At 44.2% G+C, this 57,671-nt stretch carries 53 protein-coding genes and 1 pseudogene (2 of these 54 cut by a window edge); 40 read left to right on the top strand and 14 right to left on the bottom strand.

Annotated features, from left to right (window positions below; genetic code table 11):
- From KIO97_RS19860 to KIO97_RS19840, 5 genes and pseudogenes are all read left to right on the top strand, one after another.
- Positions 1-929, top strand: partial view of a TonB-dependent siderophore receptor gene (locus KIO97_RS19860; protein WP_285383770.1) — the 3' portion only. Its footprint begins 1,228 nt before the window's first position; only the last 929 of its 2,157 coding nucleotides appear in the window; its start codon lies beyond the left edge, outside the window; it ends in the stop codon at positions 927-929.
- Positions 923-1,462 (top strand): YfiR family protein, encoded by a 540-nt coding sequence (locus KIO97_RS19855; RefSeq protein WP_285383769.1) that lies wholly within the window; start codon positions 923-925, stop codon positions 1,460-1,462. The genes KIO97_RS19860 and KIO97_RS19855 overlap by 7 nt, the downstream gene beginning before the upstream one ends.
- On the top strand, positions 1,459-3,375 hold the full coding sequence (locus tag KIO97_RS19850) for a diguanylate cyclase domain-containing protein (RefSeq protein ID WP_005426921.1): 1,917 nt from the start codon (positions 1,459-1,461) through the stop codon (positions 3,373-3,375). Before KIO97_RS19855 ends, KIO97_RS19850 begins: the two co-directional genes overlap by 4 nt.
- Positions 3,376-3,472: 97 nt before the next feature.
- Positions 3,473-4,237: pseudogene (locus KIO97_RS19845) on the top strand (GGDEF domain-containing protein); the annotation flags it as partial.
- Between the two features lie 206 nt (positions 4,238-4,443).
- Entirely contained in the window at positions 4,444-5,331 is an 888-nt protein-coding gene (locus KIO97_RS19840) for a LysR family transcriptional regulator (RefSeq protein WP_045377010.1), read from the top strand.
- A 21-nt stretch (positions 5,332-5,352) separates the two neighbouring features.
- Here KIO97_RS19840 and KIO97_RS19835 read toward each other — a convergent pair whose 3' ends face one another.
- On the bottom strand, positions 5,353-5,961 hold the full coding sequence (locus KIO97_RS19835; RefSeq protein WP_005426916.1) for a response regulator transcription factor: 609 nt from the start codon (positions 5,959-5,961) through the stop codon (positions 5,353-5,355).
- A gap of 389 nt (positions 5,962-6,350) precedes the next feature.
- On the opposite strand from KIO97_RS19835, the gene KIO97_RS19830 reads away from it, so the two are divergent.
- Entirely contained in the window at positions 6,351-7,073 is a 723-nt protein-coding gene (locus KIO97_RS19830; protein WP_285383768.1) for a nitroreductase family protein, read from the top strand.
- Positions 7,074-7,333: 260 nt separating this feature from the next.
- Positions 7,334-8,314, top strand: coding sequence for a chemotaxis protein (locus tag KIO97_RS19825; RefSeq protein WP_285383767.1), 981 nt, complete (start codon positions 7,334-7,336; stop codon positions 8,312-8,314).
- 48 nt (positions 8,315-8,362) lie between these two features.
- On the opposite strand, the gene KIO97_RS19820 is transcribed toward KIO97_RS19825, so the two are convergent.
- A complete protein-coding gene (locus tag KIO97_RS19820) occupies positions 8,363-8,896 on the bottom strand; it encodes a type II secretion system protein (RefSeq protein WP_038891192.1) in 534 nt (177 codons plus the stop codon).
- A gap of 356 nt (positions 8,897-9,252) precedes the next feature.
- On the opposite strand from KIO97_RS19820, the gene KIO97_RS19815 reads away from it, so the two are divergent.
- The 5 genes from KIO97_RS19815 (at position 9,253) to KIO97_RS19795 (ending at position 12,887) form a co-directional block, all read left to right on the top strand.
- Positions 9,253-9,975, top strand: a complete 723-nt coding sequence (locus tag KIO97_RS19815; protein ID WP_005426837.1) for a sulfite exporter TauE/SafE family protein — start codon at positions 9,253-9,255, stop codon at positions 9,973-9,975.
- Positions 9,976-10,057: 82 nt separating this feature from the next.
- A complete protein-coding gene (gene rarD, locus KIO97_RS19810; protein ID WP_285383766.1) occupies positions 10,058-10,963 on the top strand; it encodes an EamA family transporter RarD in 906 nt (301 codons plus the stop codon).
- 105 nt (positions 10,964-11,068) lie between these two features.
- Entirely contained in the window at positions 11,069-11,455 is a 387-nt protein-coding gene (locus KIO97_RS19805) for an MAPEG family protein (protein ID WP_038891194.1), read from the top strand.
- Positions 11,449-11,982 carry a hypothetical protein gene (locus KIO97_RS19800; RefSeq protein WP_005426782.1) on the top strand — a complete coding sequence of 178 codons (534 nt, stop codon included), beginning with the start codon at positions 11,449-11,451 and terminating at the stop codon, positions 11,980-11,982. The genes KIO97_RS19805 and KIO97_RS19800 overlap by 7 nt, the downstream gene beginning before the upstream one ends.
- A gap of 365 nt (positions 11,983-12,347) precedes the next feature.
- Positions 12,348-12,887 (top strand): phosphatase PAP2 family protein, encoded by a 540-nt coding sequence (locus KIO97_RS19795; protein WP_285383765.1) that lies wholly within the window; start codon positions 12,348-12,350, stop codon positions 12,885-12,887.
- Positions 12,888-12,960: 73 nt separating this feature from the next.
- Here KIO97_RS19795 and KIO97_RS19790 read toward each other — a convergent pair whose 3' ends face one another.
- A complete protein-coding gene (locus tag KIO97_RS19790; RefSeq protein WP_285383764.1) occupies positions 12,961-14,325 on the bottom strand; it encodes an endonuclease/exonuclease/phosphatase family protein in 1,365 nt (454 codons plus the stop codon).
- A gap of 368 nt (positions 14,326-14,693) precedes the next feature.
- Here KIO97_RS19790 and KIO97_RS19785 point away from each other — a divergent pair, with 368 nt between their 5' ends.
- Positions 14,694-15,008, top strand: coding sequence for a multidrug efflux SMR transporter (locus KIO97_RS19785; RefSeq protein WP_005441333.1), 315 nt, complete (start codon positions 14,694-14,696; stop codon positions 15,006-15,008).
- An 89-nt stretch (positions 15,009-15,097) separates the two neighbouring features.
- Here KIO97_RS19785 and KIO97_RS19780 read toward each other — a convergent pair whose 3' ends face one another.
- Positions 15,098-15,997, bottom strand: a complete 900-nt coding sequence (locus KIO97_RS19780) for a DMT family transporter (RefSeq protein ID WP_285383763.1) — start codon at positions 15,995-15,997, stop codon at positions 15,098-15,100.
- A gap of 150 nt (positions 15,998-16,147) precedes the next feature.
- Between KIO97_RS19780 and KIO97_RS19775 the strand changes: the two genes are divergently transcribed.
- The 4 genes from KIO97_RS19775 to KIO97_RS19760 all read left to right on the top strand — a co-directional run bounded on the left by KIO97_RS19775 (position 16,148) and on the right by KIO97_RS19760 (position 19,191).
- Positions 16,148-16,600, top strand: a complete 453-nt coding sequence (locus KIO97_RS19775) for an NUDIX pyrophosphatase (protein ID WP_050905961.1) — start codon at positions 16,148-16,150, stop codon at positions 16,598-16,600.
- 13 nt (positions 16,601-16,613) lie between these two features.
- The gene (locus KIO97_RS19770; RefSeq protein WP_285383762.1) at positions 16,614-17,174 is read left to right on the top strand and encodes a GNAT family N-acetyltransferase; all 561 of its coding nucleotides are present in this window, start codon (positions 16,614-16,616) and stop codon (positions 17,172-17,174) included.
- Positions 17,175-17,239: 65 nt separating this feature from the next.
- Positions 17,240-17,650, top strand: a complete 411-nt coding sequence (locus tag KIO97_RS19765) for a GNAT family N-acetyltransferase (protein WP_005426918.1) — start codon at positions 17,240-17,242, stop codon at positions 17,648-17,650.
- A 128-nt stretch (positions 17,651-17,778) separates the two neighbouring features.
- A complete protein-coding gene (locus KIO97_RS19760) occupies positions 17,779-19,191 on the top strand; it encodes a coniferyl aldehyde dehydrogenase (RefSeq protein WP_285383761.1) in 1,413 nt (470 codons plus the stop codon).
- Positions 19,192-19,317: 126 nt separating this feature from the next.
- Here the strand turns inward: KIO97_RS19760 and KIO97_RS19755 are convergent, their stop codons facing one another.
- Both KIO97_RS19755 and KIO97_RS19750 read right to left on the bottom strand, forming a co-directional pair.
- Positions 19,318-22,035 carry an SO2930 family diheme c-type cytochrome gene (locus tag KIO97_RS19755; protein ID WP_285383760.1) on the bottom strand — a complete coding sequence of 906 codons (2,718 nt, stop codon included), beginning with the start codon at positions 22,033-22,035 and terminating at the stop codon, positions 19,318-19,320.
- Positions 22,036-22,080: 45 nt separating this feature from the next.
- Complete coding sequence (locus KIO97_RS19750; RefSeq protein ID WP_285383759.1) at positions 22,081-23,367, bottom strand: outer membrane protein transport protein; 1,287 nt, start codon at positions 23,365-23,367, stop codon at positions 22,081-22,083.
- Positions 23,368-23,835: 468 nt separating this feature from the next.
- Here KIO97_RS19750 and KIO97_RS19745 point away from each other — a divergent pair, with 468 nt between their 5' ends.
- On the top strand, positions 23,836-24,813 hold the full coding sequence (locus KIO97_RS19745; RefSeq protein WP_285383758.1) for a ribonuclease Z: 978 nt from the start codon (positions 23,836-23,838) through the stop codon (positions 24,811-24,813).
- Between the two features lie 87 nt (positions 24,814-24,900).
- Here KIO97_RS19745 and KIO97_RS19740 read toward each other — a convergent pair whose 3' ends face one another.
- A complete protein-coding gene (locus KIO97_RS19740) occupies positions 24,901-25,380 on the bottom strand; it encodes an aminoacyl-tRNA deacylase (protein ID WP_009699021.1) in 480 nt (159 codons plus the stop codon).
- 129 nt (positions 25,381-25,509) lie between these two features.
- Between KIO97_RS19740 and KIO97_RS19735 the strand changes: the two genes are divergently transcribed.
- From KIO97_RS19735 to KIO97_RS19725, 3 genes are all read left to right on the top strand, one after another.
- Positions 25,510-27,051 carry a glutamate synthase-related protein gene (locus tag KIO97_RS19735; RefSeq protein WP_285383757.1) on the top strand — a complete coding sequence of 514 codons (1,542 nt, stop codon included), beginning with the start codon at positions 25,510-25,512 and terminating at the stop codon, positions 27,049-27,051.
- Between the two features lie 113 nt (positions 27,052-27,164).
- On the top strand, positions 27,165-27,617 hold the full coding sequence (locus KIO97_RS19730) for an antitoxin Xre/MbcA/ParS toxin-binding domain-containing protein (RefSeq protein ID WP_005426938.1): 453 nt from the start codon (positions 27,165-27,167) through the stop codon (positions 27,615-27,617).
- 1 nt (position 27,618) lies between these two features.
- Positions 27,619-28,089 carry an RES family NAD+ phosphorylase gene (locus KIO97_RS19725; RefSeq protein ID WP_005447071.1) on the top strand — a complete coding sequence of 157 codons (471 nt, stop codon included), beginning with the start codon at positions 27,619-27,621 and terminating at the stop codon, positions 28,087-28,089.
- A 55-nt stretch (positions 28,090-28,144) separates the two neighbouring features.
- Here the strand turns inward: KIO97_RS19725 and KIO97_RS19720 are convergent, their stop codons facing one another.
- Positions 28,145-29,992, bottom strand: coding sequence for an acyltransferase family protein (locus KIO97_RS19720; protein ID WP_285383756.1), 1,848 nt, complete (start codon positions 29,990-29,992; stop codon positions 28,145-28,147).
- Between the two features lie 253 nt (positions 29,993-30,245).
- Between KIO97_RS19720 and KIO97_RS19715 the strand changes: the two genes are divergently transcribed.
- A complete protein-coding gene (locus KIO97_RS19715; RefSeq protein ID WP_005441361.1) occupies positions 30,246-30,521 on the top strand; it encodes a nitrogenase-stabilizing/protective protein NifW in 276 nt (91 codons plus the stop codon).
- A 148-nt stretch (positions 30,522-30,669) separates the two neighbouring features.
- On the opposite strand, the gene KIO97_RS19710 is transcribed toward KIO97_RS19715, so the two are convergent.
- Together KIO97_RS19710 and gloA are read right to left on the bottom strand one after the other, a co-directional pair.
- Positions 30,670-31,770, bottom strand: a complete 1,101-nt coding sequence (locus tag KIO97_RS19710; protein WP_285383755.1) for an alkene reductase — start codon at positions 31,768-31,770, stop codon at positions 30,670-30,672.
- Between the two features lie 11 nt (positions 31,771-31,781).
- Complete coding sequence (gene gloA, locus KIO97_RS19705) at positions 31,782-32,168, bottom strand: lactoylglutathione lyase (protein ID WP_005426787.1); 387 nt, start codon at positions 32,166-32,168, stop codon at positions 31,782-31,784.
- Positions 32,169-32,458: 290 nt separating this feature from the next.
- On the opposite strand from gloA, the gene KIO97_RS19700 reads away from it, so the two are divergent.
- Positions 32,459-32,971 (top strand): MazG-related protein, encoded by a 513-nt coding sequence (locus KIO97_RS19700; protein ID WP_285383754.1) that lies wholly within the window; start codon positions 32,459-32,461, stop codon positions 32,969-32,971.
- Between the two features lie 22 nt (positions 32,972-32,993).
- Complete coding sequence (locus tag KIO97_RS19695; RefSeq protein WP_285383753.1) at positions 32,994-33,431, top strand: GNAT family N-acetyltransferase; 438 nt, start codon at positions 32,994-32,996, stop codon at positions 33,429-33,431.
- A gap of 114 nt (positions 33,432-33,545) precedes the next feature.
- Here KIO97_RS19695 and KIO97_RS19690 read toward each other — a convergent pair whose 3' ends face one another.
- From KIO97_RS19690 to KIO97_RS19675, 4 genes are all read right to left on the bottom strand, one after another.
- Positions 33,546-33,725 (bottom strand): hypothetical protein, encoded by a 180-nt coding sequence (locus KIO97_RS19690; protein WP_005426880.1) that lies wholly within the window; start codon positions 33,723-33,725, stop codon positions 33,546-33,548.
- Between the two features lie 40 nt (positions 33,726-33,765).
- Positions 33,766-34,104, bottom strand: coding sequence for an Hpt domain-containing protein (locus tag KIO97_RS19685; protein WP_005426940.1), 339 nt, complete (start codon positions 34,102-34,104; stop codon positions 33,766-33,768).
- Positions 34,105-34,107: 3 nt separating this feature from the next.
- Positions 34,108-35,652: a response regulator gene (locus KIO97_RS19680; RefSeq protein WP_050910612.1), complete on the bottom strand. Its 1,545-nt coding sequence runs from the start codon at positions 35,650-35,652 to the stop codon at positions 34,108-34,110.
- A 122-nt stretch (positions 35,653-35,774) separates the two neighbouring features.
- Positions 35,775-37,919 (bottom strand): serine/threonine-protein kinase, encoded by a 2,145-nt coding sequence (locus KIO97_RS19675; protein WP_285383752.1) that lies wholly within the window; start codon positions 37,917-37,919, stop codon positions 35,775-35,777.
- A gap of 318 nt (positions 37,920-38,237) precedes the next feature.
- Between KIO97_RS19675 and tagH the strand changes: the two genes are divergently transcribed.
- The 16 genes from tagH to tssH form a co-directional block, all read left to right on the top strand.
- Positions 38,238-39,407 (top strand): type VI secretion system-associated FHA domain protein TagH, encoded by a 1,170-nt coding sequence (gene tagH, locus KIO97_RS19670; protein ID WP_285383751.1) that lies wholly within the window; start codon positions 38,238-38,240, stop codon positions 39,405-39,407.
- A 9-nt stretch (positions 39,408-39,416) separates the two neighbouring features.
- Positions 39,417-39,872 (top strand): type VI secretion system lipoprotein TssJ, encoded by a 456-nt coding sequence (gene tssJ / locus KIO97_RS19665; protein ID WP_285383750.1) that lies wholly within the window; start codon positions 39,417-39,419, stop codon positions 39,870-39,872.
- Between the two features lie 20 nt (positions 39,873-39,892).
- Positions 39,893-41,218: a type VI secretion system baseplate subunit TssK gene (gene tssK / locus KIO97_RS19660; protein ID WP_285383749.1), complete on the top strand. Its 1,326-nt coding sequence runs from the start codon at positions 39,893-39,895 to the stop codon at positions 41,216-41,218.
- 14 nt (positions 41,219-41,232) lie between these two features.
- The gene (gene tssL, locus KIO97_RS19655) at positions 41,233-42,525 is read left to right on the top strand and encodes a type VI secretion system protein TssL, long form (protein ID WP_285383748.1); all 1,293 of its coding nucleotides are present in this window, start codon (positions 41,233-41,235) and stop codon (positions 42,523-42,525) included.
- 14 nt (positions 42,526-42,539) lie between these two features.
- Entirely contained in the window at positions 42,540-46,058 is a 3,519-nt protein-coding gene (gene tssM, locus KIO97_RS19650) for a type VI secretion system membrane subunit TssM (protein WP_285383747.1), read from the top strand.
- Positions 46,040-46,735, top strand: coding sequence for a type VI secretion system-associated protein TagF (gene tagF, locus KIO97_RS19645; protein WP_285383746.1), 696 nt, complete (start codon positions 46,040-46,042; stop codon positions 46,733-46,735). The genes tssM and tagF overlap by 19 nt, the downstream gene beginning before the upstream one ends.
- Positions 46,736-46,745: 10 nt before the next feature.
- Positions 46,746-47,540 carry a PP2C family serine/threonine-protein phosphatase gene (locus KIO97_RS19640; RefSeq protein WP_285383745.1) on the top strand — a complete coding sequence of 265 codons (795 nt, stop codon included), beginning with the start codon at positions 46,746-46,748 and terminating at the stop codon, positions 47,538-47,540.
- On the top strand, positions 47,533-48,672 hold the full coding sequence (tssA, locus tag KIO97_RS19635) for a type VI secretion system protein TssA (RefSeq protein ID WP_285383744.1): 1,140 nt from the start codon (positions 47,533-47,535) through the stop codon (positions 48,670-48,672). Before KIO97_RS19640 ends, tssA begins: the two co-directional genes overlap by 8 nt.
- A 15-nt stretch (positions 48,673-48,687) precedes the next feature.
- The gene (gene tssB, locus KIO97_RS19630; protein ID WP_005426987.1) at positions 48,688-49,218 is read left to right on the top strand and encodes a type VI secretion system contractile sheath small subunit; all 531 of its coding nucleotides are present in this window, start codon (positions 48,688-48,690) and stop codon (positions 49,216-49,218) included.
- Positions 49,218-50,711 carry a type VI secretion system contractile sheath large subunit gene (gene tssC / locus KIO97_RS19625; RefSeq protein WP_005426776.1) on the top strand — a complete coding sequence of 498 codons (1,494 nt, stop codon included), beginning with the start codon at positions 49,218-49,220 and terminating at the stop codon, positions 50,709-50,711. Before tssB ends, tssC (KIO97_RS19625) begins: the two co-directional genes overlap by 1 nt.
- Before the next feature lie 81 nt (positions 50,712-50,792).
- Entirely contained in the window at positions 50,793-52,304 is a 1,512-nt protein-coding gene (gene tssC, locus KIO97_RS19620; RefSeq protein ID WP_285383743.1) for a type VI secretion system contractile sheath large subunit, read from the top strand.
- A 9-nt stretch (positions 52,305-52,313) separates the two neighbouring features.
- Positions 52,314-53,111, top strand: coding sequence for a type VI secretion system accessory protein TagJ (locus KIO97_RS19615; RefSeq protein WP_285383742.1), 798 nt, complete (start codon positions 52,314-52,316; stop codon positions 53,109-53,111).
- An 8-nt stretch (positions 53,112-53,119) separates the two neighbouring features.
- Positions 53,120-53,584, top strand: coding sequence for a type VI secretion system baseplate subunit TssE (gene tssE / locus KIO97_RS19610; protein WP_005426975.1), 465 nt, complete (start codon positions 53,120-53,122; stop codon positions 53,582-53,584).
- Positions 53,581-55,404, top strand: coding sequence for a type VI secretion system baseplate subunit TssF (gene tssF, locus KIO97_RS19605; protein WP_285383741.1), 1,824 nt, complete (start codon positions 53,581-53,583; stop codon positions 55,402-55,404). The genes tssE and tssF overlap by 4 nt, the downstream gene beginning before the upstream one ends.
- On the top strand, positions 55,401-56,363 hold the full coding sequence (gene tssG / locus KIO97_RS19600; RefSeq protein WP_285383740.1) for a type VI secretion system baseplate subunit TssG: 963 nt from the start codon (positions 55,401-55,403) through the stop codon (positions 56,361-56,363). Before tssF ends, tssG begins: the two co-directional genes overlap by 4 nt.
- Before the next feature lie 10 nt (positions 56,364-56,373).
- Positions 56,374-57,671, top strand: the 5' portion of a protein-coding gene (gene tssH / locus KIO97_RS19595; protein WP_285383739.1) for a type VI secretion system ATPase TssH. The gene runs 1,267 nt beyond the window's last position; only the first 1,298 of its 2,565 coding nucleotides appear in the window; the start codon lies at positions 56,374-56,376; the stop codon falls past the right edge of the window.

Genomic DNA, 57,671 nt, shown 5'->3' with positions numbered 1-57,671 from the left:
ACCTGACTCATGATATCGATCCGCAGCCACAAGTTCGCTTGAGCTATGAACTCGCAAACAACCAAAGAATTTGGGCTGGGTGGGGTAAAGCGATTGTGACGCCTTCACGTCTTGAGCTAAGCACCTACATGCGTGAAAACCAGTACATGCAGAACGTTATGTTTAGCGATAACAATTACTACGATTACTACTACAGCGTGATACTCAAAGGCAATGAGGATCTCGATGTCGAATCGGTTTCTACCTATGAACTTGGGTATCGTTTTTGGGATGAGAGCAGGCTGCAATTCAGCATCGGGGGCTTTTATACCCGACACGAGAACATTCGCGTTTATAAAACAGAATCAGCGTCGCAAATCATCATTGGTGAAGGTTCATCGCCTGGTACGGTTGGCACGGTGGTAGAGCAGTACACCTCTCAGTTGGTGGATCCTATTTGGAGTGAGAGTTTTGGGGGTGAAATTGCTGTGAAATGGCAACCCCGCGATGATCTCCAAATTAATGCCAACTACAGCTATAAGCGAATTGTTGGTCACTGCGAAGGTGCCATCTGCTCAAGCAATGATGCTGTAAAACGAATGATTGAAAATGAGCCAAACCATTTCGTGAATACCCAAGTAATGTGGGACATCACGCCGCAATGGTGGGTAAGTGTCAGTGGTCAATATGTTTCTGAATCGGAACTGCATGAAGATTATGAATCGGCATTGCATCCTGTTTCTGTTGTAAATAAAGACTACAACTGGCCTGAAGTTGTGTCTTTTGATGCCTCTTTGAGTTGGCAATACAACGACTGCATGCCAGAGATTACAGCCTCGGTAGAGAATCTAGGAGCGAATCAAAGCAAAGAGTTTCCTAATAATTACAACTCTTTTGCCAACGGGACTCAGTACTGGCTGACTTTAGATTGGAATTACGCCGGATGGTAAAGCGTTTTGAGAAAACATCTGCCTTCAAGTATGGGCTCGCTCTTTGGGCCTTATTGAGTGCGACGTTGGCTTTTGCTCAGTATGACGATGCGGATTTAAAAGCGGTGTACTTGTACCGCTTTGCATTACTAGCCGATTGGATGAACACTGGTGAACCTATCGCACCGATTGAATATTGTGTCTCTGAAAGTGACACTGTTGCGGAACATTTGAAACGTATTGTGGCTCGCAAGCCACAGTTATCTCGTTACTTTAATCTTTCCAGCGACGTGACGCCGAGTGCTTGTCATATTCTTTACGTACCCAATGTAACGCAAACTCAAATAGAAGCACTAAAAGAGGCGTTCCCTCATTCTTTACTGATTGGCAATGGGGAAGAGTTTGTTTTTATGGGCGGTATGGTGGCCTTTGTGAAGGTGAATAACCGTATTCGCCCTATGGTTTCGCGTGGCCATGTTGCACCTACCGGTGTTCAACTTAGAGCGCAATTACTCAGTATTTCGATCCTAGCGGAAGACGAGGGGGAGCCATGATTCGTTCTCGTCTTGCTCGCTTACCTCTGCGTCATAAGATGATGTTGCCGACTTGGTTAATGATCACGTTGATTGTTATTGGCTTGGGGACTTTAGCTATTCAATATTTGGTGTTGGCGCAAGAAGCAGCACTTGATCGAAGAACCAATATTCTTGGACAAGGCGTTGCCAATACGCTTCAAGCGGCATTGATGTTTGATGATGCATACGCAGCAAAAGAACAATTGGTTAATTTGAGCTTTGACCCTGACGTTATTTCTGCCCTTGTTATCAATCAAAATGACCAAACTATCGCTTCGATTGAGGATTTGCCTGTTGGTTGTGAATGGCAGAAACGAACATTGGAGTGTACTCACCTAAGTGTTGTGATGCGTCATTATGATGTTGTGCTAGGTGACGAAAAGCTGGGTGCATTAGAAGTTTGGGTGTCACTGGAGAACCTACTCATCAATGAACGAAAGATGTGGCTCTCATTAGCCGTGATCGTTTTGTTACTTTCCATGTGTGCGTGGGCATTAGCTAAATTGCTGCATTCATTGATCTCATTGCCTTTATTGTCACTGCATCGTTCGGTTGAACACATGAGTCGGGTTGGCGTGATTCGAAAAACACTCCCGGTTTATCACCAAGATGAAGTTGGTAAGCTGACGGCATGCTTTAATGAGATGACCATGAGCTTGGCTGAGCGTGAGTCTCAAGTAGCACAGGTTTTGAAGCGAGTCGAGGACAAAAACCGCTATATTCACAGCGCATTAGATGCGATGCAGCGTTGCGTGCTCGTTGTTTCTTCTTGCCATAAAGTCACGTACTTCAACCCGATCGCCTCGAAAGAGATGAAAGGGGTCGACGTCAATTCGGATGTTCGTACGTTGCTCACGAGTTGGTTTGAGCCTGTATCTAAAATCGAACGAATCATGTTTGCCATCGACACACACACCACGGTGAAGGGAATAGAGGTTCGTAGTTTAGATAAAACCAAGCGCTATTTGATTTCTTGTAATCCGATGGATACAGAAAAAAGCAGCTTGATCCAGTTGCAGGACATCACAGAGCAAACCTTGTCTGAGCAGCGCCGTAAGTTACTTGATTTGATGTTTGACCAAAACCAAGATGCCATTTTAGTGTTAAACCGAGCACTGAGTATCCAAACCCAAAACCATGCTGCGACACAATGGTTTGGTGAGGTAGGGGCGTTAAGGACGTTAGAGCTTTTATCACCGTTTGAAGTGACCAAGGCAATTAAGCTTCGATTGCTCAAAACAGGACACTACAAGACGCACGTTGAGCTGAAAAACCAACAAGGACGGGTTATGCCTTGTGAGTTGAAAGTTCGAGTGTTGAAGAGTGAAACTGGCAGAGCGGAAGCGTTCGTGGTTTCATTTACGGATTTAACAATAGATATCGAGCTCAAGCGTCTGAATTATCAAGCGAATCACGACCCATTAACGGGGTTGGCTAACCGCTCAAAAGCGATGCGTCGTTTACAAGAGAAGCACGATTTGGGGACATCACAACATATTCTGTTTGTTGATTTGGATGGCTTTAAAGCCGTAAACGACCAATATGGGCACGCGATTGGTGACCAACTATTGAAAGTTGTCGCACAACGTTTGATGAGTTGTGTTGCAAGGCGAGACTTGGTGTCACGTTTGGCGGGTGATGAGTTTTTGATTGCGGTTCGTGAAGCGACAAGTTGTGAGCCGATTGCTCAAAGGATCATCGAGAGTCTATCCAAACCGTTTCTCTTTGGTGATATAACATGTGGCATCTCTGCAAGCATCGGCGTGAGTTATTGGCCACGCGATGAAAATTCTTCCCTTGAAGAAAAAATCAACGAGGCGGACATGGCGATGTATTTCGCCAAAAAAGAAGGAAAGAACCAGTTTCGTTCAGGTTTAGAAACGGTTTACTAAGCGCGTTAAACGAAGGGCCATTTCTACAGAAGTGGCCTTTTTTGTTCGCATTACACGCCACGAACCACTAAATATTCCATATAACCCTGTTTAAAGGTTGATTGGAGGATGTGATGAGCAAGTTCATCTTGACTCCCTCTATCGAGAGGGGAAGGCGATAGATATAACAACTAACAATGGTTATAAACATGTCTTGCTATATTTTCCTGACTACCCTTGGCCACACGTCGCTTACAGCCAAACCTATATGGCGGATAACAATAACTTGATCGTATACGACTATCCATTGAGCAAAGTGGTTATCGATTACTCATTTTTATACTTGATTTACTTCACGGTCGCTTTTGCTTACTTTTCAAAAGTACAGGAGACGAAGCAAAACCGCCTTGATTTAGCCAATGCGCTCTCGAATGCAACAAAGGATGAGTTGACGGGGTTGTTTAACCGCAAAGTTTTTAGAGAAGAGCTATTCAAGCGCAAGTTACGCGCCGCGCCTTACTCGGTTATCGCTATCGATGGAGATAGAGTTAAGCGTATTAACGATAAATATGGACATCACGTTGGTGATGAAGTCATTGTCATTATTGCTGATGCAATGCGAAAAGTATTTCGAACTACCGATTATTTAATTAGGACCGGGGGTGATGAGTTTGTCGCAATTCTACCGGGCTGCAGTGCAAGTAAGGCTTCCACCTTAGAGAAAAAGCTTCAAGACATGGTAAGAGAAAATCCTTTGAAGAAGATGGAGGTCAATATTAGTGTGAGTACAGGGTTAGCCATTAGTAATGAAAATGAGTCACTGCAAGATGTCATTATGCGTGCGGATGAAGAACTGTACGAGACCAAGCGTCAACGCGTCTAAACTGAGACAATGTCTTAAACCTGAAACTGCGAGTAAATGACTATATTGTCACTAATTGGCGGTGTAAGAGTCTGATAAACTTGACCAAAACGTGACTTTGGTCTTCTATAGTTAAGCAGCCTATGAAAAGGCTGCTTTCTTTGTATTTGGCCGAAAGTAATTATAAAAATATAACTTAGTCTTTGATTCTATTTGGTAACCACGCTGTGAATAAAGATCTCGACCTAAATCTCCTCAAAATTCTTGTGTTGCTGGAGCGTCATCGTCAACTTAAACCTGTCGCGAAAGCGTTGGGTAAAAGTGAAGCGTCTATAAGTAAGTATCTCACCCGTTTGCGAACGCAATTAGAGGATGAACTGTTTATCCGACACGCTCATCACTTTGAGCCTACACATTATCTAAAGAGGAAACTGCCCGAAATTACGAATGCACTTGATCAGCTAGAAACCTGCTTGATTAGACGTGAGTTTGATCCTCTGTCTTATGACAGGAGCATCACCATCTGTTTGCCACAATCCGCGCAGCAATCCTTTGGCCACCTGCTGTTGGATGATCTGATGGAGTTGTTTCCTAATGCTCACGTCAATGTTGCAAGCAGTACGGATAGCACGATCGATGAAATCCTTGAAGATAAAGTCGATATGCAATTGCATTACTTTAATGAGGAATACCCAAAATCCATTCATCAGCAATTTATTGGTTACGCTCCTGCCGTCATCGTCGTGCCTGCCGATTTAGGTATTACTGAAGTAGAAAAAGCGTGCGAGCTTAAATTTATTCTACTTGAGTTGGCAGGTTGGAAGGACAGGGAACAAGTCACTAAACGAGCCCTTGAGCAGAGCGGACTTAACATTGATCGAGTCGCTACTATCGGAAATATAACCAGCTTACTTAAGGTTATTAGAATGAGAGGGGCAGCGACGATTTTACTTGAGTATCAAAAACCAATTGATGGCTTTAATTTTATACCTGTACCTGAAACTTTTTATCCGCAGGGGCGCCCAAAAGTGGTGGTACAAATGAAGCAAACGCATCGCTACAACTCGATGCACCAGCTATTAACTGATGCTATCGCGAAATATGTGATTACTTAGTCGTGTTATTTCGAAGAGCGGCTAACAGCAAAGGCTTCCGCATTCTTCTTGAGGAAGTGTGTTAAGTAATTCGACCACTGACTCAGCATGATATTTCTTCAAGATACGAGTTTTGTAAGTGCTGATGGTTTTAGCGCTCAATGAGAGTTGCTCTGAGATCTTCTTATTCGAGTAACCTTGAGCGAGGTAGTGAAATACCATCGCTTCACGATTCGATAAAGTGACGCTACCCGATGATTGGTTATGCGTCGCTTTAAACATAGAATACCCACGCGTCACGCTAACAATAGCATCCAAAATGGTTGCTTTCGCTTCGTTTTTATTCAAAAAGCCATGTGCACCCATTTCAAATGCCGCTTTAGACAAGCTCGAATAATCGCGAGAAGAAATAAACAAAATCTTACCTTGGTAACCCGTCGCTAATATATTTTTCGCTAGGCGCATACCGTCTCGGTCACCCAGTACGACATCTAAAATAACCAAATCGACAGGTTGGTTACGAACGATATCCATCACTTCAGCGCTGTCTGTTGACTCTACGACGTTAACAGATTGGAAAGCGGTTTGAACAAGAGAAGCAAGCGCTTCACTATATAGCGGCTGGTCGTCGATAATAAGAACGTTATTCATATTTGTGCCTCACCTTATGTTTCAATTTACTTGCCGCTTCCTTTCAGCACTCTTTAATGGAGTCGGATTGTAGGAAAAATCTGTGGGTAATGGGTGAAAATGACAATTTCACTTTTTGAAATAGAGTGTCTTATTATTGAGAAAATGTTTCGTTAAAAATAATACAATCAATTAGATACGACGAGATAAAATCGATGCTTCTGATTCAGACAGTAATCAGGCGGGGGAAGAGTAGGTAAGCATGTTTATTTATCTTTTTATCCCATTGTCACTTATTGGCGTAGCAACAACAAACAGTCTGACGTGGATTTAAGTTTGGCGTTGTATTTGCACTTGCAGCTTATCGATGAATCAGTAAAGATCACTTTTTTCCATATTTAGAGTTTGTTATGAGCCAATCTTCTTTCGAATCTATTGTCCATTTACGTCGTTCAGTTAGAAAATACGATGCGGATGCTGAATTTAACCACGACGATGTAGCAACGGCCCTAGAGTTGACGACTTTAAGCCCCAATAGCAGCAACATGCAGATGTGGGAATTTCATCGAGTTATCTCGGATGAGAAAAAAGCAAAGCTAGCAGAATACTGTATGGGACAAAATGCAGCCAAAACCGCGAATGAACTGGTGGTTTTTGTCGCAACGACCCACAACTGGGAAGAGCGCGCCAAGCGCAACGCAGAGACTGTGCGTCAAGCTTTTAAAGGCCGTGACGACGTTGCGGCCAAGCGCGCTCTAAAGTATTACGAAAAACTCATCCCAATGGTTTACAACAACGACATGTTTGGTGTCCGCGGTTTGCTGAGGAAGGCATATAGCTGGTGGTTAGGTAGAAACAAGCCCATGGTGCGAGAAGTGGGTAAATCGGACGTACGTGTTTGTTTGCACAAGAGCGTTTCACTTGCTGCGATGACCTTTATGTACGCAATGCGCGAGAAAGGTTATGACACATGCCCGATGGAGGGCTTTGATTCAAAACGCGTAAAACAGCTACTCGGTTTAAGAGACAGCGACCAGATCACAATGGTTGTTAGCTGTGGTGTTAGAACCGATGAGGGCGTATACGGAGAGCGTCATCGTGTCGCGAATGAGTCAGTGATTAAAACGCACTAATTTATCGCTAAACTTTTTGTTCGAGCTGCCGCTAATAACTAGAACGCCTTTCCATATTGAACGTATGGCTGTGTTTTGTTCAAAAATGAGACGAAATTTCAGCATTTGATATAGAAGTGTGCAGTCAGCATCCTTTTGATTATTTACAAATTCTGTCTCAAAGACTACAAAAGGACTCTTGGAAATTTACGCCTGTGAAGTGATTCTCTGTGGCATTGCATCAAGCCACTTCTTGATGCGTATTTTGGATAATTGGGTTTATGAGTAACGTAACCAGTACTATTCTGACTGAAAGTGGTACCAATGAGCTTGAAATCATTGAGTTCCATTTAGAAAAACAATTGCCAGATGGCAGCACAAAAACATGTTATTACGGTATTAACGTCGCTAAAGTACGAGAAGTGATTCGCGTACCAGAGACTACTGATTATCCGAATGCACAACCTCATATGATCGGCGTATTCTCGTCGCGCGAAGTATTAACACCTCTGGTTGACCTTGCTGGTTGGTTAGGTGTTCCTACTCGCCCTGATCTTGAGCGTAAGTTCGTTATCGTTACCGATTTTAACAAGATGACAAATGGCTTCTTGATTGACAGCATTTCGCGTATCCACCGTATTTCATGGAACGATGTGGAATCCCCAAGCCAATTCTTAGAGGCGGGTGAGCAAGATTGTGTTGTGGCTGTTGTTCGTAAAGATGGCAACCTGATCATGATTCTGGATTTCGAGAAAATCATTGCAGACATCAACCCAGAACTGAGTATGGAAAAATACGACGTGACTGGTGATAAATCAGTAGACTTGAACCAACGTATGGTAGGTAAGCGTAACGCAAAAACCATCATGGTGGTGGATGACTCTGCGTTTATTCGATCATTGATTCAAGATACATTGGCTTCCGCGGGTTATAACGTGATCACCTGTAAAGATGGTGGCGAAGCGTATGAAAAATTGATGAGCTTGATCGAAGTCGCGAAAGAAGAAAACTTGCCAGTTCGTGAATTGCTTGATGCCGTTGTAACCGATGTAGAAATGCCTCGTATGGATGGTATGCACTTAGTCAAACGACTGCGTGATACGCAAGAATATAACGAAATGCCTATCGTAATGTTTTCTTCATTAATGAGTGAAGATAACCGTGCGAAGGCGTTGTCCCTTGGTGCCAATGACACCATCACCAAGCCAGAGATTGGCCGCATGGTGAATATGATGGACAAGCACGTATTTAATTTCGCATAAATTATCTCGAGATACTAAAAAGGCTGCCGAATTGGCAGCCTTTTTTTGTTACGGACAAGGAAGGATTTCAAGCTTGTAACTTTCGTTTTCTGATTGAGGTGGCCCATATAAAATACCGCATTGCGTTAGACTCGCTCTTGGGTCATCCGCTGCGGCAATCACCATTTCGCGGGTACTTGAACCTGATGGATGTCGGATTATTTTCCAATCTGAGTCCGAACCATCAATACCTTGCACTAGCAGAGGCAAGCTGTCATTGTCGGCGTCAGGGTAGCCATATAAAAATACGCAGTACTTCGAGCCATTTAGCTCACAACCATCGAAAGGCAGTGCCTGCATTGGTGTTTTATCGTGCGTGTTCTTGTTTGAAACATAGGCGAGGTGTTCTTGCCCGGTAGTTGCTAGTTTTGCATATCCAACTCCCAAGCCTGATGCGATTGCACCTTTCATACCTTCTAAACGAGCTTCACGAGCATCATCTTGAATGTTTAAAAAGCGTGGCGCGGCAGTAACGGCAAGGATGCCGAGAATTACGATAACAACAACAAGCTCAATTAAAGTAAAACCTGATTTTCTTTTCATAAACCATCTTTAAGTTAGGTTGATACGATAGTCTAATGTTCTTATATTTTTGTGGTGCGATAGACTACTTAAGCCCATAAACGGTGAATTTTGATGGGGTGCATTCACTCTAAATGGAGATTGATTATAGTCTTATATTTTCCTTCTCGATACCATTCGTTTTATAAATGATGTGCTCAAGGAATACGCAGCTTTTGATGGGATAAAAATGGCCTCTAAGTGATCAGATTTTGAAACATTTTGATTGTGTTTTTTATGCGTTTGATGAATCCTACGCGGGGTGAGAGTTAGCTATTAATAATTTATATATATTCAACTGACTCTCTAATAAATAATTAGAATGTAAGAACATATCGATGGATTTCGATTCAACTACTTTGCTTGCTATGGGCCTGATTTTCCTCGGCTCTTACGTACAAACTGCCATAGGTTTTGGCCTGGCTATTGTGTCTGCGCCATTATTGATTCTTTGGGCGCCGGAGTATGTGCCGGCACCAATCTGTCTTGTTGCGCTGTTTATCTCTTTGATGAACGCAATGAAGCACCGCAGTAGTGTAGAAATCGGCGGTTTAAAAATGGCACTGATTGGTCGTGTGCCAGGTTCATTAGCGGGTGGGGCATTGCTGTTTTTTGTCTCTACAGAAGCACTGACACTTTGGATAGGATTCCTTGTACTTTTTGCCGTGGCAGTAAGTGTACTTCCGTTTCGTATTGAGCCAACGCCTGGGCGTATGACGTTTGCTGGTTTCTTCTCTGGCTTATTTGGTACGAGCTCTGCCATTGGCGGTCCGCCGATGGCGTTATTACTGCAACATCAAGAAGCGAATCAGTTACGTGGTAACCTTTCTGCCTTCTTTGTTTTCAGCTCTATTATCTCGCTAGTGGTGCAAATTCCAGTTGGTTTCTTCACTCTTCATCATTTAGTGATTACTTTGCCATTGCTGCCAGCAGGGGCGTTTGGCTACTGGCTGGCAATGAAAACAACGCAATCTTTACCAAAAGAAAAAATTCGCTTTGGTGCGCTGACACTCTGTTTTGTTAGCGGTATTACAGCAGTGATTCAAGGCTTAGCTTTGTAAAGGCGATCTTCGCTCTCAAATTCACTTTACAAAACGACTTTGCGCTATAGAATCGCGTCACTTTTTATATGTCGAGTTAGTTATGAACAACAGTCTTTACGGCAATTTAATGGCTGCATTGTCCTTTGTTATTTGGGGATTGTTGCCAATTTATTATCGCTTTCTGCCAAATGCATCGATGGATGAATTGTTGGCGTTACGCATCATTGGCTCGGTGCCAGTAGGGTTTATTTTAGTATTGGCGATGATGCGCCATATGCCGAAATGGTCTAAGGTTTGGCAAGATAAAAAGTCACTTTGGTATACGTTTGTCGCCAGTAGCCTTATGTGTATTTCTTGGGTTGCCTTTACATGGGCGCTGACCAACAACCGAGTGATTGACGCTAGCTTGGGTTTCTTCATCGGTCCTCTTATTTCTGTCGCGCTTGGTGTGTTTATCTTGGGTGATAAGCTATCCAAAAGGCAATTTATTGCGATTCTTTTAGCGACCATTGGCGTGTTGTATCAGGTTTTCCAGTACGGTCAATTACCGCTGGTGGCACTGACGATGGGCTTGTTCTTCTCTCTGTATGGTCTTTTTAAGAAGAAGATTAATTTTGATTGGAGTACAACGCTGTTTATTGAGGCGTTAGTACTGACACCAATCGCGCTTGCCTATCTTATTGTTAAACAAGTAACGGTGGGAGAGTTAGCCTCTACGGTAGATATGACGACCTTCATGCTCTATTTAGGCAGTGCACCGGTGACGATTCTACCGCTGATTTTCTACTCGATTGCAATCCGAATTACAAACTTGTCTACGGTTGGACTTATGCAATACATTGAGCCAAGCCTGCAGTTTGTGTTGGCTGTCGTGTTCTTTGGTGAGTTGTTCGACAGCGTAAAAGCAGTGACATTTGCCTTTATCTGGGTTGGCCTAATGTTTACGATTTTTGAGGGTGTGGCCAAGCTATCAAAACGAAGAAAGCTTGCTGACCACTCAATTTAACCCATTCCTTCTTTAGGTTCATAGGGCTAGCTTATATTTTAGATACAGTTAGTCCTTCATTCTCGGTAGTTGAATACTATCGTACTGCCTAAAGAAGGAAGTTCTATGATCACCGCTCTCTACGCATCCATTCTTGCATTACTGCTCATCTGGCTTGCTTTTCAAGTTATCAAACAGCGTCGCAGCAACAAAATCGCTTATGCCGATGGAGGTGTAGCTGCGCTTCAAATCGCGCGCAGTGCCCAAAGCAACGCAAGTGAATATATTCCGATTACCCTGATTCTCATGGCTTTAGTTGAATACAATGGCGCTTCTGTTATTTGGATTCATCTCTCCGGCGTTTTGTTTGTTGTCGGACGCATTATTCATGCTCGTGGGATTTTAGGTGAAGACTTAAAAGGACGCGTGACCGGGATGAAATTGACCTTTTTTACTATGATTGGTTTAGTGGTGCTGAACTTAATCTACTTACCTTACGGTAATTTATGGTAAAAAATTCGACTTACTTGCCTCCGGCTTGGCTACTGGTTCTGATTGGGCTTGTACTCAACATTGCTGCAATCATTCTAACCAGTGTGGTGTTAGACAAGCTGGGCAAAGAAACAGGGCTGCTTGCCGATCAAAAAGCCGACAACTTGTATTCGATTCAACTGGCTTGGAACAGCGTAGAAACGCTAGAGCGAAAGCGAGAGGTGTTGCTATTGCATTTACACTTGTCTCAAAGTGAAGCGGTTTCTGAGGAGATGAATCAAGTGCTACAAGGACACCTTTCTGCTTGGACGGGAGATAAAGTTAGCGCCATTGATATTACTCAACTGCCTAAGCTGATGTCCGAAATCAATCAAGCTCAAACTAACTATCGAGACCGCATTGACAGTTACTACCTTGAAAACCTTGAGGTAACTGAAGTCATGTCGAATCTAGATGAAAAGATCGCTTGGTATAAGAGCATCGGGCTGTTTCTTCAGGTTTTTGGTCTAGCGTTGATTTTAGCGCGAGACCTTGCGCGAAAACCCTAGGGGTAACACAAATTATTTGCGATTTGCAAAGTGTTGTTTGCAATATGCATCTGCATGGAAAGTGCGAGGATTAATATTCGTACAACTTTATTGCAAGTGATTAAATATCAATCGATTTGAGTGCATCAAAAAGTTGGCATGCCTAATGCTTTAGTTGTAATGACCCTTTTAAGCCGAGGGTCACCTAGCCAACTGACGTTGTTAGTGAACCAGATTGTTCACACGTATATACAGCCAATCACAAACCTTGTGGTTGGCTTTTTTTTCACAATCAATTCACGTTTTAATTGTTACAGTTTCCAGTCGAATAATGCCGAGAGCTGTGATAGTTTTCGGGCGCATATGAACTCTAATTGGTTGTATTAATGAAGAAAGTTGTACGTTTAGTTGGTGTCGTCTCTATTTTTTGTGCTCATTCGGTACATGCGATGAGTGAAAAAGATTGGGGCGTGCTTACCGATATCGGTGCTTATGGCTTGGTTGCAACGGCGGCCGCGGTACCTGCATACAAAGGAGATTGGGAAGGCTTCTGGCAAGCAGGGTTTAGTATTGGCGCAGCATCGGGCATTGGTTTAATTGGTAAAACAACCATCGACGCAGAACGCCCGGATAAAAGTGGTAATGACAGTTTCCCTTCCAACCATACGGCTAACGCTTTTGCTTCGGCGACAAACCTTTATTTGCGTTATGGCTGGGAAGCAGGCTTACCTGCATACGGTGTCGCTGCTTTAGTCGGCATAGGGCGAGTAGAGGCGAAGAAGCACTACTGGCGTGACGTACTTGCTGGCGCTGCACTTGGCACCTTAAGCGCATATGTATTTACAGATGCATACGATGAAAATGTTCAGCTTGTACCTTGGGTGACGAGCGAAGATGTGGGTGTTTCACTTACATACCGTTGGTAGTGTTCACCCCAATAAACAAAAGCCTCGGCATAGACCGAGGCTTTGTTGTATCTAAATGTAAGAGGCTCAGTACTTAAAACTGCGCTTTGATCCAAACCATGCGGTGGTCAGAAGACACATCTTTACCGTTACCGTACTTACCGATGCGGTCGTCGTTAAACAGTTTACGACCTTCTTCGTAAGATGCAGCCCAGTAAACACCAGAGTCCACAACGTTTAGGTTTGCGGATGGCATCGCATAGTCAACACCAAGGCCGAACGTAGACGTGATGCGGTTTGGAATTGGATGAGTCGAGTTTTTGTCTACCGCATGCTCGGCTGCACCATAGCTAGTAGGGTAAAGCTCACCATTCATCACATCTTGATTAACCAATGGATCGTTGTGGAAAGCTTGCATGATTTCACTGAAACCATCGCCATCCAGTGGATCAAGGTTTTGGTCACCCATCATCACAAACTTCGCACCTTCAGCTAAGCCACCTTTGTTGCCTGCATCATCGTAGAAGTACTCTTTGCCTTGTACATAGTGATGCCAAAACTCAACCTCAGCTCCATTTTGTACTTTGTTTTTGCCTGGATCGAATACTGGCGGAGTAGGGTGAGACATCAACAGGTGAACCACTTCATCACCTTTCTCAGTAGGGATGATAATTGGTGCATCTACGTGGTTTTTAGAAGATAGACGAACGACATCCCACTCTTCAGCTGTGTACCATTCATCGCCACACTGCATGCCCTCAGGAATGGTTTGTGAACCGTCACAGATCGTAATGGTTGGGATTTTTGCACCTTCCATGTCTTTCCATTTGAACTCTTGGAAAGTACGTGTGTTTTCTGTGTCAATTTCGTACTTAGACATTAATGCGAACGCGTATTGACCGTGGTAGAAACCAAAGCCCCAAGCGTCACCCGGTAGCTGACCGGCAGTACCGTTGTTGTCTAGATCAAGCTCGCTGTTTAGGCCTGTGTTTGTTGAGTAAGACTCGGTGTATGGATACTCGATTGGTTCTAGGTTCGCTTCACCACCTGCACCTTCAAGGCTTTGTGCTACAGATAGGTAGTTTTTCTGGAAACCTTCCTGTGCCACCTTATCTTCACCTGTACCGTCGTTGTTGTATTCCGCCATCATAAGAACATCTGGACGGTTTTTCTGAATGATTGCCGCAACGTTACGGATTTGAATGACTTTTTCAGCCATTGTCTTGTCTGCATCCGCGATGCTGCCGTCAAGGTAAGCGGTGACAAGCTCAGTTTGCTTGGCTGGTTCAACTTGCATTTCTGCAACGAGATCTTCAAAAGTACTGCGATCAAAAGAGAGGTTATAAGTGGCGATCTTTACTTCTTTAGGTTGAACATCTACGTATTCAGTGTCGTCGTTACAGCCAGTCAGTAGTGCAGCGCCGATTAGGAGAGCAAGAGGGGTTTTGATGTATTTCATTAGTATGCAATACCTTATAATTGGGTTCGCGCAAATACTAAAGTTATCAGTAAGTTTTGTAAGCGATCTGTGTCACACAAACGATTGCGTAGTTACACAAATGCGCAGGTTTTGTGTGATTTATGCAATAAATGCATCATTTTCAACACCAGAAGGTTATATTCAAACTGTTAAATAATGATGTCTATTTTATTTAATGTGCTTAGATTTATATATCATATTAATCAGTTTGGATAGATTTTGTTCGTTAATCATCTGAGTTTTAGTAATGGGAAGTTTTTCTTTATACTAGGCGCAGAACAGAAGTGAGGACGACCTCACCGCTCTTATCACTATCGGGGACGACCCCAATCATTTGGAATCTCTCAATGGCTTGGGCAATTCTTTTTCTTGCTGGTCTATGCGAAGTCGCATGGGCAGTTGGGCTCAAATACACGGAAGGTTTTAGTAAGCTTGCACCATCTGCATTCACTATTGGGTTTATGGGGTTAAGCTTTTGGTTACTGGGTATCGCGCTTAGAACGTTACCGCTAGGCGTTGCTTATGGCGTTTGGGTGGGTATTGGTGCGATAGGTACCGCAATTGCCAGTATCTATTTATTTAATGAACCGGCCACACTAATCAAGCTAATCAGTTTACTGCTCATTGTTGCGGGTATCGCGGGTTTGAAGTTCGCTGCGTAACGTGACAAATACCGCCAAAAGAAAAGCCAGAGTGATGCTCTGGCTTTGTTGTTTTTCGATCAAACGAAACGTAATTAGAAGGGCGATTACTATCGTTTTATAAACGGCAACTTGAGATGCTGACCAAATACGTTGATCAGCGCGCCTGTTACGATTAATGCGCCACCTAAGTATGTCCACGCCGAAGGTAATTCACCAAAGAAGACGATGCCTAAAATGACAGAGAAAATGATCTGTACATAAGAGTAGGCCGATGCTTTTCCTGCTTCTTGGGTTTGCATTGCTTTCGTGAGGCCCAGCTGTCCTATTTGCGTAAAGACGCCGACCAAAACGAGCATCATGGTTAGATACAAATCTGGCATGACGAATTGATCCCCAATCAAAAGAATCGATGCAGGCAGCGCCACTAACGGGAAGTAAAAAATGATCACCGAGCTGTCTTCGGTCTGACTTAACTTACGTACGATTACGTACGCGATGGAGCTACCAAAAGCACCTAAGATAGCAATTATCACACTGAACATTGGTAAGGCATGTTCGGCATCTGGACCGGTTTCCGGCCTCACCATCACGTATACCCCAAGCAAACACAGAGCGATACAAATAAACGTCGAAGACTGGATACGTTCTTTAAGGAAGAAAATCGCAAGTAAGGTAGTAAATACAGGGTGGATATACTGGAAAATGGTCGCTTCCGCGAGTGGTAGCGTTGTAACGGAATAGTACACGCACATCAAAGCCATGGTTCCTACAGCGCCTCGCGCGAAAAGGAGAGGCTTATTATTACCCCAAACCGAAATGCCTTTGCGTTTTACATCAAGATAGCTGATCACCAATGAGACCAGTGCCCTTGCTGCTACGATTTCAAATACAGGAATGCCGTGCAGGCTAACGTGCTTTACGGTGGCAGACATCAGTGCAAAACCAAAAGCGGACAGCACCATAAAGCGCACGCCAATCGGAATTATTGAGTTGAGAGAGTTAGGCATCTTACTGCTCGTTTATTGCCGAGGATCGCACTTTAGCACACTAAACTCACAAAAAGATCAGCACCTTGTGATTAAGGCTCCGAATCTTCTTGAACCAAGGTAGACTATGTCGTTCAGATATAAAAACAATAAATACATAAGGAGAAAGGGATGATTCCTATTCAAGCAACGCATGTGTCTGGTGTGGTGATTTCCGAATTCGACGGCATAAAGAAAATGCTGTTGTTAGAGCGAGTCAAAGGTGGTTATTGGTGTCATGTCGCTGGTGGTGTGGAAGAGGGCGAAACTGGCTGGCAAACCATCGTACGAGAGCTTAAGGAAGAAACACAAATCGAAGGTGTAGAGCTTCATAGCGCAGATTTTCTCGAACAGTTTTATGAGGCACACAAGAATCGAATCATGGTCATTCCTTGTTTTGTCTTGTTCTGCAAACCGAATCAAACGGTAACGCTAAATCACGAACATACTGATTATCGTTGGTGTACATTAGAAGAAGCCAAACAGCTCGCACCATTTGCCAATCAACATCAACTTTACGAGCATGTATGGAAGCACTATGTTGAAAGCGAACCGACACCTTTCACTTTGATTAAGCAAAGTTAACTACGGAATCACTATGTACCAAGGTTATGAACAACATCAGGCACTGCAAATTTCAGAGCGTATTTCCATTGAACCTTTGCTGACTAAGCATGCCGCTATCTTACTCTCGGCGGTTAATGAGAGTCGGGAGAGTTTATCTCAATATCTACCTTGGACAGATTGGGTCACGAACCGCAGGGAAGCCGTTGCGTATATTTCCCAGCGAATTAATTCAAATGCACTTGATACCTATTGGTTCGCTTTAAACTTAAATCAAGAGTTCGTGGGAGTGCTTGGTATTAAAGGTGTCGAGACACAAAGCAAAGTGACTGAGATTGGATATTGGTTGGCAGAGAAAGGGCGTGGTCATCAAATTATCGATCTGGTCTTGATGACGTTAGTGCCACTGATTCAAGAGAGAGGCAATGCTAACGTTATCCAGTTCCATTGTATGGAAGACAATATACCAAGCATCAAAATTGCAGAACGTGCTGGTGCGATATTAAAGGAATATGTTGAACATGATTTTGAAACCCTAGATTCTTCTCAACGACTGGGTATTTATGAGCTGGATCTGGCTACAATAAGTAATTGAAAGTAGTAGCTTAAAATTCGTTGCGGCGATATAAAGGGGTGAGTGAGCTGGAAAGGAAAAGAGCAATGGAAATAAGCATTAATACCATTACTTGGCAAGACGCGATGCCAATTCGCCATCAAGTACTATGGGCAAATAAACCCATCGAACATTGCCAAGTAGAAGGCGACGAGGAAGCGGAGCATTTTGGCGCATTCGTCGACAACGTATTGGTGGGGGTGGCGTCGATATACCGAGATGACAATCAAGCTCGGTTGCGCAAGTTTGCTGTCTTGCCTGAGTATCAAGGGCAGGGCATTGGTTCGTCCATGATTCGATGTGTGTTAGAAAGCTTTAAGTTTTCACCTGTTGAGTATTTCTGGTGCGATGCGAGAGAATCAGCACTAGCGTTTTACGAAAGGTTTGGGATGCAAGTTGAAGGTGAGCGCTTCTACAAATCTGACGTTCCTTATTACAAAATGAAGCTTGCGCTTTAACCAGAGCAAATCTGAGTTTGAACTCTAACTTCCTTATTGCGTTAATAGTCAGAATGTTGCCCTTGTGTTAACTTTGAATCGTACATAAGTGCGACATTGCCCTTGATTGGGTGCACAAGGAGAACATCATGAATGCGATCGTCGACGTTGAAGTTGGTCAACTGCTGCAACAAAAATTGGATAAGCTCAAAGCTGCATACAATGCCGAACCTTATCCAGCTTTAGAGGTAAGAAAGCAAAAGCTGAACCTTCTTAAGCAGACTATCTTGAATAACCAGCAAGCGCTGGTGGAAGCCTTAAGTGCCGACTTTGGTTACCGCTCTGAATTTGATACGGCAATGACGGATGTATTGCCGACGGTTGCGCAAATCAATTACACCCTAAAACGCCTCAATAAATGGTGTAAGCCAAGTCGTCGTCATGCAGGTTTGTTGCTTGCTCCTTCAAAAGTCACCGTTGAATACCAACCGGTTGGCGTAGTCGGCATCATCTCTCCATGGAACTTCCCAGTCATTCTAAGTTTATCGCCATTAGTGACTGCGCTTGCTGCTGGTAACCGAGTGATGATGAAACTCAGCGAATTTACACCGATGACCAACAAGGTGATTTCTGAGATTTGTCGAGCGTTACCTGAGGATATCGAAGTCATAGAGGGCGAAGCGGAAGTTGCTCAAGCGTTCAGTAAATTGCCGTTTGATCATCTGCTGTTTACTGGATCAACCAATGTTGGCCGCGCGGTTGCTCGTGCTGCTGCGGAAAACTTAACCCCAATTACGTTGGAGCTCGGTGGTAAGTCACCGGTGATCGTGGCAGATGACGCTAACTTGAACAAAGCGGTTGATGCGATACTGTTTGGTAAATGCATCAATGCCGGACAAATCTGTGTTGCGCCAGATTATGCCTTTGTACCAGAGGGAAGAATCAACGAGTTTGTCGCGCTGTTTCTACAACGTTTTGAAGCGCTGTACCTCAAAGGCCAAAACGACCAAGGCTTTACTCATATCATCAATCAGCGCCAGTACGATCGCTTAAAGGCAGTATTGGAAGATGCCAAAGTCAAGGGCGCAGAAATACACACCGTGTCCGAGAAGAGCGCAGAAGGTCGACTATTATATCCGCACCTAGTGACCAATGTTTCGGAAGAGATGGTCATTATGCAGGAAGAGATTTTTGGTCCTCTTATGCCAATCAAGCCTTACCGTGATATCCAAGAGGTCATCAGTTACATCAATCAGAATCAACGCCCACTTGCGCTCTACATCATGTCAGAAGATAAGAGTGTTATTGAGCGAATTACCCGTAATACCCACAGTGGTGGGGTTGGGGTGAATGACACCATCTTGCACGTCGGTGCGGAAGACGCGCCATTTGGTGGTATTGGTGAATCTGGTATCGGTCACTACCATGGCGAAGAAGGCTTTAGAACTTTTAGTCACGCCAAAACCATTCTAAGTACACCAACGTGGTTACCACGTGTAGGAATGTTGATGGAGCGTCGTGGCATGGCAATAAAAGCATTACAAAAGTTCTTTATGCGTTAACGCTACTGACATTGGAACACCCAAGAAAAAGAAAACCGCCCAGTGAGGCGGTTTTTGTTTGTTGTTAATTCGTATTATTGAAATAGTGTTAATGGCTACCTAAACACCCGGTAGCCATTGAAAATATTACTCTACACAGTTCCAGCCTGTGGTATCAATCGAGTTAATCCAATCGGCAATTAACTGAACACCTTCATCGTGAACAACGTGTCTGCCTAGTTCTGGCATCATATTTCCGTTGTCGACATTGATGCGGTAGTGCAACACAGAGTTTTCTGGATCACCCGGTACAATCACATACGGAGATGGACCTTTGTGGAAGGTGATTCCACGAGCACAAATGCCCATTTCACTGATCCCTTCACGCCAGTATTCAAACTTGAACGGGTTGCTCGCCGCTTTGCCTTCAGTGCGGTGACAGTGTGCGCAGTTAACATCAAGGTACGCTTTGGCATAATCCAGTAGCTCAGTATCCGTTAGATTACTTGCTCCCGCTTCGGTATCAAACACAGGGGTCTTAGGTAAGTTCTCCGGCGTATCTGGTAAAGCTTCTGTGAATAGCCCCAGCGTTTCCCAATGCACAAGCTGGTTGACTGGCGAGCTATCAGAGACATCCTGAACACTGTTTAGGTTACGTGCTTTAGGACCAATAGGAGAGAAACCTTTTGGCTGTGTGTTACCAGTAGGATCGGAGACATCGGATTCTACTTTGTGACACAAGGTACACTCATTTCGGCTTGGTACTTCATAAGTGAAGTTCAGTGTTTCGCCGTTATGTTCTACGCTGCGCTCAAAGGGTACTGATACCGCAGTCAGGTAAGCGTCGGTTTTGTCTTCGTTCCATACGTAAGGCAGGGCAATCCAACCGCTGTCACGACGAATCAATAGGCGAGTCTCAATGAGCTCTTCGTTTTCACCACGGGCATTCTCAGTGCTTGAAGGCAGCGCAAAGGTTTTAATCAATACGGTACCTACTGGGAAGTCGAACACCTCTTGCTCACGATAGCTTGCTGAAGCCTCGTTCGGCATCACTACAAAGCGGTATTTGCGTGCATAGTCAGTAAAGAGTTCAACGTTCATCTCATACAGAGTGCCTTTCGCAGATGCCGCTAAATTGAGATTTTGTGTTGGATCTTTCGCATCTTCAAACAGATTGTATTGCGACAAGCTCACACAGTTTTCACCGTATGTCGCGCTTTCACGAGTAATCGCATCCCAGTTAATACCCGTCACGTTATCTAGGGTACAGCTTGCGTTGCCGACGATACCGTTTGGTGTATCTGGGTTATCAGGATCCGTCGCTCCGTCTTCGGTTTGATTATAACCATACACCACGCCATTAATTGTGACGGTATTGATGTCTAATGGCGTCTTAGAATCACAACCTGCGGTAAGTAGCGTTGTTTGCTCGTTCTCATATAAGAAATCTGCATTGGCTGGGTTTTCCGCATAACGGCCAATCGCGGTTGGGTCCATGTTATCAACCAATACACCAACACTTGCGCCATTGTTCACTAAGCAGTTGCTGTCTGCATCGGTAAACTCGGTAAGGTAATTCCAGTTGGTTGTTCCTGTCATACCGTTGAGCGCATCACGCAATGGTGCAAACATTTGTGAACGAATCAGTGACTCACCAGCGCCATCATAAAACAGAGCAGGGAAGGCTTGATGATTTAACGTGTACGCTAAAATCATATCTTCAATCAGAGAACCATTTGGATTGGCGCCCGTGTTGGTTATGGTGTTGTCGTGGAAATACATGTTGGTCGGAACAGGGTTCCAGCCCTGCATAACGGCATTGCCCTCAGATGTCCCATTGAGTGGGCTGTAAGCGTTGGGATCGCCGTTCACCAACAAGTAACTCGTCATCGCAAGTGCCATTGAGTCGTGGTTAGTAATCGTGTTGTTGAAGAACTCACTATTACGCCCGGACAGAATGACGACGCCAGTACCAGGAGGGACGATGCCCACAACACCACAGCCGCCAAGCCCATTTTGACAGGTGGTATCGACGTAGTTCTCTAAGTTGTTGTCACGAATGACGTTATCAAAGATGCGTACATCATCAATTAAGCGACCAATAGTGGTCGCGCCCGGTAGGTCAAATAGCAGCACACCGCCCGTGTTTCCGAGCGCTAAGTTGTTGTAGACATCCACATTCGAACTGTTTTCTATCTCTATACCGGCGATGTTCTTTTCCGCTACGTTGTCACGGATAACCGCACCGATGGTTTGACCCACATAGATACCCGCGTCGGCACTGCCGTAACTCCATGTGTCTTCAATCAAGACGTTTTGAGATTTTACGGGATAGATGCCGTAGGTACCGCGTAGGTTACCATCTTCGTCACGTGCACGAGGCACTTCGAGCCAAACCGCCGCGACATCACGAATAATGATGCCTTCAACCCCGTCAGCTTTAAGACCGTTCTTAGAGGCTTCTGCAATTTGGAGATCGGATACGGTGATGTTCGAACCACCACTGATGGCAATACCGTCTTTGCCATCCACGCCACTGAAGTCGAGGTAGGTTTGGTCGATACCAGCACCACGTAACACGAGGTTATTCTTCGAATCGACCGTCAATTGGTTATTCATTTTGAAACAACCAGCGGGCAGTGTTACAACGCTGTTGTCTTCGGCAAGTTCGACTAGGTTTTCAATCGCGGTGACTTGTTCCGCGCTCGCCCATTCCTGGCCATTGCCACATAATTCTGGTGTACCGTATTCAGATAATTCATAACCGCTAGAGGTTTGCGGTTCATCATAATCGTCACTGTTACAACCCATCAAAAGACTGGAACTGATGAGTGCAGCGACAACCGTTTTGTTTATTCCGTGCATGATTTGCTTCCCTGTAATTAGTGTTATTGACTCAGTCAGGAATAATTAGAAAGAGTGGTTGTATTGGATTCCGTATATGTAGGCGTCACCTTCGGAGCGATAGGCGATATCCACGCCCGGTAGAGCGTGAGGCTCAAGCGGTTCAGTGAACGTGACTTCTTCAGCATCAATAAAGGTGAAGCCAAAGTCGATTCGGCTGTTTTGATTGAAGGCGTACGTGGCACCAAAGCTGTAATTGATTCGGTCGGAATCTGGCAAACTGATGCTCTTGTCGTTCACGTTGGGCGTTTCGTCGTAAGCAATACCGGCGCGCAGAGTGAAGGATGGGTTGAGTTGGTAAGTCGCACCAAACGCATATTTGAAGGCATTTTCAAAGTTCTCATCCTTTTGCAGAACTTCTTGCCCATCAACGGTAGCGCGGATTTCTTCAAACACATCCCAACCCGTCATCATCACACTGTAGTGAATAGCCAGAGGGTCAATAATCTGGTGGAAACCAGAGAATTCAGTAATGCTCGGTAGGTTTAGGGTTAGGTCACCTGTCACGGTTTGACCCGGCATCGAAATAGCACTTGGGATGTCTGAGTAATAATCGCCTTCGAAATCCACATCCACTTTAGAGCGATAGCTTAATCCGAAACGGTGCTTCTCGTTGACCTCCCAAAGTGCGCCGAGGTTAAAACCGTAACCCCAGCCATCACCATCGAGTGATTTTGCCACGTCGGTGCGTGCAAAATTTGCGCCCGTATCAGCATTAATCGCATCGGCAAGAATACCCAACGTACGCGTGAGCTTGGCTTTACCATAAACAATGCTAGCGCCAGCACCGACACTGAACTCGTCGTTGATTCGGTAGGCGATGGTAGGGTTAAAATTAATGGTTTCTAAACTGGTTTCCCCACCAATCGGTCCGGCTAAATAGTCATCAGGGTATTCGGTTGCCAATCCAAAGTCAGTGAAGATACCAAGCCCCCAGGACCACGAGTCATTGATTGGGGCTGCGATATAAAAAGATGGCACAACCACATTGTCGACGACGTCATTATTGGTTAGCTGATTATTGAAGGATTCTGAAGGTCCGTTACCGGTTACGCGAACCTCTGGCATGATGTAAGCAGCACCTACGGACAATTGGTAAGAATCGAACATCGTAATGGCAGCAGAGTTATGGGCAACCACCGATGCGCCGTCTGCTATGGCGGCTTCGCCTGCATTGGCACGCCCTAGACCAGCGGCAGAATGTTCGGATAATTGAAATCCAGCGGCGTATAACTTAGGGGAGCTGAGCGCTATACCTATTGCAAGCGCGAGTTTTGCATTCCTTGTCTTCATATCACTCTGAAACTCCATGTGTTTTTAGGATGCGTTTTAAATAAAAGTGCCTGATAACCTATACAGGGGATGAGTAGGTTATTTGCTAAACACTCAGCTCAAGCATAAAAACAATTAACATAGTTGTAACATTGAATTTCAAGATTTGTTATTTCCATCTCATATAACTAATGGTTTGTAGTTTTGATGGTAAATATCTGTAAATGTTATAGTTAAGCTCGATTTATACATCGTGGATGTTTCACGAAAAAGCCTTATGGCGTTTGATGTCCACTCAAAAAGTACGGCTTAAGTGTTATAGAATAGTGAATGGTAATTAGTGTTTTTTGGTACGCTTGTTTTAAACGGATGTTTAATTGATATTTAAAGCTTAGTGTTAAAATCGGTCAGAATCATGCAATTTATCACTGAATCGAATGCTAAACTTTATAAGTGATTAGAGCTTTTACTTAAGGAATGGTAAGTCATATGGAGCTGTATTTCTTAGGAACGTCCTCAGGGGTTCCAACTAAATCCCGTAATGTTTCTGCAACTGCTTTGCTGGAGAGCAAGGGGAAAGGGTGGTTTCTGATTGACTGTGGAGAGGCGACTCAGCACCAATTGCTACACACTCCGTTATCACTGAATTACTTGCGAGCTATCTGTATTACTCACATTCACGGTGACCATTGCTATGGTTTACCGGGCTTGCTCGCCAGTGAAGTCATGAATAACCGTAAAGATCCTCTGACGATCATTGCGCCAGAAGGGATTAAACAGTGGTTTGAAGCGACTCAAGTGTTTACTAAACTCTATCTGCCATTTGAACTTCACTTCATTGAAGTCGAGCAGTTTGATTCGATTGAAATTGGTCAGTTTACGATTACCGCAACTGCACTTTCCCATCGTGTTCCTAGCTTTGCTTACTGTTTTGAAGAGTCAACCATTCGTATGTATCCAGACATCGATAAGCTTGAGCAATTGAACATACCGAGGGGACCTATCTGGGGAGAACTTGTCCGTGGTAATGATGTGGAGTACCGAGGTCAAACCTTAATGAGTAAGGCGTTTACTAAGCTTGCACATCCACCGAGAAAAGTGATTATTTGTGGTGATAACGACAAACCAGAAACGCTCGATAGTCTAATTGAAGGTGCGCACCTGCTGGTACACGAATCAACGTACTCAGAAGCGATGAAAGAGCGAGCGGGAGAAGTTGGTCACGCTTATTCTTCACAAGTCGCCAGTTATGCGCAGGCAAAACAAGTCCCGAACTTGATTCTCACTCACTTTAGTCCTCGCTATCAATTTAGCCCTGAAGCGGATGTCTCGATCGAGCAGATCCGGAAAGAAGCTCAAACCGCTTACTCTGGTCATCTCTTTCTTGCTCACGATCTCGCGCATTATCGAATTGACAGGGCGGGTTTGGTTGAGGAGATTAAAGACGCTGAAGATAAGAACGAATAAAGGCTCTTGTCGCGAAAGCAATTTAAAATGAAATCGTCACAACAAGAGCCAACATGTTCTAGATACCGCATTCATTGCAGCTTAAGACTAATGAAATACCTGACTACTAAAGCGTAGAAAACGACTTTCTCCCATCAGTTCACGGAACGCTTCTTTATCCAACTTAATCAAGGTTTCGTGATCGCCTGCTTCCAAATACACATGCTCTAAATTGGCGAGCATTTCATCGCAAATGGTTGCCATGTGATAAGCGCTACCCACTGGAGGTATCGCACCGTTATCGCAATCGGTAAACAAACGATAGACTTCTCTTTCTTTGATTAAATGGAAAGAGGCGTTGAGCTCGTCATTCAATCGAGACAAGCTGATTTTATTATTCGCAGGCAAGACAGCCATCATATGACGACCTTGGTGATCTTCCAAAATCACGCCTTTTGCCAAGTTATTGAGAGGGATACCCGCTGCAACACCGCTTTGCAGCGAACTATTACTATGACTGTGGTTCACGGTTTGAAAGTGAATATGGTGCTCAGTCAAATAGTGGTCGAGCCGGGTTGACATGGTCATGTTAGCCTCCAGAGTGTTGAGACCCACATAAAGTATAGGTAAATCTCTATTCCTCTGACGCTTTACTTGAGCTGTTCTACGCTTACTGAAAGCCAACCACAGAGTATGGCATTGAAAAAGGGAAGCAAAATGAGCAAACCAGTAATAGCGGATAACAAACCCATCAAAGTTGAGCTTGTGCAAGGGCAAGAATATTACTTTTGTCGATGCGGGCGATCTAAGAACCAACCTTATTGTGATGGATCCCACACCGGAACCGATTATAAACCCATGAGTTTTGTCGCTGAGAAGGATGAGGATGCGTATCTGTGTCAGTGTAAGCACACCGCAAATGCGCCTTTCTGCGATGGTACGCATAAGCAGTTTACCTCTGAGCAAGTGGGACAAGAAGGTCCGGGTATCCAGGCAGGAAATAACGAGATCCCGATTGCAGTGGCGACGCAAGAAGAACCCACGGTTGAGTTTATTCACCAACTGGCAAGAGAAGGGCTATCAAAGTTAGGGCACCATGGACCGATGACGGCGATGGGTGTGCCGAGAGACCAATTGCCACATTGGGATGACCTGCAAATGATGGTCGCACAAATGGCAACCAAACCTCTGATGGAGGATGTGCCAGTCAAAACTGAATTGGTAATTGGTCCAAAAGCGAAGAAGCCGCTGGTACTAAAAATTCCGTTGTTTGTCTCTGACATGAGCTTTGGCGCGTTATCAGAAGAAGCCAAAATCTCACTTGCGAAAGGTGCGGAGTTAGCCGGAACCGGAATCTGTTCCGGAGAAGGTGGCATGCTGCCAGAAGAGCAAGCAGCGAACTCGCGTTATTTCTATGAGTTGGCGAGTGCGCAATTTGGTTACGACGAATCTAAGTTGCTCAATGTTCAAGCCTTCCACTTTAAAGGTGGGCAGGGAGCAAAAACAGGGACTGGTGGTCATCTTCCTGCCAATAAAAATGTGGGTAAAATATCGCAAGTGCGTGGCATTCCCGAAGGGCAATCTGCGATTTCACCACCGACGTTTAAAGATCTGCATACCGCAGAAGATTTCAAAAAGTTTGCAGATCGGGTACGTGAAGTGACAGGTGGTATCCCGATAGGCTTCAAGCTCAGTGCAAACCATATCGAAGAAGATATTCAGTTCGCACTTGATGCCAGCGCGGACTACATCATTTTGGATGGTCGTGGAGGAGGTACGGGCGCAGCGCCTGCTATGTTCCGTGATCACATCAGCGTGCCAACCATTCCCGCGCTCGCCAGAGCAAGGCGCTATCTGGATGCACAAAGTGTGAGTGACCGCGTCACGTTAATCGTTACGGGTGGCCTGCGTGTTCCAATGGATTTTGTAAAAGCGATGGCGCTTGGGGCAGATGGTGTTGCGATTTCTAACAGTGCTATGCAGTCGATAGGTTGTGTAGCCGCGAGAATGTGCAATACCAACAATTGTCCAGCAGGCATTGCAACGCAAAAAGCCGACTTAAGACAGCGGTTGAATGTGGATAAAGCCTCGGTTCAATTGAAGAACTTCTTTGAAGCCTCGCTTGAGTTGATGCAAGTGATGGCAAGGGCGTGTGGGCACGATGATCTTAGCAAGTTTAATCAACACGACCTCGCCACTTGGAATCGCGATATGGCGTTGCTTTCTGGGGTGAAATACGCAGGCGTAGACAAGCCTTAACGTTTCTCTTGCTCTGATTAGCGCCTGTTTTACTGTGGCTGCAATTTGTGTGATTGATAATTGAGCTCATATGGACCATAATATCAAGACCATTTGGTCTACAGGAGCTCAGTATGGCAACGGCAACATTAAAAAGCTTTAAACCGAAGCTGCCTCATAAGGCAAACTTCTGGTTTATGCTGGGCATTGAAGATGCCGAAACCGGTCGTACCGATGCGGTTCACAAAGGCTTTGAGCCAAAGGTATACCGTAATATTGTCGAGCGTGTGAAGCTTTCTCAAAGCGAATTCCAACACGTCACATTGATCCCGGTGAGCACCATCAAACGTCGACTTAAAAACGAAGAGCGCTTCAACACGCAAGAGAGTGATGCCATCTATCGTTTAGCGATGCTACTTAAGCTAGCAACAGAACTGTTTGATGATGAAGAACGCGCACTAGGTTGGATGCGCGAGAATGTTTATGGTTTGGGTGGAAAGCGCCCACTAGACATGGTTTCAACCACGGTTGATTTTGAAATCGTCAAAGATTTGATTGGACGACTAGAGCACGGGGTATTCTCGTAATATGAAGCTCTATCGACTGACTCAAAAGAAGTTCTCTGAGTCTCCATTTAGCCCAATCGGTGCCAAGCTATACGGCGGGCGATGGAACTCTAAAGGAACCGAAGCACTTTACTTTTCTCAATCTGAATCTCTTTGCTCGTTAGAAGTTTTCGTGCATGTAAATAACGATCCGGCGATCACCAAGCTTTATGACTTGTATCGTATCGAGATGCCGGAATACTTAATTGCTGCATTGGATGAAGAAGATCTGCCGGTCACTTGGCGCTCCATTCCTGCTAGTGAGTCCACACAATACATCGGTGACCAGTTTCTCAACGATCCACACCCTGAGTTTGCTGCACTGCAAGTACCTTCGACAATTTCGCCTCGTGACAACAACTACGTTGTCAATCCAAACCATCCCAAGATGAAAGACATCCTGAAGAAAGCAGAGAAGCTCGATTTTGCTTTCGACCCAAGAATCTTTAAATAAAAAAGCTCAGAGTTTGGATTAGCGCTGAGCTTTTCTTTCTCTCTTTTCCATTGGGTTAATGCTGAGCAGTTAACTGTTGATTGCTCATTACTTCTTTCTGGTAGCTGCCTAATACGATCTCTGCGCCTTTGTAGGATAGGTGGTTCGCATCGGTGTACATGGCGTTGTTATCGCCTACCTTCATTGCACATTTGCCTTGCTGACAGATGTAACTTGTAAGGTCGACAAACTCCACATGTTCAAATTGCTCAAAATAGTGAGCCAACGTAGCCACGCGATGTGGGTGTGATTGCCTTGGCGTGAAGTCACATTCATTGCCAGTGTTGTCTCCAAACAGGCGCGCTTTCCACAAACATTCACCAATGGCATGCGGTGCGGAAGGTGTTGGACCAAAGACCAGAACTTCTCGGTCTTCTAACTCGTTCAAAAGGCGAGTGAGCGAAGCTTGGTAGTCTTGTTTGGATAGCTCTTTATTGAAGTTAGAAGAAATCACCACGCGACGGATAGAAGGGGTATTCAAAATGGTTTCTATTGCATCAGTGAAGAAATTGCTGCAAGACAATTGGTTTGCACCTGAAACTTTATCGACATAGCCAACCGCGCAAGAGTCTTGCGTAAGCTGAACAACCCCTGTTGGTGTATCATTCGCGAGTTGCTGAACAAAGACCATGCTATGGCTGTTACCCAATACAGCGACAGTAGGCTGGGAAGATGAGGAGCAGGTGTCATTGATGCCGGTATTACCGTTACATGCGATGCCGTAGCCGTTGTTCACGCGCATGGCTTCGAAAAACGCGCTACGGTCGGGAAAGCCGCCGTTTTTATGGCCGACGACACCAAAAGCAAGCAGTGGCAGGGTAACTAATACAAGTGAGGCAGTAAGTGTGCTCATGCCGATTTTCTTGCGACTACGGAAAGGCTTTTCAACAAAGCGCCAAGTTAGATAAGAAAAGGTAAATAGAGCGACAAGATAAAACGCGAGGCTGAACTCTTGTCCTGCGGTTAGCACATATCGATAAAAAACCAACAATGGAATATGCCACAAATAAAGGCTGTAGCTAATTAAACCGACAAAAACGACCGATTTGAGGCTTAGAGCTTTACCCAGCGCGTTGTCTTTGGATGAGAACAAGATGATAAGCGCGGTGCCAATCACAGGAATTAACAGCATGAGCCCGGCGCCATCTTTTGATTTATCGAACAACAAGGCAGAGGCGAGAACTAGTGTTAAACCAATCATGGCAAGTGTGTTGTTGGGCTTTATGACGGTTTTACGCATTACTAGGGCAATCAAAGAGCCTGCCGCCAACTCCCAAGCCCGGGAGAAAATCATGTAAAAGGCGAAATCAGGATCGCCACTGGCGTACCAAATAGTCATCAAACTTAGTGCAAATACTGCGATGAAGAAGGTGAGATAAGACATGAGCTTGCCACGTGCCAGCAACATAAGCAAAAGAGGGATCACAATGTAATATTGCTCTTCGACACCTAAGCTCCAAGTATGAAAGAGTGGGTTGGCTTGCTCTTCCAACCCAAAATAATTGTGGCCTTTGAGGTACAGCAAAACATTAGAAGCGGACAGAATGGAAGACACAGAAAACTCACCAACTTCTTTATGAGCGTGGGGGAGGAACAACCACCAAGAGAGCAAATAACACACCGCAATAACGAGTAGCAATAAGGGCAGGATCCTACGAATACGGCGCTCGTAGAAATCGGAAAGGCTGAATTGGCTCTTATCTAAATCGTTTATCACAATAGTGGTAATTAAATAGCCGCTGATCACGAAAAACACGTCTACGCCAATAAAGCCACCAGCAAAGGCTTGTATGTCCGCATGGAAAAAAATCACCAATAGGACGGCAATCGCTCTTAATCCATCAATCTCTGCTCTGTATGTCATTGCCTTTCTCCCTAGTCAACGACATACCTAACGCAAAATGCGCACCAAAATTTGGTCTTTGAAAATCAGAGTGTTAGTGGCGGTTATGAAGATGAGAACAGTTTTGCTGGGTGGCTTCTTATATTGATTTTCATTTTGAAAACAGAATGCTCTCTGTTTCTAGCAAAATGATGTGCTACGGATGTAAATCAAAGATCAGTTGAACGGAAGTTCTTATACTCGCAGCTAAGTTAATGAACTCAGAAATGAGGCTATGAGCCAAAACGATATTCAAGCCAAGATTGCCAGCTTTACTTGTATCGAAGAAGCATTGGATTACTTCGATATTGGTTTTGATAGCCGCTTTATTGATAAACACAGAGTGGAGTTAGTGAAGCGCTTCAATGGCTATTTGATTCTGACTAAGCCTGAAGATTGGTTTGCGGCTCGCCGTGCATTAAAGAACGCATACTGCAAGGTGCAACGTAGTTTACTGGATAAAACTACACGCTCAGCTTGTCGTGGTTGCACTTCTTGTCAGCGTCGTTAGTACTCTTTTCAACAGTGAACAATAATGTCGGTAAGCTCTGAGCGCTAAAAAACAAACCCCGCAGATGTACTCAAGCGCATCTGCGGGGTTTTTGTCTATTCAACTTGCCTATTAAAATAAGTGGGCTGAACTAGGCAAGCTCAACGGTTTAGTTTGTTTGGTAAGTTGGGTAATCCAACAGACCTTTTTCGTTACCACCAAACAGCGTCGCAGGATCGTGAGCTGCTAGCGGGTAATCGTTCTTGATACGGTTCGGTAGGTCGGGGTTCGCGATGAACGGGCGACCAAAGCCAACCATATCTGCCAAACCACTTTCTAGCGCTTGAGCCGCTTTCTCTGTGTTGTAGCGACCAGCGTAAATGATGGTGCCTTTGTAAGCTTCACGCACGGCTGTTTTGAACTCAGCAGGGGTATCTGGTGCGTCATCCCAGTCTACTTCCGCAATATGCATGTAAACGACGTTTAGCTTATCAAGCAGTGCTGCAGCAGCCGTGTAAGTTTCAACGGGTGCCTTATCAACGGTACCGTTTAGTGACGTAAACGGAGCAAGACGAACACCAACGCGATCAGCGCCAATCGCTTGAGTCATCGCTTCAACTACTTCACCTAAGAAACGTAGACGGTTTTCAACCGAACCACCGTATTCATCTGTGCGGTTGTTTGCTTCAGAATCGATAAACTGGTTTACAAGGTAGCCGTTTGCTGCGTGCAGCTCGATGCCATCAAAGCCCGCTTCAATCGCATTCAATGCCGCTTGACGGTACTCTTCGATAACCACTTTGATGTCTTCTTTCGTCATCTCACGCGGTTCTACCACGTCAACGAAACCAGGCTCATCTGTGCCGTTATCAATAAATACTTTCACGTTTTCTGCTTTTAGTGCAGAAGAAGAAATTGGTTGTTCACCACCGATGTTGTCAGGGTGAGTTACACGGCCTACGTGCCAAAGCTGAGCGAAGATCGCACCGCCTTTTGCGTGTACAGCGTCAGTGACTTTTTTCCAACCTGCGATTTGTTCTTGGCTGTAAATACCCGGTGTCCAAGCGTAACCTTGACCCATAGGTGAAATCTGTGTGCCTTCTGCAACAATCAAACCCGCTGATGCGCGCTGTGAATAGTATTCAGCCATCATGTCGTTTGCGACATTGTCAGGTTGGCTTGCACGAGAGCGAGTCATTGGCGGCATAACGATACGGTTCTGAAGGGTTAGAGAACCAAGTTGTACAGGTTGAAACAATGTATCTTTCATGACTAACCTCGTTATTTGCTTGTTTGAATCAATTCGATTTGGTAACCGTCAGGGTCTTTAATGAATGCGATATGCGTTTCACCGCCTTTCATTGGACCTGGTTCACGAGTGACATTGCCACCAAGTGCTTTTATTTTGTCACATGCAGCGTAAATATCTTCACAACCTAATGCCATGTGACCGAACGCATTACCTAGGTCATAGCTGTCTGTGTCCCAGTTGTAAGTCAGTTCAATCGTCGCGCTGCCCGGTTGGTCGGCGTTACCAATAAACACAAGTGTGTAGCGGTATTCTGTGTTTTCGAAGCGATCAAGCTCGCTCATACCAAGAACTTTGGTGTAAAACTCGATGGACTTATCTAAGTCAGCCACGCGGATCATAGTGTGAAGAAATTTCATAGTTAACCTTCTTACCTCGGCTTGTTTGCTGTCGTTGAAGTGACTGGGGCATCTCAACAAGCAACCTTGTTGAAGCTAAAGATAAAGGTAAAGCATGAAAACGTGAAATTATCATTAATTATTGTTTGAATAACATTATGTTATCAACGTCTTCGGGTAATTGATTCACTTAACGGCTAGATAGACGCAGCGAAAGTGTAAGTGAATTTAACCTTTTATTTTTAATATAAATTACTTACAGTGATTGATTGCTAGAACGGATGCATATTAATAAAACACAAGGACAATGGATGAATGAATCAGTGTATCGTGCAATGTCTTGGCTAAAAGCAATACTGGATGGTCAAGGGGTTCGCTACCAAATTGTTGGAGGTTTTGCCGCCCATATTCATGGCGGTTCTCGGCCAATTGCTGACATCGACCTCTATATTGAAAAAGAGGATGTACATGCGCTTCTACCGTTCTTTCAACCTTTTGTAAGTAAACCGCTTAAACACTACTGTGAAGAAGGGTGGGACCTAGAATATCTTCAGCTAATTTATGAAAACCAGAAAATAGAGATTGGTTTGAGTCCGGGAACTCAGATCTTCAACACCTCAAGCCAACAATGGGTTTCACTTGATGTTGATTTGGCGGAATCCGTACAGCGTGACTTTCATGGGCTTGCTTTACCTGTCATCAATACTAACTCTCTCATTGAGTACAAAAGAGTTCTGAATCGGGAAGTCGATCGAATCGACATTAAAGAGCTGGAAGATATCCAACAAGCGGATGTGGCTCAATCAAAAAATCAATCAAATTAGACGTGAATAAGGAAAGGATGTCATGAATGTCTCTCTGAGAGAGGTAACAAAACAAAATTATGGTCTCGTCTGCGACCTAGATGTAACGAAGCCTCAAGAAGAATTCGTAGCATGCAACATGTGGTCGCTGGTGGAGTTCTTCTACAACGAAGGTCATGTGGTTCGTGCAATCTATCTAGGTGAGGAAGCTGTTGGCTTTTTCATGTGGGTTTATGAAACAAGTGATAAAGTTTCTATTTGGCGTTTTATGATTGATGCCAAACACCAAAACAGAGGGATAGGGCGAGTTGCATTAAAACTGGCAATAGAAGAGATAAAGCAGACGCCGAACCTCAAGCAGATTGAGATCTGTTATAACCCGACTAACCCAGTCGCTAAGCCTTTCTACAATCAGTTTGGTTTTGAAGAAGTTGGTATGGATGAGGATGGTGAAGATATGTTGGCAATCATCGAGTTCTAACAATCATCTCGTTTAATTAAGATGCCACGGAGCAAAGGGCCAGCATCGCTTAGCCCCTTTGCGTCCGAAATTAAAAGTCCACAGAAAGCATGCCTAGCTTTCTCTACTGTCCTTTCATTTTTCGTTTGTTACTGCAAGCAATAGTTCAAGCTCTTCAGGTGTCAGTAAGTCTTTGTTTTTCAAAACTTCACTTTCTTCTAAAGAAAGCCGCGTTTGGCTTATTAAGTACTTTTTTTGAGTTGGAGTGAGATCCTTTAAGGAATCTATCAACTCTTTAAAATTTGTGTTGTTCATAGCCTAGCATTCCAATTAACGTATAATTTTTATTGTGCTGTCACTCATCCATATTGGATAAGTAATCAGTTATCTGCTGGTTTATCTTAACCAACTCTGTATTAACTATAGCCAGATCCCCGCTGTCTGGCGCGATATTATCTCTTGTGTGCTCCTCGATGTTGTTTAGTGCAAATACGGCTGACTCCTCACCAAAGCTAGCAAGGATGCTTTTCAAACTGTGTGATAGTAAGAACAACTCAGGCCAATTTTGCTGTTGATTAAGCTGATTAATTCGTTCCAATCCATTTTCGTAGTCTTCCATGTAAGTGGAGAAAACAGCAAAGATAATGTCGACATCGTTGTCCATGTATGTGCTGAGTACTTGGAAGTTGATCATTACTTACCTCCACTGTGTGGCTTGTAGATTAAATGGGGTAGGTAACTGAGAGGCGTAAGAGCCTGAGAGGTAGTCTTTAAGCCAATTAGACCAGTTGGGTGGTAAAGGGCGTTGGGAAAGAAACTCAATACTCTCGTTCAATAGAGAGTCCGAAGCTCTAACATTGCAATCCGATAGTTTTTTGAGTCGCATCTCGGCGGAAAACGGGTATCTTTTGTTAAGAGCCTCATCGTTGTTGTTCCCTTGAGTAATGGGCTTTAGAGTCGTTCCCGTTTTTGCTGCTAATAAGGTTAGTAAACAGCGTTTGATGGCAAACTCACCAAAAAAGTCCATCAGTGGTATCGCTTGTTTAAGGATAAGTGATGGGGCTTTACTTGGCGTAGCGTAATAGTAGCTAAGGGATTGCATGAGCTTTCGGTGGGCGTACTCGGGACGAGATTCTAGTAAGAGTAATTTACATTGCATCATCTGTTTAAAAGCCGCCAAATCGATTCGTTGACTCCGATTGAGTTGTTTCTCTGCAAGTAAGCAGAACTCATTGAGCTTAATGAGCACTCGCTTCTTCTCATTTGCACTGGAAAGCGTTTTAAAATGGTCACTCACTAAATCTACGTAGGTATTCATCGCAGGAAGCCACTGCGTGTCGGTCGAAGAAACATTGGAAGCATAAAGGTAACCGACTTCATACAGCCGATCATACTGTTCTAGTTTCGATAAGATTCTGGACACGGTGACAAGCCTAGCGCTGTTACTAGTGGTTAACTCGAATGCTCGATTAGCGAGGATTGAAGCGTTATTGTGCTGTCCAAGCGTTTCGTATAGCCCAACAAGGTTATCTATCGCTCTTAAGCACAGTGGATTGTGCGTGACGTAATTTGCCAGAACTTCAACAGCCTCGCGTATCTTGCCTTTCTGGTGGAGTAAGAAAGCCTCAGCGCAGATTCGACTGGCGTGTTCTTTGTCGTTGCAAAAAGGAAGAAAGTGCTCCAGAACTTCAAACTGTTTCGTGTCCACTAAGGTATCGATTAAGAGTGATTCAACACAAACGCTGTTCGCGTATTTTTTGTGTAGTTGCGCGACATCTGCGAGGGAAAGTCTCTCGACTCTGCTCAAGTATTGTTTCACTTCGGCAAGGTGATGTTGCTCTTGCAAAGCGGTAAGCATTTTAGTCTGCAACGCTTTTGTCTGTAGAGGCTTAGTGAGTAGGTGTCTAACACGGCCAGAAAGTGCAGTTAGGACAGTCTCTTGTTTCGCATCTCCCGATATCATGAGTACCGCGGTGGTATCAGATATTAATTTTGCGCGGCTCATTAAATTGATCAGATCCAAGCCAGTGAGTTTTTCCGAAAGGTGATAGTCGATAATGATGAAAGAATAGAAACGTGTTTTTATTGCGCTCAATGCTTGCTGAGCACTATTAACGCATGTGATGTTCGACATTTTTGCCCCGAGCGAAACCAGTTGATGTTTAATCAACGTTGCGGATGTGGAGCAGTCATCTATGACTAAAATACCGATGTTATCGACTTCAAACTTCCCTGTAGTCAAACTTCTACCTATTTTTACGGATTAGCACACTCTAAAATAAAGTTAGTCACCAGTTTGCATAAAGGCAAGTGATTGTTAAGACAAAGAAGGGGCAATATGCCCCTTATCAACTTTTGTAGGCGTTAACTCTGTTCAGCTTCCGTTTCTACGCGTTTTAAAAGCTCATTGGCTTTCTTCATCGCTCTACGTGCACTCTTAGATTTACGTTTGTTTAACAAGATATCGGAAAACTGAAGGTACTTATCTGCAGTCTGAAATCGTAGATCGTTGATATCTTGAAAGCCAGGTGGGAAGTTTTCAGCGAACGCGTCAATATCTTTCACCAGCTTATCTAGGTTAACCGTCGTACGAGCTTGTTTTAATCGGTAGTGCAACCCTTCAAATTCTTCTTGGTAGAGAAGTCTTGCTGCATCAGACGGAAAAGCTAGAGGGTTAGTACTCTCTTTGGCTGTTTCGTACAGTTTCATTTCGAGCACGGCATCTTTCATGGCATTGCTGAAAGCCAAGTTTTCTTGGTGTTCTTCGGATTCAGCAAAGAATGTATTGCCCACCTTAATCAAGGTCACTAAAGCGGCGGCATCTCTTAACTGAAGGGCTTCATTTAGGTGTTGTCCAAAAACTTCACTGGCAAGAGAGCTTGGTGTGAACGGGTAGTCTTGGTGGATCTCATGCAGCTCATTCTTAAGATCATAAATCGACTTCTCGTCTTCAACTTGAGCATAAACGGATTTTTCTAAGTGGCTGTTTATCTGACGTGCAATCGATAGAAGCGTTGAGTGCTTACTTGATTGAATATCCAGTGCCAACACTTCAATCTTATGTGAGTCCGGGTAGTAAACTTTTGCCTGTTGCAAGATGGATTCAATTTGATCGTAATTTGGGTAAGTGGTGACATCGGAATTCAGTACATCATCGATTTTCGATTCAAACTCGCCCAGGAGATGAGGCTTATAAAGACGTAAAAAACCTGCCTCAATCACAGGGTGTAGGCCTTGCTTGTTGTCTATTAACGCTTTTGTGTCTTCTGGTAATGTATTGAGTAACTGTTCGGCCAATTCGATGGTTTGGTCTTTCTCTGCCAGTGCTAGGTTTAGTTTGGAGATCGTATCCTGCTGCTGTTGATAGAACATGCCAAGTCCAGCCAATAAAGCGACACTTGCAGCAATACCAGAGTACAAAGGCCAACGGTTTCTATTGAGTCGTATTTTTATATCAACACAGTTCAAGCTTTGAGGTACGGTTCCTGTTGCAAAAGCATTAGCGAATAGACGCCACTTTGAGAAAGGTAAATTGGTTGGCTTCCTCACTCTAATACCTTTTTTCAACGCTTCATCGGCAGGAGTTCGACCATAGGGATGCTTGCAGCTTAAAAGTTCAAAAGTAATGCAGAAGAAGGCAAAAAGGTCGTCACTGAATTTAGGCTCTTTACCCGACAAAATGTCTAGTGACGCATAATTTGGTGTATAGCCAAGTGTGTCTGTATCTTGAGACTTCCGTTTAGCTGCGTATTGGTCATGTTTTAATTGCTGAGTTTTCGATACACCAAAATCTAACAGCTTCACTTTTCCCTCAGACGTGAGGATGACGTTGGCAGGTTTTAAATCGGCATGAACGACGCCGAGTGAATGCGCATACGACAATGCGTCCAAGGTTTGATTAAGAATCGATAGGGCAGCGTTGTATCTAAGCCCGTCCGGTCGAGAACGTTGAATTAGGCTTTCCAATGTTTCACCATCAACGTACTCCATAACAAGGAAATAAATGTCACCATCAACACCGAAGTCGTAAACGCGGATAATATTCGAGTGGCTTAACTTCTGAGTTTGTTGTGCTTCGCGAATCAGCATGCGTGCGGTCTCTGGCTGCGAGGCATACTCTTTCTGGAGAACTTTAAGTGCGACATATGGAGTATCGGAACCGGATGATTCGAGGATCTTGTCTTTCGCTAAAAAAACGTCACACAAACCACCATGACCAATTAAAGACTCGATTTCATAACGGTTTTTGATTGTCTCTCCGAGTAAAGAATCAGGACGCTTTTTGTGAGTGTGGTTCTCGAAGTCAGAGTGGGGATTACCCGCTGGCGGGATGGTGTTTTGATTATGAGACACTTTTGTATTTGTCTCATTATTATTTGGGGCGGAGCCTTCATTATTTATATTGCCCATCTTGTCGTTTGTATTTTCTCTTTTTTGAGTCTTTACAATTTTTGTTTTATCGCCATTCGAATCTTTATTTATAGAATTGTTTTTACTTTGGTCGTCCATCACGAGGCTCCATATAAAATGATGGTGTGAATATATACCTGTTCAACTAATGAAAAATAGTGAAATGTTGATTTCTCGGTAAAGCTAACATCGGTTTTTTGACGAATGAAAAATTTAGCGTCAAAAATTTGAACCTCGTTGTATATTTTGTTCTGGGTAATAATCCTCGATTGCTTTGCTACAAATTTAATTCATTATTCCGTTCGTGAAATCTAATTATTATTTGATTGGGCATTATTAACTTAAGTGTTAATAAGATGTCGCCTAACTATTAAGAACTAAATTTATATATTAAGCAGTTCCTTTGGCGAGGTTTACATGACGTTGGTTTTAACCATTACGAGCTTTCATAAGTTCACACCAGAGATAGACAACGAATTCGTTTTTGACGCGACAGGCGAGCATGAGAAAGTCAGTTTTGGTCGCTCAGAACAGTGCGATTGGACGTTGCCAGACCCTGAAAGAGTCATTTCAGGTAAGCATGGAGAGCTGATCAAGTTTGGTGACAAATACTTGATTAAAGATCTCTCCACTAATGGCACTTTTGTAAACAACGCAGTCAGCCCTGTTGGTCAAGGAAATGAATTAGCACTGAATCATGGTGATGTAGTGACCCTCGGCGATTATCAAATTCAAGTTAACCTTGAAGAGCGTTGCATTGACGATTCTTTAAATGAGGCTAATAAAATCAATGAAGTAGGTGAGAAAGTTGCTATTGAAAACTTGGCTCACGACAACTTTGGTTTGAATGCCTCAGATCTATTAAAAGAGAGCGTTTCTTCCGAGTTTCAACTAGATATCGGTCTCATGGATGACTTTTTAGATGCACCTACATCCCACTCTCAAGATGACCGAGAAGAAGAAAAGCTGCCTTCCCATACTCCAATCTCACATGAGTTCGATGAGCAAAACGTACAGGCTTTTATTAGAGGTTTGGGTATCAACCCAAATATGGTCCCGGATGAAGGCAGTGAGCAATGGTTTGAGCAGTTAGGTCAATCGTTTTCCCTGATGCTATTAGGCTTAATGGAAACATTACACAATCGTGCCGAGTTTAAACAAAATAATCGTTTGAATCATACGGCATTTAGAAAATCTGAAAATAACCCGTTAAAGTTCTCTGCTAATTTAGAAGACGCAATTCATAATTTATATAATCGCCAGTCGGCAAGTTTTATGCGAGCTGATATTGCGATAAAAGAGGCATTCTTTGATATTGAAAATCATGAGCGTGCCTTAATGAAAGGTGTCGAGGGTACTGTATCAAGTGTTATGTCATTAGTAGAGCCAGCAACGATTTATTCTGATGTGATGTCCAATGATAGTGTCTTAAATAAATTAATACCGGCGAGAAAATATGCATGCAGTTGGAAGAAGTTTGAAGGTATTCATCATCAATTGACAGATGAAGTTATAAATAAAGAATCGCCATTTTATTTAGAAGATTTTGCAAAGCATTATGAAAGCGCGCTAAAAGCTAAAATTTAAGGGATGATGATGAAAGCGACAATGAAAACTCTAGTTCTATTTTTAACTGCACTACTTGCGGGCTGCTCCGCTGCAAACCTTGTGGTTGCCCCTTACGCTGATTTAGAGCTAGCTGCAAAACACAACATCAACCCTGATTCAAATGGCAGACCCTCCCCAGTCGTGATTTATGTGTTTGAGCTCACTTCTTCGACGGTGTTTGAAAGCCAAGATTTCTTTTCAATATATGAAAACTACGACACGGTTTTGGGGCCAGATTTAGTTAACAAGTATGAGATATCGCTAACGCCAGGCCAAGAAGAGGTTTATCAAGCAAGTATGTCTGCTAAAACGAAATATCTCGGCTTAGTTGCGGCTTTTCGAGATATAGAAAACTCAAATTGGCGACAGGTGATTAAGGTTGATCAAACCGGGTACAACACCTACCAAATTCAACTAGACGATTTGTCTTTGTTCGTTAACTAATCTTGATTGGCGATAAAACCATGACACATTACTCCCGCACAGCATGGTGTGAGGGGATGTTTTTACGTCCTCAACATTTTCAACAAAGCGAACGTGCGATAGAACAAGAATTCAAGGGGCTAAATCGCTTTCAACACCCCTATAATTGGGGCGTTTACAAAGTCCGTGTTAACTCAAACAGCCTTAAAGAAGGGCTGGTGGAAGTTGAGAGTGTAGACGCAATTCTGCCTGATATGACGGTCGTCCAACTACAGAGTACGAACGATGAGCTCAGCCCTTTGAGCATTGAAAAAGGTACGCAAGACACGCTCGTTAAGTTAACCGTGCCGGCGAAGAGCTTAAAAGAGAAAATGGTCGCTGATGTTAGCGAAGGCTTGGTGTCGCGATATTTGTTGAAAGATATTGATGTTATTGATGTTCAGACAGGTCAAGACGAAGAGTGTATTCAAGTCGCATCATTGAACATGGCGTTGAAAGCGAACAATGAAAAGCTTTCTGGTTTTGTTGAATTGCCCATTCTAAAAATTAAAGAGGTAACAAGTGAAGGTGTTGTTATCTTGGATGATGAATTCACGCCACCAAACCTAAATGCGCTTAATGATCAAGCTATGATGAGCTGTCTTAAAAACGTCTCTGCAATGACTAAGATTCGTGCTGATGTCGTCTCTCAACGCCTGCTTCAAGGAAAGATGGCTTCTGCATCAGCGGTGGATTTCATCATGCTACAAATGCTAAACCGATATGAGGTGGTTCTTAAGCACCTAGGAAAATTAGATCAAATTCATCCGCTCGAGCTTATTACTTTATTGAAGGGCTACGTCGGCGAACTCTCAACATTTTCTAGCAAAACGAAGCGTACCCCTGAGTTGTCTGATTATGATCATATAAACCTCACTCCTGTTGTTCAGGAACTTAACCAAGTGTTAAGCCAATACTTAAGCGTTGTACTCGACCAGACTGCTAATAAGTTACCGTTAGAAGCTCGCCAACTCGGTATATATGTCACACCATTGCCAGACAAGCGACTACTTGATTCCAGTCAGTTCGTATTGGCTGTTAAAGCTGATACGAGCACCGAAGAGATTAGACGATTGGTACCAGCGCAACTTAAGTTTGGGCCAGCAGAACAAATTCGTGACCTCATTAACAACCAGATCAATGGCATCAATGTTGCGCCGCTCAATGTCGTTCCGAGGCAGATTCCTTATCAAACCGGGTACGTCTATTTTGAAGTCATCAAAAAAGGACCTTTCTGGAACCGGCTAAAAGAGAGTGGAGGCATCGCTCTACAGTTATCTGGCCAATTTCCAAATGCAGATATTGAGCTTTGGAGCATTAACCAATAACGGGTGACGTCACTATGGAACAGACAATTATTAAGCCAACGCCAGGCGGAAGGCCAGTAAGCGCCAAAGTATCTCAGCCACAATCGGCAGACAGCACAGTGGTAATTTCAAAAAGCACCGAGGTTGTGAACAATGACACGGTAGTCGCCTTTGGTACCAACCCAATACTGGCGGAAGCCAATGGCATCATTTCTATCATTGGTCAGATAAGAGCAACGGCGACGCACTCTGATGTGTTCTTTTTAAAAGAAACGTTAGCGCAGAAATTAAGAGATTACGAGAATCGACTACGTCAGAAAAACATTAACTTAGAAACGATAGATACGGCACGTTACTGTTTGTGTTGTGCTATTGATGAAGCGGTATTGAATACAAATTGGGGTAGCCAATCTGCTTGGAGCCACGATTCATTACTAACGTCGTTTTATTCTAGCAGCCAAGGTGGTGAGGCATTTTATCAACACCTTGAGAAATGTATGTCTTCTCCTGAGTCTCATTTAGATCTTCTTGAATTAATGTATGTCTGCTTGTCCTTGGGCTTTGTCGGTCAATATCGATTAGAGAAGAACGGACTCGAAGCGCATCGTCGTTTGAGAAAGCAGGTGATGGTGACGCTCAAGAATCATGGCCGAGGTCTGCAACAAGGCTTGAATGATAATGTTGAAGCCCGTCTTCTTAATGGTGCGCAAATCTCCGAACGAGCGCCTTTATGGGTTGTTTGCTCGGTCACACTTGCTTTGTTGGTGTGTATTTTTATGTACTTTAGTTATGACCTCAACAAAGCCTCCAACCAAACCTTTACCAACTTAATCAACTTGATCGCTCCGGCACAAGTCGAGTCAACGGCTCAAACTGATTCTCAAGTTACCGATATTGCTGAACGTGTTTCCATGTATCTAGCGACAGAAATAAGTAAAGGTTTAGTCACGGTCGATGCACTTCCAGACCGAGTTCGAATCTCCATCAAAGCTCAAGATCTCTTTGAGTCTGGAAGTGCCGAGGTTGTTGAGTACATTCAACCCGTGATATCCAAATTGGCTCGAACCTTAGAGGCGACAGAAGGGAAAATCTTGGTCGCAGGACATACCGACGACAAGCCAATTTTTACCAGCAAATATCCTTCTAACTGGCACCTCTCTCTGGCAAGAGCTACCGCGATGTCTGAGCAGTTAATCGCGAATAGCGCTTTAGAAGGGCGTGTATTGCCTGAGGGGTTAGGGGACGCGAGGCCGTTGGTCGAGAACACTAGCGATGAGAACCGAGCGATTAATCGCCGAATCGAAATTGATCTAATGGTTGCGAACTAAGGAAAGTGAGATAAATGAGTATCCGAGAAGTAGGCAAAATCTTTACTCAACGCTGGTTTATTGGCTTAGTTGGTGTTGCAGCTTGTTCAATCTTTATATGGGCTGTTGGGCCACTAATTACCGTTGCAGGTTATGAACCTTTAAAGACGGATTTTCAACGTCTCGTCAGTATTTTGGTGTTGGTTTTCGTTTGGGGGATCTTCAATCTTACGAAACAACACAAGCAAAAAGTAAAAGAAGACGAGAGTATTCAGACTTTGTTAGAAGTTGACTCTCAATCGGATAAAGAAGCCGCCTCTGAAATCAATGTCTTGCAAGAAAGGATTGAAAAGGCAATTAAAGTCGTGACTAAAACGCATAAAGGAAAACGCAGCCTTTATGAATTGCCTTGGTACGTTTTGATTGGTCCTCCTGGTACGGGTAAAACAACGGTTCTCAAGCAGTCTGGCTTGGAATTTCCTTTGGCTGAGTCAATGGGCACAGATTCGGTCGCTGGGGTTGGTGGCACTCGACATTGCGATTGGTGGTTCGCGAACAAAGCGGTGTTAATTGATACTGCTGGGCGCTACACCACGCAAGACAGTCAGGAAAAGGTCGACTCAAAGGCTTGGCATGGGTTCCTTGGACTACTTAAAAAATACCGAACTCAGAGACCAATCAATGGCGCTATTGTGACGGTGAGTTTGGCCAGCATGATGTCGCAGACTCGCACTGAGCGCAGCTTGCACGCAAGAGCAATTAAGGCTCGTTTACAAGAGTTGAAAAATCAATTAGGCATGCAATTTCCAATCTACGTACTACTCACTAAGATGGATCTCGTCGCGGGGTTTAATGAGTTTTTTTCTGACTTAAGTAAAGAAGAACGAGACGATCTCTTTGGTTTTATGTTCCCTCAAGATTGCGAGGATGAGAAAGGCGTTATTTCTCTTTTTAATAAAGAGTTTCATCACCTATTAGAACGTCTTGATGCTCGAATGTTGAGGATCCTTGAAACTGAAGATGATCTTGATAAGCGTGCGCTTATCTTCGAGTTTCCGAAACAGCTGCGTGTACTACAGGCAAACTTAGACGAGTTTCTAACCGATATTTTCGCTCAAAACAGCTTTGAAGAACCGACTCTCATCCGTGGTGTGTTTATGGTGAGTTCGGTTCAAGAAGGGATCCCTGTTAGCCGTTTAATGAATGAATCTACAAGTGGGTTGGGACTTGGCAAGCTTGGGCTATCAATGAACAGTCGAAGTTCTGATAGTTACTTTGTCAAAAACCTATTTGATCGAGTGATTTTCAAAGAGCAATTGCTTGGTACGGTGAATCGTCATTATCAAAAACAGTCTAGTTGGCTTCATCGAGGCGTTTATATCGGATGTGCAGTAGCACTGGCAGGTGCCACGGGCGTTTGGTTCACCAGTTACCAGTGGAACGTGAACCTTATTAGTCAAACCAATAATCAGACTGACCATATCAACGCAATGATAGGCGCGGATAGCTTGGACTTTGATTCAGATATTATCAGTGCAATAGAAACGCTTGATCGCATCATGATGTTACCGCTCGGTAAACAAAGCGACTATGAAGACGAAACGGCGATCAAAAAGTTTGGCCTGTATCAAGGGGATAAGGTCTCTCAAGCGGCGAACAATGCTTATACCTCTGCGTTAAATAAGCACTTTGCCCCAATGGTGCTTCAGAGTCTTGTCTCTGAAATGGAAGGAAACCAAGAGCATCGTCAATATCTATACGAAACACTCAAAACTTATTTGATGCTGTTTAACCCAAATAAATATCAGCAAGAGGAAGTTCTGAGTTGGTTTGGTTTCTACTATCAACGTCATTACCCAGGTGTACTTAATGAGATGCTAAGAGAGCGCTTAATGACGCACACTCGAAACTTGCTGGACAGCAATGAGCGAGGGCTTTCTTACGACGAATCATCGGTAGCGAAGGCTCGAGAAGTCTTAACACAAATGTCTTTGCCGGAGCGTGCTTACCAACGTATGAAGTTGCAGTTTGCGAAAAGTCATGTGCCTTCATTTAGGTTGACTGACGTTCTGGGACCGAAGAGTTTAGAGCAGTTCGAACGAAACAGTGGTAAGCCACTATCGCAAGGTATTTCCGGTTTTTACACTTACAACGGATTCCATAGCATTTTTCAAATTCAAATTAACCGCACGGTAAAAAGTTTGATGGAGGAAAACTGGGTATATGGGGATGATTTAAAAGCGCATGAAATTGACCATGCAAGCGCTATTCGAGGTGTACAAGAGCGCTATTACCAGGATTATATCAATGAGTGGAAAAACCTGATTGAAGACATCCAGCTTAAACAGGCGCCAAGTTTAGAGTTGGCTTCCGCTCAGGCGAGGGTGCTCTCTGGTGTCGAAAGGCCAATTGAATCACTACTGCGTGCGATTCAAAAAGAAGTGGGCTTAACGAAAGTGGTTTTATCAGAAAACCAAAAAGCCGCTTCTGAAGTTGCGGGAAATGTAGCCAAGGTGAAGTTTTCAAACACGGCTGACAAGCTCGATCTGTATTTACCTGAAGAAAGTGCATTTAACGTAGCCTTGCCCGGGAAAGAAGTGGAGCAACACTTTACTGAAATTCTACGTTTGGATGAGCAAGATTTTGACGACATTCAGCAAGCAATGGTTAATCTGCGTTCTTACTTGTCTGATCTATCAAGCTCAGGGAACAATCAAAAAATTGCTTACAAGAGCATTCTAGATGGAACGGTTACCCAAGATGTAGCTGCCTCTTTTGAGCGGGCGCGAGAGTTGCTACCAAAGCCATTTAATCAATGGTTAGGTGAGCTGTCTCAAGAGTCAGTGAAATTTGCTGAGAGTGGTTCTAAAGATCACCTAAACCAGCTTTGGCAAACGCAGGTCGTAAAACCGTATCGTCGCTCTATCGCGGGACGTTATCCTTTTGTTTCAAATGCGGCCAAGGAAGTGCGACTTAAAGATTTTAAACGTTTCTTCGGCTATGGCGGAACGATGGACTCTTTCTTTAAAGAGTATCTCGAACCATTTGTGGACACCTCCTCTAGACGCTGGAAACTTGAGAAAGAAATTGGTGTGAGGCCGGAAACATTAGCGGTGTTTCAACAAGCAAAGCGCATTAGACAAACCTTCTTTGAATCTGATAATTCGCTGAGAGTCGAGTTTGGAATGAAGCCAGTCTATTTAGACCAACACATAACTCGCTTTGTATTGGAGCTAGGTGAACAAGACCTCGTTTATAAACATGGCCCAGCACGTGCTAAATCGCTGAGTTGGCCAGCAGGTCAAGATCAAACTCGAATCGTATTTACGCCGCCGGAATCAAAGCGAGAAATTGCTCATACATATGAAGGTGAATGGGGCATCTTTAGATTGCTAGACCAATCGCTTAAAGCGCGTCCGGAGTCACGAAAAGACAACATCGTGATGATTGATCTCAATGGTAATAAAGTTCAGCTGGAGCTGATCCCTTCGAGCACGGTAAATCCATTCTGGTCAAATGAAATGGAGAGGTTCCGATGTCCACAAACGCTTTAACTTCTTCTTGGGGATACATAGGGAAAATGCCGGCTAAAGGGGATTTCGTTAAAGACGGTTTGTCCCAAGAATTTACTGGTCGTTGGCACGACTGGCAGCAAGCAGTGATTGCCGTTAGCCGTGAGCAACTGGGGGAAAGCTGGAGTGATTATTTTTTGACTGCTCCTATCTGGCATTTTGCGCTTGATGTTTCTTATATGGAAGACGCCACTTATATCGGCAGTGTCATTCCGAGCGTGGATTCGTCAGGTCGCTATTTCTTTTTTACGGTGGCGCGCGCAGTACAGGGACCTGCGGTGAACTACTGGCAACAGAGTGACTGGACACAGCATAGCCAAAACCTTGCAGTTGCCGTATTGAGTGATGAATTTGTTTTCGATGCATGGGCACAAGAGCTGACAGACTCTGACAATCTACCAACCGAAGAAGTAGGCGTAAGCCAAGTTCCAACGATGGTTTATGAAAGTGAACTGTCCGTCATTTATCAGCGTTCGTCGCAGCTATCAGTGAACAGCCTCTTGAATCGAATGATTGGTAAGGACTACAAAGCGCCTTGCTTTTGGTGGACAGACGGTTCGGACAACATCGAACCGTGCATGTTGGTGACATCTGGCTTGCCCTCGATAGGACAATATTCCGCAATGCTAGACGGCAAGTGGCAAAAGTGGAACTGGTAGGAAGCGAAGAATGAATTGGAATTACTTTACTTTTGCTAAGACGCACCCAGGCAAAGTGCGACCTTATAACGAAGATGCCTTGCTTGAGATGTCTGAAGCTGGGCTTTGGGTTGTAGCGGATGGAATGGGTGGACACAGTGCGGGGGATATTGCGAGTCAGATGTTAGTGGATCGTATCGCTCGCCATATCAAAGACAGCAAAACGACGAACATCGATGAACTAAGAACGGTTGTCCAGCAAGCAAACAAAGAGATTTTTGATTACGCACAAGCCCACTTAGAGGGCAAAACCATGGGCACGACTCTTGTCTTATTGTTTATGCAAGATGGCTACTTCCATTGTTTATGGGTAGGAGACAGCCGCATCTATCAACTCAGAGAAGGTCGCTTCTCCCAAAAAACCAGAGATCACAGTCAAGTCATGGATTTGGTTGAGCAAGGTCTATTGGCTTTTGAGGATGCAGAGTCACATCCACTGGCTAATGTCATTACACGAGCGATTGGTGTGGACGAAATAGTCACGATAGACCAAGTATCAGGCCAGCTTGCAGACGGTGACCAATTTCTTTTGTGCAGTGATGGACTATCAAAAGAACTCACCAACGATGAGATGTACAAGACACTTTATGCAGACTCGGTTAATCAGGCGGGCTTAGCTTTGATGCATTCTGCATTAGTGAGAGGTGCGAGTGACAATGTCACGTGTGCTTTGATCAAAGCCTGTTGTGAGAGAAGCGAGCTAGTCGGACGAACACAAGACGATGCCACGATCCCAGTATTCTTGAGGAGCAAGGCGAATGGTTGATTCAAAAAATGTATCTGACTCTAGCAGGGTATTCGATTGGTTGGCTCCGGTTCTATTGCCAGTATCAGAAGAGCGCCCAACAGGTGTAGATCCGCGTGAAGACGTGTCACCTCAATCAGCATACTACCGTTTAAAAGACAGTCGAATGGCGGCACGCAATGCTGAGCGCAATGCGATTATCGAAGAAGAGAGCATATTAACGCACACTAACTTGTGGCGTGTCTTTATTGACGAGGTTCCGGATATTCTTTCTCGCCAATCAAAAGACTTAGAATTTGTTGCATGGTTAATTGAAGCCCTCACGCGTCTTTATGGATTTCGTGGCATGGGAGTTGGCTATGAAATTGCCTCAAACTTCATCGACAATTTTTGGGAACAACTGTATCCAATGCCTGATGAAGACGGTATGGAAACGCGAATCTCTTCCATTATTGGCCTAAATGGCATCGATAGTGAAGGTACGTTGATTTTTCCTTTAGCATCTATTCCCCTGACTGACATAGGTGTAGAGCAACCGTACGCCTTTTGGGAATATCAACAAGCGATTGAGTTAGAGAGACTTGATGAAGACAAGCGCCGCTACAAGGTTGAGCAAGGTGCTGTTGAAATGTCCAAGATTAACGACACGGTGAAATCTACATCTGATGAGTTCTATCGTGAACTTATCTCTGACCTTGAGTTTGCGATGGCTGCGTTTAGCCAATTTAGTCAAAAGCTTGATGATGCGGTTGGGGACGTTACACCGAGCTCATACATCTCCAAGAAACTAGATTCAATACATTCGGCATTAAAGCATCTGTTGGGCGTTCGTTTTCAAGCTCCATCTGAGGTGACTGAAGTTATCCAGCTCGAACCGACTGAGGATGAGGAAGCACCAACGGTACAGAACCAAAACGGCGCTTTATTGATGACAAACATGCAATCGCGTGAACAGGCGATTGAGCAGTTACAAAAGGTGGCAGACTTCTTTAGAGAAAGTGAGCCTCATTCACCAGTTTCTTACTCCATCGAACAAATCATTCGTTGGTGTGGAATGCCTCTGCCGGAATTACTGGCGGAATTGATCTCCGACGGAGATGCAAAGAGAAGCTATTTCCGTTTAGTTGGCATAGCAGAACAAAATGAAAATTAAGAAAGGGAGAACGGTATGACGAGTATCCACTCGAAACTGTCACGAGTAAGGAAGCCTCGTGTTCACATTACCTATGATGTTGAAACTGAAGGAACAACGCTGAAAAAAGAGCTTCCTTTTGTTGTTGGTGTAATGGGCGATTTCGCAGGACAAAATACGGAAGCGCTGAAGCCACTCAAAGACCGTCGCTTTATTCAGATCGACAGGGATAACTTCGATGACGTTCTTAAGAAAATGAACCCGTCAGTGAAGTTTAAGGTAGCCAACAAACTCGCGAAAGATGACTCTCAATTTGAAGTTGATCTGAGCTTCAAGTCGATGCAAGACTTCGAGCCAGCAGCGATCGTTAATCAAGTTGACCCACTGCGCCAGTTAATGGAAACACGCAATAAGCTACGTGATCTAATGACCAAGGTGGATCGTTCAGAAGAGTTGGAAAATATCCTTGAAGATGTCTTAAACAACACGGATAACTTAACCAAGCTAGCAGGCGAGCTGAAACTAGGTGATGCTCACCCGACGGACAATCCAGAGGGGGTGAAGTGATGACAACGCAAATTGAAAAGCAGCTTGATCCTACCGTTGGTGAGCAGACTTCTTCTTTCCTAGAGCAAGCGATTGGCGCAACTAAGCAAACAGAAGCTTCACGTGCTGAAGAGCTGATTAAGACGTTAACTGAAGAAGCAATGAAAGGCACGGTCTCGTGGAATAAGAACCTAACCGTGACTTTCCGTGAAGCGATCAACTTACTCGATCGTCAGATTTCTGAACAGCTGTCTGAAGTCATGCACCATCCAGAACTGCAAAAACTTGAAGGTTCTTGGCGTGGTTTGAACTACTTAGTCATGAACTCAGATACCAGTTCGACACTGAAAATTCGCATGATCAGCATGACGAAGAAAGAGCTTCATAAAGATTTGAGTAAAGCGGTTGAGTTTGACCAAAGCCAGATCTTCAAAAAAGTTTATGAGTCGGAGTTCGGCAGTGCCGGTGGTGAGCCTTATGGTGCACTGATTGGTGATTATGAATTTACTAACCACCCAGAAGACATTGAATCACTTCGCTTAATGTCTAATGTGGCCGCGTCTGGTTTCTCTCCATTCTTATCTGCGGCTTCACCTGCACTGTTTGGTTTTGATGAGTGGACAGAGCTTTCTAAACCTCGCGATTTGGACAAAGTTTTCGAATCACTGGAATATGCTCAATGGCGTTCTTTCCGTGAAAGCGCAGATTCTCGTTTTGTAAGCTTGACCATGCCTAAAGTACTGGCGCGTTTGCCTTATGGACAAGCAACTTCGCCGGTGGAAGAGTTTGGCTTTGAAGAGTTTGACGTTGACTCAGTGTCGGGTATAGCAACGAATGCTGAACATAATGATTACTGTTGGATGAACTCTTCTTATGTGCTGGGCGCTAAGCTTACCGATGCATTCTCGAAATATGGCTTCTGCACCGCTATTCGTGGCGCAGAAGGTGGTGGCCGAGTAGATAACCTACCGACGCACTTCTTCATGAGCGATGACGGCGACCCAGATATGAAATGCCCGACAGAAATTGGCATTACGGACCGACGTGAAGCGGAACTAGGTAAACTTGGTTTCCTTCCTTTGTGCCACTATAAGAATACCAACTACGCGGTTTTCTTTGGGGCACAAACCTGCCAAAAACCAGCCAATCACGATTCTCCTGATGCGACTGCGAATGCGGCCATTTCAGCACGCTTACCTTACATGATGGCAACGTCACGTTTTGCTCATTACTTGAAGGTTATGGCACGCGATAAGATTGGTAGCTTTATGGAAGCTGAAGACGTGGAGTCGTGGCTAAACCGTTGGATCTTAAGCTACGTGAATGCCTCAGAAGGTGGTGGTCAAGAAATCCGTGCGAAATACCCGCTTGCTGATGCTCGTGTTCAGGTGAAAGAAATTCCGGGTGCGCCAGGTTCCTACAATGCTGTGGCATGGTTGAAGCCTTGGCTCCAAATGGAAGAGTTGACCACGTCATTACGCTTGGTCGCAAAGATCCCTCAATCGGGTGGTTAAGTAATAGGTGGTTGGCCTTTGTGTCAACCACTCCTCCCACGCTTGGGAATAGAGATTGAGTATTAAAAGTGACGATTTGGAATGGCTAACGATATGACATTGAATTTCTTAGACCCAAGTGAACTGAAACACGAGTTCAGTCCACTTGGGTGTGCGGAACTTGATAGTCACTGGGTTACCCAGTTTGTCGAGTCAGTAGATTCAATACATTCGGCAAAAATTTGGCTAGAAGGAACAAAAAGTTCAACTGTTGATGATTTTCGATATAGCGTGTTGATGGCAATCGATCAGATTGACCAAATATTGGAAGAGCAATTGAATGAGATTATTCATCATCAAGTGTTTCAAGCATTGGAAAAATCATGGTTAGGTGTTCGCTATCTGTGTGAGCAAACTGCCAGCCAATCTAGTGAGCCTGTGAAGATAAAAGTTCTTTCGGCAACATGGGATGAGGTCAGCAAAGACGCACTGAAAGCCATCGAGTTTGATCAATCTGCGCTGTTTAAATTGTTGTATCAGAATGAATATGGCATGCCGGGCGGTGAGCCTTTTGGGGTGGTGATCGGTGATTACGAACTAAGACATGACCCAGCGAAAAATCACTTTGATCGAGATTTAACGGTGTTAAGTAAGGTTGCGCAAACTGCGGCAGCGGCATTCAGTCCATTCGTTCTGTCTGCGCAGCCAAGTGTGTTTGGTGTTAATCGATTTTCAGAGCTGTCATCGACCACAGATATTGGCGCTCAGTTTGAACAAGTTGAGTACATAACATGGCAAAAGTTACGAGAATCGGAAGATGCGAAATTCATCGGTATTGCTGCACCAAACGTGTTGTTTCGCTTGCCTTATACCAGAGACGGTTCTCGTATAGAAGGGTTTGATTTCGAAGAGGCTATCAATGATTCTGAGCGCGAATTGCAGTGGGGAAGTGCCGCTTTTTGTTTCGCTGCGATTGCAATTCGCACATATCAAGAACATGGCTGGTTTACTCACATGAGGGGCGTTAAGCAAGGCGATTACACACAAGGAACAATTTTAGCGCCCACGCGAAGTTCAGTGCATTTCACTAGCAAAAATACCCGCGATAGAAGTCCTTTGAACTTAAAAGTTTCAGAGCGCAAAGAAAAAGAAATATCGGATTGTGGATTTATCACCATGTCACCGGTTGCAGAAACCTACATGGTAGGGATGACGTCCAGCGTGTCCATTTATAAGCCAAGACAGTTCGAAGAGCAGCATATCACTATGAACGCCAAGTTGACCTCGATGCTGCAATACACGCTTTGTGTTTCACGAATAGCCCATTACATAAAGGTCATGGGACGAGACAAAATCGGTGGTTATCAAGATGCAGATTCAATCCAACGAGACTTCCAAAAGTGGCTTCATCAATACACAACAGCCTCTGACGAAGCTTCGGATGAACTGAGGGCAAAATACCCTTTAAATGAGGCAAACATCAGCGTTAAAGAAAAACGTGACTCCCCCGGACACTATTATTCGGTGGTTCATTTACGGCCTCATTTTCAACTCGACCAGATGGTGTCGGCAGTCAAACTTATTACGGAATTATCACCAGAAAAAGTGGTGTAAGGGAAGACAATGAAAACATGGAAAAATGCGCTTTCTGAGGGCAACTTACAACAGGCTATAACACTGATTATCGAAGACATTAAAGCTTCACCAAAAGATGCAGGGTTACGCAGTTGTTTTATTGAACTGTTGTGTGTTGACGGTGATTTTGAACGTGCTGACGATCAGCTCATACAGTCGATAAAATTGTTCCCTGAATATTTATCTGGTGCGAGTCAATTACGCCATATGGTGAAAGCGGCACAAGCGCGAAAAGACTTTACTGGTGGGGCTGCCACTGCACAGTTTATTGAATTTGATCAGCAGGCCAACGAGCTTGTTGTAGACCTTAATTTAGCCATCAAAAATGAAGAATTTGACCATGGCTATGAACTCGCTCAGTCACTGGAAAATATGCGAGAGCAAAAGCGTTTCCTACAAGGAACGCGAGAGTTTGAGGATGTGAGAGATATTGACGATCGTTTATCCGGATACATCGAACTTTTCTCGACGGCAGGTAACTACTTTCTGGTGCCGATCAAAAACATTAAGCAGCTAGACATAAAACAAGCGAGCTCGATGCTTGAACACGTCTGGCGACCTGTTGAGTTTGACATTGAAGGCTTGGGTGAAGGTGAGGGGCATATGCCTCTGACTTACATTGATTCCGTTACCGACGCGCAAAAACTTGGCCGAGAAACAGATTGGAGGCAATTAGGTGAAAATGAACTGTTTGTCGGCCTAGGTCAAAAATGTTGGCTTGTCGGTGATAAAGCACTGCCTATCTTTGAGCTGAACACCTTGTCAGAAAGCAAGGCATTGGCATAGAGGTTTTTATGCCATTGGTCGCTTCTTTACTCGACAAGCTTATCGATAACGATCCACATCTTAGAGAAGACAAGGATTTTCCGTTGGGTCAGCAAGCATTGGTCGACAATCTTCTAAGAGATTTGGAGTCCATGCTGAACAGCCGTATCGGTTGGACGGAAATTTCGGATGATCTCAGAGAAGTAAAGTCCTCAATTTTAAATTATGGATTACCTGACTTTTCGTCTATGCCATACAGCAGCAAGCAGGGGCAAGATCAACTGTGTGAGATCGTTCGTGATGCGATTTTAGAGTTTGAACCTCGCCTAGAAAGCCCGAACGTTAGCATTCTAGATGAAAAGAGCGCAGTAGACAGAACCTTGAGACTAAAGATCAGCGCGACTTGTCTGATTGGCAATAACACACACGAAGTAACATTTAACTCAGAAGTAGAACCCGTAAGTTTAGGCATGAAGTTGAGCAGAATGAAATGAGTGACGAGTTTCTTAAGTATTACAACCGAGAGTTAGCTTACTTACGCCATAAAGGGCAAGAGTTTGGCGAGCAGTACCCCAAAATTGCTTCTCGATTGGGGATCAGCGAAGAGCAAGTCGATGACCCTCATGTGGAGAGGCTTCTTGAAGGCTGCGCTTTCATGACAGCTCGCATACGTCAAAGTCTCGATAACAGTTATCCGCAGTTTACGGAATCTTTGATGGGGCAGTTGCATCCGGATTTTCATGCGCCAATCCCTTCGATGTCGATCATTAAAATGAAATGTAATGAGTCGACCTCTGCTCCCTTTGATGTTTCTCAGGGGGAAAAGGTGATGGTTGGCGCCCCGGGTTACAAAGAATGTGAATTCAGAACGTGTTATGAGACAAGAATGTATCCCTTCGATATATCGGCAGGAACCTTTGAAAATGCCCCGATACAGCCGATTGGTTCTCCTTGGGAGCGTTCGTCTAAATCTGTACTTAAGGTAAAGATCAAGGCTAATGATAGTGAGTCTGCATTAAGTGAGATGGGCGTCGAGACGCTCAGATTCTACCTCAATGGCCAAGCACAGCTTACTCAGCGGTTATATCAGCTATTGTTCCAAAGCCTAATCGGGATCTCTGTCTCGGTGAATGGTTGTGAGCAGGCTTCGTACACTCCACGTCACCGCCAAGCTGTCGGTTTTATCGATAGTCAACAAGTCGTGCCCTACAGCAAGCGAAGCTTTTCTTCTTCGAGGATGTTGGTGGAATATTTACATTTCCCCGAGAAGTTTATGTTCTTTGATGTCGTTGACTTAAATCTCGAAAAGTTAGGTATTAACGAGGAGTTGGAACTCAACTTCTACTTTGACTGCAATGATGACTGGCTCCCAAAGCAAGTTGACAAAGACAGTGTGTTATTAGGTTGTGTTCCCATCATCAATCTGTTCAAAACCACAATGGAGCCAAAGCGACTTGATCCAGCCGAGTACGAATACCAACTGTCTCCACAATACCAAGAAGCAGAGAGTAACGAAGTGGTGTCTATTTCGAACGTCACGCTTAGAAATTGGAATAAAACATACGAGAACTTGCCCAGTTATTTTGCCGGTGAACACACCCATTACATGAACAAAAGCGAGATTTTTTGGGTCATGAGGCGAGAGGATAAGAATTGGGCAGGTGGGTTCGATGAACCGGGCCGAGAAAGCTACATTTCATTCGTGGATAAAAAGCACCGCCTATTTGCTCCTGAAAGTCGTGAAAACTGGCTGATGTACGTACAGGCGGAATGTTGCAATCGAAACTTACCGCAGAAACTGCCTTTTGGTGGCGGCCTGCCAGAGGTCTCGCTACCGAGTGTTAATGACAATTTTGCTGAGCTTCGATGCCTTGTTTCATTGTCTGAGACGGTGAGGCCGGAAATGGATGAGAGCACGCGCTGGCAACTAACCAAACTGCTTACCCTGACTCATTTTGCCGATGAGGACGGACTCTCTACGCTCAAGCAATTACTCAACTTGTATGCGTTTACGGGTACTGCGGAAACGAAATCGCTGATCGATGCTCTGGTAAATTTCGAGTATCAGCAAACAACGGGAAGGGTCAACGAAAAAGGTAAAGTTGGATTTGCTCATGGTGTAAAGCTCATATTGACAGTTTCTGATCAAATGATATCTAAAGAGCAAGTCTTCCTTTTAGGTTGCGTCTTGTCGGTGTACTTCTCTCAGTTTGCGGAAGTAAACATTTTTACGCAGTTAGAAGTAAAACTTAAATCGACAGGCCAGTTATTTCATCGGTGGCCAGCACTGATTGGAAACAAAGCTTTGTTATGAAACCAGAAGAGTTCTTAATTCAGCTGAAAAAGCGACCGTTGTTCGAAGCGATTCACCTAATCGAGCAAGCGTTACTTCGTTCACAAGCTCAACTAGGCTCGGATGAGTTACCCAAGAAAGAGAAACTTGAGTTAAAAGTAAACGCCTCATTGGGTTATGAGAATGCACAACTGGTTAATGCGACACTTTCTGAACATAAAGTTTTCCTAGAAACGAACTTGCTTGGATTAACGGGTGAGCAAGGCGTTTTACCAAGCTACTACAGTGAATTGGCCATCGGTCGTGAAAAAGCCGGTGATGGTGCAATGGTTGATTTTTATAATATTTTCAATCATCGCTTGCTGTCACTGTACTACCGAAGTTGGCAGTTGAGTCAATTTGCGGTGCAGGCACGTGATCACAATAAGGGCAATCGAGCACCTCTATTGAGCAGTCTTGAAGCGGTAACTGGGCATGAAAAGCGGCTGAACAATTACTATGCAGGATTGTTTGCGCAGAAAGGTCGCGGTAAAGGTGCGCTAAAAGACTTAATTGAGCACCTCACAGGCTGTGATGCTAAGTTACACGAGCTTCAGGGGCAGTGGATGAGTGTATCGCAAGATGAACAAACGAAGCTAGCTGGGGGCTCATCGCCTGAAGGGCAGTTTGCCCAATTGGGGCGAGGAGCTTCTATCGGTGCCAAGGCTTGGAATATCAATGCAGGAATTACCATTGAGCTGTTTCCGACGAACACATTACAAGTTGAGCAATTACTGCCAAATAAATCGAGCTTAGCAACCATAAAGTCAGTTGTGCAGGACTTTGTTGGTAAGCATAAGCGCATTAATTGGAAGCTCACGACACGTCATAAACATTTACCTCTAGTTCGTCTTGTTAAAGGTTCTGGTCAATTAGGGATAGGAACCGTTTTGGCAAAACATAAACGAACCAAAGATCGAAAAATAACAATTACCATTTAAGGGAATCAAAATGGCTTTACTCTCACTTTCAGCGTTGGTCGAAAGGTTATCACCTGTTGCACGAGAAACACTTGAGCAAGCTGCCGCTATGGCCAGTTCGCGTACCCACCATAGTATTGAAATGACGCATTGGTTACTCACCATTGTCCAAAATCCCAATCAAATCTATGCTGAAGTTTTCGATAAATTTAATGTCGACGCGCAGGTAGTTGAATCACAGCTACTATCTCAATTAGAAAAGTATAAAACAGGTTGTGAGTCAGTTCCGGGACTTTCAGCACATACAGTTTCGGTGATGCAAAACGCCATGATGGTCTCGACGATTGAGTTTCAAGCAACGGATCTTGATTGTATCCATCTGCTAAGTGCTTATTTGTCAGATGAAAGCTTGGCGAACGTGATGAAGCAAGTCAGCACAGAGCTAGACAAAGTAGAGGCAGGTGCACTCCTTGGATTATCAGAGGCGAATTCGCCACATCAAGCTGGCGTTACTGGAACTAAAGGGTCGAACGCGGCGTTGGATCAGTTCACCGTGGATCTCACTGAACAAGCAAAGGCAGGGAAGATTGATCCAGTGGTTGGACGAGAGAATGAAATCCGTCTAATGATTGATATTTTGCTTAGAAGGCGTCAAAACAACCCAATACTGACGGGTGAAGCTGGGGTCGGTAAAACAGCGGTTGTCGAAGGACTGGCTCAAAAGATCGTCGACGGAGATGTCCCTCCAGCGCTAGAAGGCGTTTCAATTAAGTCTCTTGATATGGCTCTGCTTCAGGCAGGAGCGGGCATGAAAGGCGAATTCGAAAATCGGTTAAAAAACGTAATTAAAGAGGTTAACGAGTCTTCCACGCCAATCATCCTTTTCATTGATGAAGCGCATGGTTTGATTGGTGGTGGCGGGCAAGCCGGTCAAGGTGATGCTGCGAACATTCTCAAACCCGCTCTGGCAAGAGGTGAGCTGCGAACAATAGCAGCAACGACCTGGGCGGAATACAAAAAATACTTTGAGAAAGACGCAGCCCTGACAAGACGATTTCAAGTCGTCAAAGTGGAAGAGCCAACGCCAGCGGTTGCCGTAAACATGTTACGTGGACTACTGAGTGTTATGGCTGAACACCATGGTGTTTACATCACCAGCGATGCTTTAGAAGCCGCTGTACAGCTCTCCTCGCGTTACATAAATGGAAGGCAGTTGCCAGACAAAGCCGTTTCCGTTTTAGATACCGCATGTTCCCGCGTAGCCTTGAGCCAAAATGCCATTCCGGGGTTGCTCGATAGCAAAAGGAAATCTGTTCAACTTAAACAAGA

Source organism: Vibrio sp. B181a, from assembly GCF_030248375.1.
Lineage (GTDB): Bacteria > Pseudomonadota > Gammaproteobacteria > Enterobacterales > Vibrionaceae > Vibrio > Vibrio campbellii.
This window is presented reverse-complemented; position numbering and strand designations above follow the sequence as displayed.

What these genes read in the sequence shown, in the direction of transcription:
- KIO97_RS19855 (WP_285383769.1), top strand. Translation starts at nt 923, where the DNA reads ATGGTAAAGCGTTTTGAGAAAACATCTGCCTTCAAGTATGGGCTCGCT.
- KIO97_RS19850 (WP_005426921.1), top strand. Translation starts at nt 1,459, where the DNA reads ATGATTCGTTCTCGTCTTGCTCGCTTACCTCTGCGTCATAAGATGATG.
- KIO97_RS19835 (WP_005426916.1), bottom strand. Translation starts at nt 5,961, where the DNA reads ATGAATAACGTTCTTATTATCGACGACCAGCCGCTATATAGTGAAGCG.
- KIO97_RS19830 (WP_285383768.1), top strand. Translation starts at nt 6,351, where the DNA reads ATGAGCCAATCTTCTTTCGAATCTATTGTCCATTTACGTCGTTCAGTT.
- KIO97_RS19825 (WP_285383767.1), top strand. Translation starts at nt 7,334, where the DNA reads ATGAGTAACGTAACCAGTACTATTCTGACTGAAAGTGGTACCAATGAG.
- KIO97_RS19820 (WP_038891192.1), bottom strand. Translation starts at nt 8,896, where the DNA reads ATGAAAAGAAAATCAGGTTTTACTTTAATTGAGCTTGTTGTTGTTATC.
- KIO97_RS19815 (WP_005426837.1), top strand. Translation starts at nt 9,253, where the DNA reads ATGGATTTCGATTCAACTACTTTGCTTGCTATGGGCCTGATTTTCCTC.
- rarD (WP_285383766.1), top strand. Translation starts at nt 10,058, where the DNA reads ATGAACAACAGTCTTTACGGCAATTTAATGGCTGCATTGTCCTTTGTT.
- KIO97_RS19805 (WP_038891194.1), top strand. Translation starts at nt 11,069, where the DNA reads ATGATCACCGCTCTCTACGCATCCATTCTTGCATTACTGCTCATCTGG.
- KIO97_RS19800 (WP_005426782.1), top strand. Translation starts at nt 11,449, where the DNA reads ATGGTAAAAAATTCGACTTACTTGCCTCCGGCTTGGCTACTGGTTCTG.
- KIO97_RS19795 (WP_285383765.1), top strand. Translation starts at nt 12,348, where the DNA reads ATGAAGAAAGTTGTACGTTTAGTTGGTGTCGTCTCTATTTTTTGTGCT.
- KIO97_RS19790 (WP_285383764.1), bottom strand. Translation starts at nt 14,325, where the DNA reads ATGAAATACATCAAAACCCCTCTTGCTCTCCTAATCGGCGCTGCACTA.
- KIO97_RS19785 (WP_005441333.1), top strand. Translation starts at nt 14,694, where the DNA reads ATGGCTTGGGCAATTCTTTTTCTTGCTGGTCTATGCGAAGTCGCATGG.
- KIO97_RS19780 (WP_285383763.1), bottom strand. Translation starts at nt 15,997, where the DNA reads ATGCCTAACTCTCTCAACTCAATAATTCCGATTGGCGTGCGCTTTATG.
- KIO97_RS19775 (WP_050905961.1), top strand. Translation starts at nt 16,148, where the DNA reads ATGATTCCTATTCAAGCAACGCATGTGTCTGGTGTGGTGATTTCCGAA.
- KIO97_RS19770 (WP_285383762.1), top strand. Translation starts at nt 16,614, where the DNA reads ATGTACCAAGGTTATGAACAACATCAGGCACTGCAAATTTCAGAGCGT.
- KIO97_RS19765 (WP_005426918.1), top strand. Translation starts at nt 17,240, where the DNA reads ATGGAAATAAGCATTAATACCATTACTTGGCAAGACGCGATGCCAATT.
- KIO97_RS19760 (WP_285383761.1), top strand. Translation starts at nt 17,779, where the DNA reads ATGAATGCGATCGTCGACGTTGAAGTTGGTCAACTGCTGCAACAAAAA.
- KIO97_RS19755 (WP_285383760.1), bottom strand. Translation starts at nt 22,035, where the DNA reads ATGCACGGAATAAACAAAACGGTTGTCGCTGCACTCATCAGTTCCAGT.
- KIO97_RS19750 (WP_285383759.1), bottom strand. Translation starts at nt 23,367, where the DNA reads ATGAAGACAAGGAATGCAAAACTCGCGCTTGCAATAGGTATAGCGCTC.
- KIO97_RS19745 (WP_285383758.1), top strand. Translation starts at nt 23,836, where the DNA reads ATGGAGCTGTATTTCTTAGGAACGTCCTCAGGGGTTCCAACTAAATCC.
- KIO97_RS19740 (WP_009699021.1), bottom strand. Translation starts at nt 25,380, where the DNA reads ATGACCATGTCAACCCGGCTCGACCACTATTTGACTGAGCACCATATT.
- KIO97_RS19735 (WP_285383757.1), top strand. Translation starts at nt 25,510, where the DNA reads ATGAGCAAACCAGTAATAGCGGATAACAAACCCATCAAAGTTGAGCTT.
- KIO97_RS19730 (WP_005426938.1), top strand. Translation starts at nt 27,165, where the DNA reads ATGGCAACGGCAACATTAAAAAGCTTTAAACCGAAGCTGCCTCATAAG.
- KIO97_RS19725 (WP_005447071.1), top strand. Translation starts at nt 27,619, where the DNA reads ATGAAGCTCTATCGACTGACTCAAAAGAAGTTCTCTGAGTCTCCATTT.
- KIO97_RS19720 (WP_285383756.1), bottom strand. Translation starts at nt 29,992, where the DNA reads ATGACATACAGAGCAGAGATTGATGGATTAAGAGCGATTGCCGTCCTA.
- KIO97_RS19715 (WP_005441361.1), top strand. Translation starts at nt 30,246, where the DNA reads ATGAGCCAAAACGATATTCAAGCCAAGATTGCCAGCTTTACTTGTATC.
- KIO97_RS19710 (WP_285383755.1), bottom strand. Translation starts at nt 31,770, where the DNA reads ATGAAAGATACATTGTTTCAACCTGTACAACTTGGTTCTCTAACCCTT.
- gloA (WP_005426787.1), bottom strand. Translation starts at nt 32,168, where the DNA reads ATGAAATTTCTTCACACTATGATCCGCGTGGCTGACTTAGATAAGTCC.
- KIO97_RS19700 (WP_285383754.1), top strand. Translation starts at nt 32,459, where the DNA reads ATGAATGAATCAGTGTATCGTGCAATGTCTTGGCTAAAAGCAATACTG.
- KIO97_RS19695 (WP_285383753.1), top strand. Translation starts at nt 32,994, where the DNA reads ATGAATGTCTCTCTGAGAGAGGTAACAAAACAAAATTATGGTCTCGTC.
- KIO97_RS19690 (WP_005426880.1), bottom strand. Translation starts at nt 33,725, where the DNA reads ATGAACAACACAAATTTTAAAGAGTTGATAGATTCCTTAAAGGATCTC.
- KIO97_RS19685 (WP_005426940.1), bottom strand. Translation starts at nt 34,104, where the DNA reads ATGATCAACTTCCAAGTACTCAGCACATACATGGACAACGATGTCGAC.
- KIO97_RS19675 (WP_285383752.1), bottom strand. Translation starts at nt 37,919, where the DNA reads ATGGACGACCAAAGTAAAAACAATTCTATAAATAAAGATTCGAATGGC.
- tagH (WP_285383751.1), top strand. Translation starts at nt 38,238, where the DNA reads ATGACGTTGGTTTTAACCATTACGAGCTTTCATAAGTTCACACCAGAG.
- tssJ (WP_285383750.1), top strand. Translation starts at nt 39,417, where the DNA reads ATGAAAGCGACAATGAAAACTCTAGTTCTATTTTTAACTGCACTACTT.
- tssK (WP_285383749.1), top strand. Translation starts at nt 39,893, where the DNA reads ATGACACATTACTCCCGCACAGCATGGTGTGAGGGGATGTTTTTACGT.
- tssL (WP_285383748.1), top strand. Translation starts at nt 41,233, where the DNA reads ATGGAACAGACAATTATTAAGCCAACGCCAGGCGGAAGGCCAGTAAGC.
- tssM (WP_285383747.1), top strand. Translation starts at nt 42,540, where the DNA reads ATGAGTATCCGAGAAGTAGGCAAAATCTTTACTCAACGCTGGTTTATT.
- tagF (WP_285383746.1), top strand. Translation starts at nt 46,040, where the DNA reads ATGTCCACAAACGCTTTAACTTCTTCTTGGGGATACATAGGGAAAATG.
- KIO97_RS19640 (WP_285383745.1), top strand. Translation starts at nt 46,746, where the DNA reads ATGAATTGGAATTACTTTACTTTTGCTAAGACGCACCCAGGCAAAGTG.
- tssA (WP_285383744.1), top strand. Translation starts at nt 47,533, where the DNA reads ATGGTTGATTCAAAAAATGTATCTGACTCTAGCAGGGTATTCGATTGG.
- tssB (WP_005426987.1), top strand. Translation starts at nt 48,688, where the DNA reads ATGACGAGTATCCACTCGAAACTGTCACGAGTAAGGAAGCCTCGTGTT.
- tssC (WP_005426776.1), top strand. Translation starts at nt 49,218, where the DNA reads ATGACAACGCAAATTGAAAAGCAGCTTGATCCTACCGTTGGTGAGCAG.
- tssC (WP_285383743.1), top strand. Translation starts at nt 50,793, where the DNA reads ATGGCTAACGATATGACATTGAATTTCTTAGACCCAAGTGAACTGAAA.
- KIO97_RS19615 (WP_285383742.1), top strand. Translation starts at nt 52,314, where the DNA reads ATGAAAACATGGAAAAATGCGCTTTCTGAGGGCAACTTACAACAGGCT.
- tssE (WP_005426975.1), top strand. Translation starts at nt 53,120, where the DNA reads ATGCCATTGGTCGCTTCTTTACTCGACAAGCTTATCGATAACGATCCA.
- tssF (WP_285383741.1), top strand. Translation starts at nt 53,581, where the DNA reads ATGAGTGACGAGTTTCTTAAGTATTACAACCGAGAGTTAGCTTACTTA.
- tssG (WP_285383740.1), top strand. Translation starts at nt 55,401, where the DNA reads ATGAAACCAGAAGAGTTCTTAATTCAGCTGAAAAAGCGACCGTTGTTC.